This window comes from Sphingopyxis sp. GW247-27LB, assembly GCF_002277025.1.
Taxonomy (GTDB): Bacteria; Pseudomonadota; Alphaproteobacteria; order Sphingomonadales; family Sphingomonadaceae; genus Sphingopyxis.
On record NZ_NIWD01000008.1, the window covers coordinates 829,378 to 887,048 of the forward strand.

General features: G+C 67.9%; 43 protein-coding genes, 1 tRNA gene and 1 pseudogene (2 of these 45 only partly in view). 29 read left to right on the forward strand and 16 right to left on the reverse strand.

Annotated features, from left to right (window positions below; all coding sequences use genetic code 11):
* The 17 genes from CD928_RS11490 to CD928_RS11570 all read left to right on the forward strand — a co-directional run.
* Positions 1-1,312 carry the 3' portion of an XrtA system polysaccharide chain length determinant gene (locus tag CD928_RS11490; RefSeq protein ID WP_095387178.1) on the forward strand. 233 nt of this gene lie to the left of the window's left edge, so 1,312 of the gene's 1,545 nt are visible here — the last part of the coding sequence; its start codon lies off the left edge, out of view; it ends in the stop codon at positions 1,310-1,312.
* A gap of 11 nt (positions 1,313-1,323) precedes the next feature.
* Entirely contained in the window at positions 1,324-2,343 is a 1,020-nt protein-coding gene (locus tag CD928_RS11495; protein WP_095387179.1) for a P-loop NTPase, read from the forward strand.
* On the forward strand, positions 2,343-4,040 hold the full coding sequence (locus tag CD928_RS11500) for a hypothetical protein (RefSeq protein ID WP_095387180.1): 1,698 nt from the start codon (positions 2,343-2,345) through the stop codon (positions 4,038-4,040). Before CD928_RS11495 ends, CD928_RS11500 begins: the two co-directional genes overlap by 1 nt.
* Positions 4,041-4,064: 24 nt before the next feature.
* Entirely contained in the window at positions 4,065-5,420 is a 1,356-nt protein-coding gene (locus CD928_RS11505; protein ID WP_095387181.1) for an XrtA/PEP-CTERM system-associated ATPase, read from the forward strand.
* A gap of 37 nt (positions 5,421-5,457) precedes the next feature.
* On the forward strand, positions 5,458-6,321 hold the full coding sequence (locus tag CD928_RS11510) for an XrtA system polysaccharide deacetylase (protein ID WP_095387182.1): 864 nt from the start codon (positions 5,458-5,460) through the stop codon (positions 6,319-6,321).
* Between the two features lie 32 nt (positions 6,322-6,353).
* The gene (locus tag CD928_RS11515; protein WP_255247123.1) at positions 6,354-7,388 is read left to right on the forward strand and encodes a FemAB family XrtA/PEP-CTERM system-associated protein; all 1,035 of its coding nucleotides are present in this window, start codon (positions 6,354-6,356) and stop codon (positions 7,386-7,388) included.
* On the forward strand, positions 7,388-8,593 hold the full coding sequence (locus CD928_RS11520; RefSeq protein WP_095387184.1) for a TIGR03087 family PEP-CTERM/XrtA system glycosyltransferase: 1,206 nt from the start codon (positions 7,388-7,390) through the stop codon (positions 8,591-8,593). Before CD928_RS11515 ends, CD928_RS11520 begins: the two co-directional genes overlap by 1 nt.
* Positions 8,590-10,101, forward strand: coding sequence for an exosortase A (xrtA, locus tag CD928_RS11525; RefSeq protein ID WP_095387185.1), 1,512 nt, complete (start codon positions 8,590-8,592; stop codon positions 10,099-10,101). The genes CD928_RS11520 and xrtA overlap by 4 nt, the downstream gene beginning before the upstream one ends.
* Before the next feature lie 11 nt (positions 10,102-10,112).
* Entirely contained in the window at positions 10,113-12,008 is a 1,896-nt protein-coding gene (locus tag CD928_RS11530; protein ID WP_095387186.1) for an XrtA/PEP-CTERM system amidotransferase, read from the forward strand.
* A 326-nt stretch (positions 12,009-12,334) separates the two neighbouring features.
* The gene (locus CD928_RS11535; protein WP_095387187.1) at positions 12,335-13,531 is read left to right on the forward strand and encodes a GNAT family N-acetyltransferase; all 1,197 of its coding nucleotides are present in this window, start codon (positions 12,335-12,337) and stop codon (positions 13,529-13,531) included.
* The gene (locus CD928_RS11540) at positions 13,528-14,394 is read left to right on the forward strand and encodes a transcriptional regulator (protein WP_095387188.1); all 867 of its coding nucleotides are present in this window, start codon (positions 13,528-13,530) and stop codon (positions 14,392-14,394) included. The genes CD928_RS11535 and CD928_RS11540 overlap by 4 nt, the downstream gene beginning before the upstream one ends.
* 85 nt (positions 14,395-14,479) lie before the next feature.
* Positions 14,480-14,698, forward strand: coding sequence for a translation initiation factor IF-1 (infA, locus tag CD928_RS11545; RefSeq protein ID WP_010162480.1), 219 nt, complete (start codon positions 14,480-14,482; stop codon positions 14,696-14,698).
* 14 nt (positions 14,699-14,712) lie between these two features.
* Complete coding sequence (locus CD928_RS11550) at positions 14,713-15,297, forward strand: nucleoside triphosphate pyrophosphatase (protein ID WP_095387412.1); 585 nt, start codon at positions 14,713-14,715, stop codon at positions 15,295-15,297.
* The gene (locus CD928_RS11555; protein ID WP_095387189.1) at positions 15,290-16,264 is read left to right on the forward strand and encodes a ribonuclease; all 975 of its coding nucleotides are present in this window, start codon (positions 15,290-15,292) and stop codon (positions 16,262-16,264) included. The genes CD928_RS11550 and CD928_RS11555 overlap by 8 nt, the downstream gene beginning before the upstream one ends.
* Positions 16,254-16,448 (forward strand): DNA gyrase inhibitor YacG, encoded by a 195-nt coding sequence (locus CD928_RS11560; protein ID WP_095387190.1) that lies wholly within the window; start codon positions 16,254-16,256, stop codon positions 16,446-16,448. Before CD928_RS11555 ends, CD928_RS11560 begins: the two co-directional genes overlap by 11 nt.
* Positions 16,449-16,544: 96 nt before the next feature.
* Positions 16,545-16,620 (forward strand) — tRNA-Phe (locus CD928_RS11565).
* 195 nt (positions 16,621-16,815) lie between these two features.
* Entirely contained in the window at positions 16,816-18,843 is a 2,028-nt protein-coding gene (locus CD928_RS11570; RefSeq protein ID WP_095387191.1) for a transglycosylase domain-containing protein, read from the forward strand.
* Positions 18,844-18,852: 9 nt separating this feature from the next.
* Here the strand turns inward: CD928_RS11570 and CD928_RS11575 are convergent, their stop codons facing one another.
* The 4 genes from CD928_RS11575 to CD928_RS11590 all read right to left on the reverse strand — a co-directional run bounded on the left by CD928_RS11575 (position 18,853) and on the right by CD928_RS11590 (position 24,157).
* Positions 18,853-20,442, reverse strand: coding sequence for an acyl-CoA dehydrogenase family protein (locus CD928_RS11575; protein ID WP_095387192.1), 1,590 nt, complete (start codon positions 20,440-20,442; stop codon positions 18,853-18,855).
* Positions 20,443-20,444: 2 nt separating this feature from the next.
* Complete coding sequence (locus CD928_RS11580) at positions 20,445-21,659, reverse strand: acetyl-CoA C-acetyltransferase (RefSeq protein ID WP_095387193.1); 1,215 nt, start codon at positions 21,657-21,659, stop codon at positions 20,445-20,447.
* A 132-nt stretch (positions 21,660-21,791) separates the two neighbouring features.
* Positions 21,792-22,988, reverse strand: a complete 1,197-nt coding sequence (locus CD928_RS11585; RefSeq protein WP_095387194.1) for a CoA transferase — start codon at positions 22,986-22,988, stop codon at positions 21,792-21,794.
* Positions 22,988-24,157, reverse strand: a complete 1,170-nt coding sequence (locus CD928_RS11590) for an acyl-CoA dehydrogenase family protein (protein WP_095387195.1) — start codon at positions 24,155-24,157, stop codon at positions 22,988-22,990. The genes CD928_RS11585 and CD928_RS11590 overlap by 1 nt, the downstream gene beginning before the upstream one ends.
* 113 nt (positions 24,158-24,270) lie before the next feature.
* On the opposite strand from CD928_RS11590, the gene CD928_RS11595 reads away from it, so the two are divergent.
* The 3 genes from CD928_RS11595 to CD928_RS11605 all read left to right on the forward strand — a co-directional run bounded on the left by CD928_RS11595 (position 24,271) and on the right by CD928_RS11605 (position 26,750).
* Positions 24,271-25,011, forward strand: coding sequence for a helix-turn-helix domain-containing protein (locus tag CD928_RS11595; RefSeq protein WP_095387196.1), 741 nt, complete (start codon positions 24,271-24,273; stop codon positions 25,009-25,011).
* An 81-nt stretch (positions 25,012-25,092) separates the two neighbouring features.
* Entirely contained in the window at positions 25,093-26,316 is a 1,224-nt protein-coding gene (locus CD928_RS11600) for an NAD(P)/FAD-dependent oxidoreductase (protein WP_095387197.1), read from the forward strand.
* A gap of 146 nt (positions 26,317-26,462) precedes the next feature.
* Entirely contained in the window at positions 26,463-26,750 is a 288-nt protein-coding gene (locus CD928_RS11605; protein WP_095387198.1) for a DUF1153 domain-containing protein, read from the forward strand.
* Between the two features lie 9 nt (positions 26,751-26,759).
* On the opposite strand, the gene CD928_RS11610 is transcribed toward CD928_RS11605, so the two are convergent.
* Both CD928_RS11610 and CD928_RS11615 read right to left on the reverse strand, forming a co-directional pair.
* Complete coding sequence (locus tag CD928_RS11610; RefSeq protein ID WP_255247124.1) at positions 26,760-28,517, reverse strand: GGDEF domain-containing protein; 1,758 nt, start codon at positions 28,515-28,517, stop codon at positions 26,760-26,762.
* Between the two features lie 193 nt (positions 28,518-28,710).
* Entirely contained in the window at positions 28,711-30,414 is a 1,704-nt protein-coding gene (locus tag CD928_RS11615; RefSeq protein WP_141237142.1) for a peptidase M61, read from the reverse strand.
* Between the two features lie 171 nt (positions 30,415-30,585).
* Here CD928_RS11615 and CD928_RS11620 point away from each other — a divergent pair, with 171 nt between their 5' ends.
* Together CD928_RS11620 and CD928_RS11625 are read left to right on the forward strand one after the other, a co-directional pair.
* The gene (locus CD928_RS11620) at positions 30,586-32,070 is read left to right on the forward strand and encodes a hypothetical protein (RefSeq protein WP_176473549.1); all 1,485 of its coding nucleotides are present in this window, start codon (positions 30,586-30,588) and stop codon (positions 32,068-32,070) included.
* 14 nt (positions 32,071-32,084) lie between these two features.
* Entirely contained in the window at positions 32,085-33,032 is a 948-nt protein-coding gene (locus CD928_RS11625) for an ornithine cyclodeaminase family protein (RefSeq protein ID WP_095387202.1), read from the forward strand.
* Here CD928_RS11625 and CD928_RS11630 read toward each other — a convergent pair.
* Positions 33,029-34,225 carry an aromatic amino acid transaminase gene (locus tag CD928_RS11630; RefSeq protein ID WP_095387203.1) on the reverse strand — a complete coding sequence of 399 codons (1,197 nt, stop codon included), beginning with the start codon at positions 34,223-34,225 and terminating at the stop codon, positions 33,029-33,031. The two genes, CD928_RS11625 and CD928_RS11630, sit on opposite strands and share 4 nt — an antisense overlap.
* A 170-nt stretch (positions 34,226-34,395) precedes the next feature.
* On the opposite strand from CD928_RS11630, the gene CD928_RS11635 reads away from it, so the two are divergent.
* A complete protein-coding gene (locus CD928_RS11635; protein WP_255247125.1) occupies positions 34,396-35,574 on the forward strand; it encodes an aminotransferase class V-fold PLP-dependent enzyme in 1,179 nt (392 codons plus the stop codon).
* A 2-nt stretch (positions 35,575-35,576) separates the two neighbouring features.
* Here CD928_RS11635 and CD928_RS11640 read toward each other — a convergent pair whose 3' ends face one another.
* The 3 genes from CD928_RS11640 to CD928_RS11650 are packed head-to-tail and all read right to left on the reverse strand — an operon-like array spanning position 35,577 to position 40,209.
* A complete protein-coding gene (locus CD928_RS11640) occupies positions 35,577-37,070 on the reverse strand; it encodes a hypothetical protein (RefSeq protein WP_176473550.1) in 1,494 nt (497 codons plus the stop codon).
* A 35-nt stretch (positions 37,071-37,105) separates the two neighbouring features.
* Positions 37,106-38,572 carry a S10 family peptidase gene (locus tag CD928_RS11645; RefSeq protein WP_176473551.1) on the reverse strand — a complete coding sequence of 489 codons (1,467 nt, stop codon included), beginning with the start codon at positions 38,570-38,572 and terminating at the stop codon, positions 37,106-37,108.
* On the reverse strand, positions 38,569-40,209 hold the full coding sequence (locus CD928_RS11650; RefSeq protein ID WP_176473552.1) for a S10 family peptidase: 1,641 nt from the start codon (positions 40,207-40,209) through the stop codon (positions 38,569-38,571). Before CD928_RS11650 ends, CD928_RS11645 begins: the two co-directional genes overlap by 4 nt.
* A 315-nt stretch (positions 40,210-40,524) precedes the next feature.
* Here CD928_RS11650 and CD928_RS11655 point away from each other — a divergent pair, with 315 nt between their 5' ends.
* From CD928_RS11655 to CD928_RS11670, 4 genes are all read left to right on the forward strand, one after another.
* A complete protein-coding gene (locus CD928_RS11655) occupies positions 40,525-42,663 on the forward strand; it encodes an amidohydrolase family protein (protein WP_095387208.1) in 2,139 nt (712 codons plus the stop codon).
* Entirely contained in the window at positions 42,638-43,063 is a 426-nt protein-coding gene (locus tag CD928_RS11660) for a RidA family protein (RefSeq protein WP_255247148.1), read from the forward strand. Before CD928_RS11655 ends, CD928_RS11660 begins: the two co-directional genes overlap by 26 nt.
* Positions 43,060-44,364 carry an APC family permease gene (locus tag CD928_RS11665; protein ID WP_255247126.1) on the forward strand — a complete coding sequence of 435 codons (1,305 nt, stop codon included), beginning with the start codon at positions 43,060-43,062 and terminating at the stop codon, positions 44,362-44,364. The genes CD928_RS11660 and CD928_RS11665 overlap by 4 nt, the downstream gene beginning before the upstream one ends.
* A 119-nt stretch (positions 44,365-44,483) precedes the next feature.
* The gene (locus tag CD928_RS11670) at positions 44,484-45,647 is read left to right on the forward strand and encodes a pyridoxal phosphate-dependent aminotransferase (RefSeq protein ID WP_095387210.1); all 1,164 of its coding nucleotides are present in this window, start codon (positions 44,484-44,486) and stop codon (positions 45,645-45,647) included.
* 4 nt (positions 45,648-45,651) lie between these two features.
* Here CD928_RS11670 and CD928_RS11675 read toward each other — a convergent pair whose 3' ends face one another.
* Positions 45,652-46,134 carry an Lrp/AsnC family transcriptional regulator gene (locus CD928_RS11675; RefSeq protein WP_095387211.1) on the reverse strand — a complete coding sequence of 161 codons (483 nt, stop codon included), beginning with the start codon at positions 46,132-46,134 and terminating at the stop codon, positions 45,652-45,654.
* Positions 46,135-46,430: 296 nt separating this feature from the next.
* Here CD928_RS11675 and CD928_RS11680 point away from each other — a divergent pair, with 296 nt between their 5' ends.
* Positions 46,431-49,496, forward strand: a complete 3,066-nt coding sequence (locus CD928_RS11680) for a TonB-dependent receptor (protein ID WP_095387212.1) — start codon at positions 46,431-46,433, stop codon at positions 49,494-49,496.
* A gap of 34 nt (positions 49,497-49,530) precedes the next feature.
* A pseudogene (locus tag CD928_RS23800) lies at positions 49,531-49,686 on the forward strand (fumarylacetoacetase); the annotation flags it as partial.
* Here the strand turns inward: CD928_RS23800 and CD928_RS24025 are convergent.
* The 5 genes from CD928_RS24025 to CD928_RS11710 form a co-directional block, all read right to left on the reverse strand.
* Positions 49,682-51,559: an acyl-CoA dehydrogenase family protein gene (locus tag CD928_RS24025; protein WP_095387213.1), complete on the reverse strand. Its 1,878-nt coding sequence runs from the start codon at positions 51,557-51,559 to the stop codon at positions 49,682-49,684. The pseudogene CD928_RS23800 and the gene CD928_RS24025 sit on opposite strands and share 5 nt — an antisense overlap.
* On the reverse strand, positions 51,556-52,602 hold the full coding sequence (locus CD928_RS11695; protein ID WP_095387214.1) for a phosphotransferase family protein: 1,047 nt from the start codon (positions 52,600-52,602) through the stop codon (positions 51,556-51,558). The genes CD928_RS24025 and CD928_RS11695 overlap by 4 nt, the downstream gene beginning before the upstream one ends.
* Entirely contained in the window at positions 52,599-54,458 is a 1,860-nt protein-coding gene (locus CD928_RS11700; protein WP_217983754.1) for an AMP-binding protein, read from the reverse strand. The genes CD928_RS11695 and CD928_RS11700 overlap by 4 nt, the downstream gene beginning before the upstream one ends.
* A 61-nt stretch (positions 54,459-54,519) precedes the next feature.
* On the reverse strand, positions 54,520-56,775 hold the full coding sequence (locus CD928_RS11705) for a TonB-dependent receptor (RefSeq protein WP_095387216.1): 2,256 nt from the start codon (positions 56,773-56,775) through the stop codon (positions 54,520-54,522).
* Positions 56,776-56,814: 39 nt separating this feature from the next.
* Positions 56,815-57,671: the 3' portion of an SMP-30/gluconolactonase/LRE family protein gene (locus CD928_RS11710; protein ID WP_369679304.1), read on the reverse strand. Its footprint extends 64 nt past the window's final position; 857 of the gene's 921 nt are visible here — the last part of the coding sequence; the start codon falls outside the window, past its right edge — the gene reads right to left on this strand; its stop codon occupies positions 56,815-56,817.

The window sequence follows — 57,671 nt, forward strand, 5'->3', positions numbered from 1 at the left end:
GACGCTGACCAGCGCGCGCAATCTGGAGAAGGTCGGGGTGACGACGGGCCTGCTTCCCGCGGGCGCGGGCGAGCGCGAAAAGGCGGGCGCGGTCGCGATGCTGCAAAAGAATATCAAGGTCGTTCCGCAGCAGGACAATATCTTCGAAATCACCTCGAGCATCGCGGTTGGCAGCTTGTCGGACGCCGACAATGCGAAGCTCGCCTCGGGCGTGCTCGACAGCCTGATCACCGTGTTCCGCGACGACCAGCTTCGCGGCGGGCGCATGGACGCGCGCGAGGGGCTGAAATTCCTCGACGCGCAGATCGCCGACCGCGAAAAGGCGCTGCGCGAGGTCGAAGCGCGCCGTGCCGCGTTCGAGGCGCAGAATATCGGATTGATTCCCGGCGGGTCGGGCTCACCCGCGCAGCGTGTCGACGCGGCGCGCGCCGAGCTCAACCAGATCGAATCGCAGCTCGTCGCGGCGCAGGCGTCGCTCGCGGCCACCAATGGCCAGCTCGCCTCGACCCCCGCGACGATCAACGTCCCGGGGATGTCGGCGACCGGCGCCGGCGTCGCGCGGCAGCAGCTTGCGGGGGCGCAGAACGAACTCTCCGCGATGCGCGCGCGCGGACTGACCGATGCGCACCCCGACATCATCGCGATCAAGAGCCAGATCGCCTCGCTGAAGGCGCAGGCCGACCGCGAAGGCAGCGGCGGGGGCGGCGGCAACGCGCAGAATCCCGCCTATGCCTCGCTCGCCGCGATGCGCGCCGAGCGCCAGGCGACGGTGAGCGCGCTCAGCGCGCGCAAGGCGCAGCTGACTGGCGATATCGCCAAGATCACCTCGCAGCAGATCCAGAACCCCGGCATCGCGGCCGAATATGACCGGATCAACGGCGAATATACCGCGCTGAAGGCGCAATATGACAAGCTGCTCGGCCAGCGCGAGCAGGTGCGGCTGCGCGGCGAAGTGCAGACCGAAACCGACGCGATCAAGGTCGAGCTGCTCGACCCGCCCTCGAAGCCGACGAGCCCTGCCGCACCCAACCGGCCGCTGTTCCTGACGCTCGTGCTGCTGGCGGGGATCGGCGGCGGTATCGGTGCCGCCTTCGGGCTCGCCCAGGTACGCGCGAGCTATCCGACCGCCGCCCGCCTCGAACGCGCGAGCGGGTTGCCGGTCATCGGCTCGATCACCGAAGTGGTGACACCCGAGCGCCATGTCGAGCGCAAGAAGAAACTCGTTTGGCTCGCCAGCGGCGGCGGGGCGCTCGTCGGGCTCTATGCGCTGCTGCTCGTCGCCGAATTCGTCCAGCGCGGCATGGTCGCCTGAGGGGACAGGATATGAACGAACATCGCCCCGTCAAGCGCCAGCCCTCGCTGCTCGAACGCGCTGCCGACCTGTTCGGTATCGATCCCGCCGCGGGCGCGCCGACGATCGACGTCAGCGGCCTGCCGCCCGAGCCCGAGAAGAAGGCGAAGAAGGCCGAGCCGGTCGTCGAACCCGAACCCGCCCCGGAAGCCGCATCCGCCGTCGCGGCCGAGCCGGTCGTCGAGGCCGCGCCGACGGTCAAGCCCTCGCCGCGCAAGGAGGTCGCGCGCGCCGCGCCCGCGGTCGTGCCGACGCGGCAGGGGACGATCGACCGCGACCGGCTCGCGGCGCGCGGAATGATCGTGCCCGGTGCCCCGGTGACGGGCATTTCCGAAGAATATCGCATCGTGAAGCGCGAGATCATCCGCAACTTCACGGGCGCGCCGGGGCGCCCGGTGCTGCCGCGCGGCCACCGAGTCCTGATCGCCTCGGCCAATCCGGGCGAGGGCAAGACCTTTTCGGCCGTCAACCTCGCGCTGAGCCTTGCGGTCGAGGCCGATCACGACGTTCTGCTGATCGATGCCGACATCGCGAAGCCGAGCGTGCTGGAGGCGCTGGGGCTGGACGACGGGCCGGGGCTGATGGACGCGCTCGCCGATCCGCACCTGCCGCTCGGCGACTGCCTGATCCAGACCGACATCGCGGGGCTGAAGGTGATGCCGGCGGGCACCCAGCATATGCACGACACCGAATTGCTCGCCTCGGCGCGCACCGAGGCGCTGCTCGCGCAGCTCGAGGCCGGCGCGCCGGGGCGCATCCTGATCCTCGATTCGCCGCCGGTGCTTGCCGCCTCGCCCGCCGCGGTGCTCGCGGGGCACGTGGGCCAGCTGATCATGGTCGTGCGCGCCGACGAAACGCTCGAATCCTCGCTGCGCGACGCGATCGGGCTGATGGGCGCGTGCCTGCACATCCAGCTCCTCCTCAACGGGGTCAAATATTCGCCCGGCGGCCGCCGCTTCGGCACCTATTATGGACAAGGAGGCGCGTCCTGATGCGCACCAACCGCAATCTCATGCGCCGCACCGCGGCGCTCGCCGCGCTGTTGCTTGCCGGAACGGCGGGTACGGCGCAGGCGCAATTCTCGGGTGACGCGGGGTCGGGCGGCGGCGAGGCGCCGGGCGCCTCGGCCCCGGCGCCCTCGTCCGACGGTGGCGACGCCAAGCGCGGCGGGCAGCGCAAGCAACGCCAGGTCGACGTCAGCCCCTATCTCGAAGTCGGGCAGGTGCTCACCGCCGACCTCAAGGGCGATCGCGACGTCCTCACCTATACGACGGTGGCAGCGGGCGTCGACGCGGCCATCGTCACGCGCCGCGCCGAAGTGGCGGCAACCCTGCGCTACGAGCATCGCTTCGGCGAATCGGGCGGGCTCGGCGACGCCGACATCATCAGCGGCCTCGCACGCGGGCGGGTCGAGGTCGCGCGCGGCCTCAATCTCGAGGGCGGGGCGCTCGCGACGCGCACGCGCGCCGACGGCGGCGGCATCGGCGGCCTCATCACCGGCGGCGACAATGTCGCGGACATCTATTCGGTCTATGCGGGTCCGACGCTGGCGCAGCGCGTCGGCAGCCTCGACGTCGGCGCGGGCTATCGCTTCGGCTATACCAAGGTCGACGTCGACGGATCGGGCAATGTCCCCGGCGGCAATTTCGACAGTTCGACCAACCATGTCGCCTGGGCGAGCGTCGGCCAGCGGCCGGGCGACCTGCCGTTCGGCTGGCAGGTGTCGGGCGGTTACGAGCGCGAGGATGCGAGCCAGCTCGACCAGCGTTTCGAGGGCAAATATGCGCGCGCCGACGTCACGGTGCCGATCGGCCCGACGGTCGCACTGCTCGGCGGCGTCGGTTACGAGGATATCGAGATCAGCCAGCGCGACCCGGTGCTCGACCCGAACGGCGTGCCGGTGCGTGACGCGAACGGTCGCTTCGTCACCGACAAGTCGCAGCCGCGCCAGCTGTCGTTCGATACCGACGGGCTGATCTGGGACGCGGGCGTGATGTGGCGGCCCAGCCGCCGCACCTCGCTGACCGCGCGCGTCGGCCGCCGCTATGGCGACACCATCTATACCGGCAGCTTTTCCTACCGCCCCGACCATGCGACGATGGTCCAGGTCGGCGTCTACGACGGGCTGTCGAGCTTTGGCCGCGGTCTGTCGAGCGGGCTGTCGTCGCTGCCGACCCAATTCGACCCGACGCGCAATCCGATCGACAGCAGCATCAACCCCTGCGTGTTCGGCGAGGAAGGCGCGGGCTGCCTCAATCCGCAATTCGGCAGCACGACCAGTCTCCAGTTCCGCAATCGCGGCGTCCAGGCGCTCTATTCGTCGCGCTTCGGCCGCTGGAGCTATGGCGTCGGCATCGGCTATGACCAGCGCCGCCTGCTCGTGCCGGAAAATTCGGTGCTCGCACCGCTCAACGGCATCAAGGACGAGAATTATTATCTCTTCCTGACCGCAGGCCGCCAGCTCGACGCCGATTCCGACCTCAGCCTGTCGGGCTATGTCAGCTATTTCGACAATGGCGCGGCGGGCGTCGGCGACATGCAGTCGGCGGGAATCGCGGCCGCTTATTCGCGGCGCTTCTGGCGCGACCTGACCGGCACCGCCGCGGCGTCGCTCAACGCCTTCGACCAGGACGGCTTCGCCAGCGAACTGATTGGCTCGGCGCTGGTCGGTCTCCGCTACAATTTCTGATCCGGACCCCAAAGGGAAATAGCGATGTACGATCAATATTATGGCTTCACCGGACGCCCCTTCCAGCTGACGCCCGACCCGCATTTCTATTTCGAGAGCGGGACGCACAGGAAGGCGATGTCCTATCTGGGCTATGGCCTCGCGCAGGGCGAGGGTTTCATCGTCATCACCGGCGACGTCGGGGCGGGCAAGACGACGCTGGTCGGCCATCTGATGAACACGATCGACCCCAACCGCCTGACCGCGGTCAAGCTGGTGTCGACGCAGGTCGAGGGCGACGACCTCCTCCGCCTCGTCGCCGAGCAGTTCGGGCTCGAATGGGAAGGGCAGAGCAAGGCCGAGTTGCTGCGGTCGATGGAGCAATATCTGCGCGAACAGGCGCGCGCCGGGCGGCGCACGCTGCTGATCGTCGACGAGGGGCAGAATCTCGCGATCTCGGCGCTCGAAGAGCTGCGGATGCTGTCGAACTTCCAGCTCGGCGGTCATTCGCTCTTGCAGATATTCCTGCTCGGCCAGCCCGAATTCCGCCAGACGCTCTTCCACTCGCCGACGCTCGAACAGCTCCGTCAGCGGGTGATCGCGACGCATCACCTCGACCCGATGGAGCCCGAGGAGGTCGAGCCCTATATCCTTCATCGCCTCGGCAAGGTCGGCTGGACGGGCAACCCCAGCTTCAGCCCCGACGCGTTCGAGGAGATTTTCGACTATAGCGAGGGCGTCCCGCGCAAGCTGAACGTGCTGGTCAGCCGGCTGCTGCTCTATGGCGCGGTCGAGCAACTTGGCCGCATCACCGGCGCGCACGTCCGCGATGTGGTGAGCGAGATCGAGGCCGATCGCGGGATCGACCAGGCGACGCTGGTTGCGCTGCCGGTCGAGGCGCCGGCGCCCGTCGCCGAACCCGCAGCCGTGCTCGAATGGCCCGCTCCGCCCGTCGCCGCCGAGCCCTTGGCGGTGGCGCCCTTCGCGGCGCCCGAGGCCGGACCGCTCGATCTCGCCGCGTCGATGGCGCCGGAAGAGACCGAGCCGGTCGTGGCACCGTCGCCGCACTACGGCGATGGGGGCTTTGCCGAGGCGCGCTCGCTCGTCGCCGAACAGCTTGGCCTCGCACCCGCCGATATCTGCGAACCCGAACCCGAAGCCGTTCCGGCTGCGGAACCGCGCGTGTGGGAAGCGGCGGCCGACGAGATCCCGGAGGAAACACCCGCGCCCATCGACGACGCGCATCTGGTCGCGCTCGAGCGCCAGATCGCCGGGCTCGAGGCGCGTATCGCCGATCAGGACGCGGCGCTCCGCCGCGTGCTCGACCTGCTGATCGACTGGGTCGAGCGCGACCCGGCGAACGCGCCCGATCCGGCGGCATCGCAGACCTGGGCGGCCTGAGGCGCCGCCCGGCCAACGGGATCGACGAAGGTGAGGGATGATGCAGAACAGCTTGTCGGTCGATGTCGAGGACTGGTTCCACGTCGGCGCCTTTGAGCGCACGATCGACCGCGCCGACTGGCCGCGGCTCGAATGCCGGGTCGAGGGGAATTGCGACGCGGTGCTTCAGATTTTCGCCGATGCCGGGGTCACCGGCACCTTCTTCACCCTCGGCTGGGTCGCCGAACGCTATCCGGCGCTGATCAAGCGCATCGTCGCGGCGGGGCACGAGCTCGCCAGCCACGGTTATGACCACAAGCGCGTCTTTGCGATGACCGCCGGCGAATTCGCCGCCGACCTTCAGAAGACGCGCGCCATCCTCGAGGATGCGGGCGGGACCCCGGTACGCGGCTATCGCGCGCCGAGCTTTTCGATCGACGCGCGGACGCCGTGGGCGCATCCGGTCCTCGCCGAGCAGGGCTATGCCTATTCGTCGAGCGTGGCGCCGGTGGTCCACGATCATTATGGCTGGCCGCAAAGCCCGCGCCATGCGTGGCGGCCGGTCGAGGGCAGCGATCTTGTCGAATGGCCGGTGACGACCGCGCGCGCGCTCGGCCGCACGCTGGCGGCGGGCGGCGGCGGCTTCATGCGGTTGCTTCCCTATGGCTTCACGCGCTGGGCGATCGGGCGGATGAATGCCGAGGGGCACCCGGCGATCCTCTATTTTCATCCGTGGGAAATCGACCCCGGCCAGCCGCGCGTCGCCAATGCGCCGCTGAAATCGAAAATACGCCATTACAGCGGTTTGTCAGCCATGGCTGACAAGCTGAAAAGGTTGTGCGCCGATTTTGAATGGACCCGCGCCGACGCGCTCGTCCCCGCGCAGCGCGGCCGCGCCGCGCCGTGGCGCGCCGCGGCGTGAACGCGCCCGCGCATCCTTTGGCAGGGGGCGATGTGTCCGCCGCGCCGCTCGGCGATGCGGCCGAATGGGACGCCTATGTCGCGGCGCATCCCGGCGCGACGCCCTTTCACAGCCGCACCTGGTGCGAGGCGATCACGCGCGCGACCGGGCATCGCTGTCATATCGTCACCGCGCGCGATGCGGCGGGGACGCTGACCGGTCTGCTGCCGCTCCACCATGTTCGCTCGCCGCTGTTCGGGCAGGCGCTGGTCGGCAGCGGCTTCGCGGTCGGCGGCGGTATCCTCGCCGACGATCCAGCCATCGCCGCTACGCTCGCCGGGGGCGCGGCGGACATCGCCAAATCGCTCGGCGTTCCCTCGGTCGAGCTGCGCGGCGGCCCGCTGCCCGAAGGCACCGGCTGGGCCAGCGAGGAGGGCGTCTACGCGGGCTTCGCGCGCGACCTCGCCGCCGATGAAGAGGCCGAACTGCTCGCCATCCCGCGCAAGCAGCGCGCCGAGGTGCGCAAGGCCCTCGTCAGCGATCTCCGCGTCACCACCGGCCGCGATTCCGCCGAGCGCCGCGATCATTATCGCGTCTATGCGGAGAGCGTCCGCAACCTCGGCACGCCCGTCTTTCCGCGAGCCTTGTTCGATGCCATCCTCGACGCATTCGGCGACGATGCCGACATATTGACCGTGCGCGACGGCCGCCGGCCGATAGCGAGCGTCCTCAGTCTCCACTGGCGCGGCACGGTAATGCCCTATTGGGGCGGCGGCACCTTCGACGCGCGGCGGCTGCGCGCCAACGAGCTGATGTATTTCGCGCTGATGCGCCACGCCCGCGAGCGCGGCGGCACCCGCTTCGACTTCGGGCGCTCGAAGGTCGGGACGGGCCCGTTCGCCTACAAGAAGAACTGGGGGTTCGAGCCCGAGCCGCTCGTCTATGCGCGCTGGCTCGCGCCGGGCGAGCAGCCGCGCGACACCAACCCGAACAGCGCCAAATACCGGTTGCAGGTCGATCTGTGGAAGAAGCTGCCGCTGTGGGCGGCGAACCGCATTGGGCCGCTGATCGCGCGCGGGCTCGGCTGATGGCCGAGATATTGTTTTTGGTGCACCGCGCGCCGTGGCCGCCCGATCGCGGCGACCGCATCCGCAGCTGGCACATGTTCGAGGCGCTCGCCCGGCTCGCCCCCGTCCATGTCGCGGCGCTCGCCGACAATGCCGCCGAGGCCGCGCTCGCGCGCGCGAAAATGGCGCGCCTTTGCAAAAGCCTGGCAATCGAAGTGCGCAAGGTGTCGCGGCCGCTCGCGCTTGCGCAGGCGGTGCTGCGTGGCGAGCCCGTGTCGAACCGGCTGTTTCGCAGCGCGGCCTTGTCGGAGCATGTCGATAAGTTGCTCGCGAGCAGGGCGATCACCCATATCGTGGCCTTCTCGGGCCAGATGGCGCAATATCTGCCCGCGCGTTTCGACGGCCCGGTGATCATGGATTTCGTCGACGTCGATTCGGCCAAATTCGCCACCTATGCCGAACAGGATCGGGGGCAGCCGATGCGCTGGGTTCATGCGCGCGAGGCTGCCAAGCTCGGCGCGTTCGAGGCCGAGGTCGCGCGGGCGGTCGATGCCAGCCTGTTCGTCAGCGAGGCCGAGGCGGCGCTGTTTCGCGATCGGAGCGGGCTCGGAGCCGCGCAGGTGCGCGCGGTCGAGAATGGCATCGACACCGCCCGCTTCGACCCCGCGCAGCCGCTGGCGACGGTGGGCGAGGGCGAGGGGCCGCTCGCGGTCTTCACCGGCCAGATGGACTATCGCCCCAACATCGACGCGGTGCGCTGGTTCGCGGACGACATCCTGCCGCTGATCCGCAAGCGCCACCCGCAGGCGCGCTTCGCGATCGTCGGCCGCGCGCCGACCGTCGACGTGCGCGCGCTCGAAGAGCGGCCGGGGGTGCTCGTCACCGGTCAGGTTCCCGATGTGCGGCCGTGGCTCGCGGCCGCCGACGCGGTGGTCGCGCCGCTGCTGCTCGCGCGCGGAGTGCAGAACAAGCTGCTCGAGGCGATGGCGATGGCGCGGCCTGTGGTCGCGAGCCGCGCCGCCGCGACCGGAATCGACGCGGAGGCGGGCGAGCATCTGCTCGTCGCCGACGATGCCGAGGCGATGGCGAGGGCGGTGTGCGAGCTGTTCGATGATCCAGCAACGGCGGCACGCATGGGCGCCGCGGCGCGCGAGCGGATGATCGCGCGCTACGGCTGGGAGGCACGGCTCGCGCCGCTCGGGCAGCTGCTGGGGCTGGCGGCGTGACCGCCCGCGCGCTTTCACGCCCGCAGGGCTGGTCGCTCTGGCAGCGGCATCTCGCGGCGTTGACCGCGCTGTCCGCGGCGATCCTTCTCCTCTTTCGCCATGATGTTGCCGACATGGCGGGCATCTGGTGGGCGAGTTCGACCTTCACCCATTGCCTGCTGATGGTGCCGATGATCGGCTGGCTGGTGGCGCAGCGTGCGCCGCTGCTCAAGCCCCTGACGCCTGCCTTCTGGTGGCTCGCGCTCGCGTGGATGGCGGGGGCCGGCGTCGTGTGGCTGGTCGGCGAGGCGGCAGGGGTCGGCCTGTTCCGCCAGCTCGGGCTGGTGCTGATGCTGCAGGGCGCGGTCGCGGTGACGCTCGGCGCGAAGCTGGCGCGCGCGCTGCTTTTCCCGCTCGCCTATGCGCTGCTCCTCGTGCCCTTCGGCGAGGAGCTGGTGCCGCTGCTCCAGACGCTGACCGCGCATATCTCGGTCGTGCTGCTCCACCTGTCGGGCCTGTCGGCCGAGATGGAGGGGGTGTTCATCACGACGCGCGCGGGTTTCTTCGAGGTCGCCGAGGCGTGCTCGGGGGTCAATTTCCTGATCGCGATGCTCGCCTATGCGGTGTTCGCGGCGCACCTCTGTTTCCGCAGCTGGACGCGGCGCATCCTCTTTGTAGCGCTCGCGCTCGCGACGACGATCATCGCCAACGCGCTGCGCGCCTATGGCACGATGGTCGCCGCCGAGATCTGGGGGGTCGAGGCGGCGGGCGGGATCGACCATGTCTTCTACGGCTGGATTTTCTTCGGGCTCGTCATCCTCGCGGTAATGCTCGTCGCGCGGCGCTGGTTCGACCGGCCCGCGAACGATGCGGCGGTCGACGTCGGCGGACTGGACGGCCTGCCGCGCCTCGCCGGCCCCGCGAAGGCGGTGCTGCCCGCGGCGCTTGCAATCCCGCTGCTCTTCGCGGTCTGGGGCGCGCTCGCCGGTGCACGCACGGCGCCGCTTCCTTCGACGATGGCGGTGGCGGCACCCTCGGGCTGGACCCTTGCCGCGCCGCAGGGCATCGCCTGGGCTCCGCGCTTCGATGGCGCCGACCAGCGGCTCGTCCGCCATTTCGCCGATGCCCGCGGCCGCCACGTCACCGTGGCGGTCGGCGGTTACGAGCGGCAGGCTGAAGGGCGCGAGGTCGCCGCCTTCGGGCAGGGCGCGGTCGATCCCGACGGCCCATGGGCGTGGAGCGCGTCGCTGCCGGCGATAGACGGGGCGAAAACCGAGCGGCTGCTGCATCGGGGGCCGGTGCTGCGCGACGCCGCGACCTGGTATGTCGTCGATGGCCACGCGACGGGCAGCGCGCGCGCGGCGAAGTTCGCGGGGTTGAAAGCGCGCCTTTTCGGCGGCGATCCGCGCGCGCTGTCGCTGATCGTGTCGAGCGAGGAAGGCGAGGGCGGCGCCCGCGCGATCGCCGATTTCGTCGCCGCGTCGGGCGGGGCGCAGCTGATGGCTGACCGCGCACTAAAACTGCGCTAGGCATCGCGCGCATGTGCGGGATCGCGGGCCTCTATCATCTGGAAACGGCGAAGCCGGTCGATCCGGCGCGGCTGCGTGCGATGCTGCATCCCATGAGCCATCGCGGACCCGACGGATCGGGCGAATGGACCGCGCCGGGGGTGGGCCTCGCCCACCTTCGCCTCTCGATCATCGACATCGCGGGCAGTCCGCAGCCGATGGCGAGCGACGACGAGACGGTGACGCTGACCTACAACGGGGAGATCTATAATTTCCGCGAGTTGCGCGCCGAACTCGAGGATCGCGGGCACCGCTTCCGCACCAGCGGCGATACCGAGGTGATCATCGCGGCGTGGCGGCAATGGGGCCCCGATTGCCTGTCGCATCTCAACGGCATGTTCGCCTTCGCGCTCCACGATCACGCCCGCGGCTGCCTGTTCCTTGCGCGCGACCGGCTGGGAGTGAAGCCGCTCCATTATGCCCGCCTCTCGGATGGGTCGATCGCCTTCGCGTCCGAACTCAAGGGGCTGCTGCGCCACCCGCTGCTCCGCCAGGAGGCGAATCTGTCGGCGGTCGAGGATTTTCTGGCGCTCGGCTATGTGCCCGACGACAATTGCATCGTCGCGGGGGTACGGAAATTGCCCGCGGGCCATTTCCTCCTCCTCGAACGCGGCAAGCCGCTACCCGCGCCGACGTGCTGGTGGTCACCCGATTTTTCGCGGCGCATCCGCGCGAGCGAGGACGAGGCGGCCGAGCATCTCGTCCATCTGATGCGCGCCGCGGTGACCGATCGGATGGTCGCCGACGTGCCGCTCGGCGCTTTCCTCTCCGGCGGGGTCGATTCGAGCGCGGTGGTCGCGCTGATGGCCGAAGCAAGCAGCAAGGCGGTCAAGACCTGCACGATCGGCTTCGATCAGGCGGCGCTCGACGAGACCGCTTACGCGCGGCAAATCGCCGAGCGGTTCGCCACCGACCACCGCACCCGCACCGTCGCGGCGGCCGATTTCGCGCTCGTCGACCGGATCGCCGACATGTTCGACGAACCCTTCGCCGATGCGAGCGCGCTCCCTACCTACCGCGTCTGCGAACTCGCGCGCGAAGAGGTGACGGTCGCGCTGTCGGGCGACGGCGCCGACGAGGCGTTCGCGGGCTATCGCCGGCTCGTCTTCCAGCATCAGGAGGAAAGGCTACGCGGGCTGATCCCCGCCTTTCTGCGCAAGGGCGTGATCGGGCCGCTGGCGCGCGTCTGGCCGCAGATGGACTGGGCTCCGCGCCCGCTGCGCGCCCGCGCGACGCTGGCCAGCCTGTCGAAGACCGGGGCCGAGGGCTATGCCGAGGCGGTCGGCGTGACCGGCCCGGCGCAGCGGGCACGGCTGTTCAACGATGCGGCGCACCGCGCGCTCGGCGATCATGTCGCCGAGACGCGCTATTGGCGGGCGATGGCCGAGGCGCCGTCGCGCGAGGCGCTCGACCGCGCGCAATATGCCGACCTCAAGATCTGGCTCCCGGGCGACATTTTGACCAAGACCGACCGCATGAGCATGGCGGTCAGCCTCGAGGCGCGCGAGCCCCTGCTCGACTATCGTCTCGTCGAATTCGCCGCCAGCCTGCCCGCGTCGATGCGCGTCAAGGGCGCGACGGGGAAGGCGGTGCTCAAGCGGGCGATGGAACGCTATCTGCCGCACGACATCCTCTATCGCCCCAAGATGGGCTTCGTGACGCCGGTCTCGCACTGGTTCCGCGGGCCGCTCGCCGAACAGGCCCGCGCGCTCGCCACCTCGTCGACCCTCGCGCGCTCTGGCTGGTTCGACATGGCCGAAATCGAGCGCATCGTCGCCGCGCACCAGTCGGGACGCCGCGATCATGGGCGGCTGATCTGGCAATATTTCATGCTGGAGAAGTCGCTGGCGAAGTTGTTCGGGATTTGATCGCAGACGAGCGTTTTTGAAGAGTGAATGGGGTTTCCTAGTGGCTGGTGGCGGCCATAAGATCCTCCCTGCGGCGCAGCCGTGGGGAGGGGGACCATCCGAAGGATGGTGGAGGGGCCGCGAGCGCCAGCGAGCGCTTCGCGCTCGGCCCCTCCGTCAGCCCCTGCGGGGCTGCCACCTCCCCATCGCTGCGCGACAGGGAGGATTTTCCATGTCCGCTCCCACCCCAAAGCCGCCGCAAACCTGCCCCCGCAGCCATCGTCGATAGGGGGCGCCCCGGAGGCTGGCCACTTCATCTTAACCCTTGGCGGCTACGCTCGCCATCGATGACGGTCCATCCCGCCTTTCCGGTCGACGGCGTCCCGGTGCCCACCGGTGGCGCACCGCTGACGGTGCGCGTGGTCGATCCGCTGTCGCTGTCGGACGAGATGGCGGCGGCCTGGGACGCGCTTGCATCCGAGGCGAGCGAGCCCAATCCGTTCACCGAGCGCTGGTGCCTGCAGTCGGCGCTGCATTTGCTCGATCCCGATCGGCGCGCGCGGCTGGTGATCGTCCGCGATGGCAGCGGCGGTCCCGTGATCGGCGCCATGCCGCTCGCCGCCGCGACGCGCTACGGCCGCCTGCCGCTGCGGCATGTCACCGGCTGGGCCCATCCGAATCATTTCCACGGGGCGCCGCTCGTCCGTGCGGGGTTCGAAAGCCTGTTCTGGTCGATCCTGCTCGGCTGGTGCGACGCCGCGCCGTGGGCGCGCACGCTCGTCCATCTGCCGCGGCTGACCGAGGACGGGCCGCTCCACCGCGCGCTCGTCGATGTCGCGCGCGCGCGCGGCGGCGAGGCGGTGATCGTGCACGGCGAAGAACGCGCGCTGCTCGAAAGCGATCTGTCGCCCGACGCCTATTGGGACGCGGCGGTGCGCGCCAAGAAGCGCAAGGAACTCCGCCGGCAGGCCAATCGGCTCGCCGAACAGGGCGTGGTCGCCTTTCGCCGCTGGCAGCCGGGCGAGCCTCTCGACCCTTGGCTCGATGCCTTCCTCGCGCTCGAGGCGCGCGGATGGAAAGGCCGGGCCGGCTCGGCGCTTGCGAGCCATGGCGACACCGAAGCCTGGTTCCGCGCGGTGCTCGGCGGCGCGGCGGAGGCGGGCAAGCTCGACCTGCGCGCGCTCGACCTCGATGGCCGCCCGCTCGCGATGCTGGTCAATTTCCTGTCTCCCCCGGGCGGCTTTTCGTTCAAGACCGCGTTCGACGAGGATTATGCCCGTTTCTCGCCCGGCGTGCTGCTCCAGCAGGCGAACCTCGACCTGCTGGACGATGCGCGCATCGCCTGGGTCGACAGCTGCGCCGCGCCCGACCATCCGATGATCGACAGCGTATGGCGCGAGCGTCGTCGCCTCGTCTGGGTCAATGTCCCGCTGTCGGGCACCGCCGACCGGATGCGCTTCGCGGCGCTCCGCAGGATCGAAACCTTGTGGCGGCGCTGGAAGCGTCCCGCACCCTCCGCCGCCGAAATCCAGGACCAGCCATGACCGCGCATCAAGCCATTACCCGCCCCGTCTTCCCCGCCGAAACGCTGGATGCGATGGAGCGGCTCTATCCGCTGCAGGCGGGATTGCTCCGCCACCGGCTGCCCGACCATCCCTTGCTGTCGCTGGCGGCGCTGGCCGATCTCGGTGAGCAGCTGCCCCCCGCACAGGTCGAATATAATCCGGGCGACCTTCCCGTCGGCATCCGGCCCGAGGACGTGCCGTCGAACGGCCTGTCGATCGGCGAGACCATCCGCACCATCGACACGAACCGGAGCTGGGCGGTGCTCAAGAATATCGAGAGCGAGCCCGCCTATCGCCAGTTGCTCCTCGATCTGCTCGGCGAACTCGAGCCCGTGGTCGCGCCGCGCACCGGCGCGATGCTGACGCCGCAGGGCTTCGTCTTCATCTCGTCGCCGGGGTCGATCACCCCCTATCATTTCGATCCCGAGCACAACATCCTGCTCCAGCTCCAGGGGACCAAGGTGATGAACGTCTGGCCCGCGGGCGACGAACGCTTCGCGCACCGGCTGGAGCATGAGCGTTATCACACCGGCGGCCACCGCAACCTGCCGTGGCAGGAGAATTTCGAGGGCGGGCAGCAGCGTGTGCCGCTTGCCCCCGGCGATGCGGTGCTGATGCCGGTGATGGCGCCGCATTTCGTCGCCAATGGCGATGCGCCCTCGATCTCGCTGTCGATTACCTGGCGCAGCGAATGGAGCTATCGCGAGTCCGAGGCGCACGCCGCCAACGCGGCACTCCGGCGCATGGGGTTTAACCCCGCGATGCCGCCGCGCTGGCCGAACCATGCCCGGGCGAAAACGCTCGGCTGGCGGGTCGCGCGCAAGCTGCGCCTCGTATCCTGACACGGTTTTGCGACAGATCGCTTTCCATTGCGCCGATTTGGCGTTATGGGCGCGCATCCCGATATTTCGAGCCCATAGAGGATTGATGGCGAAAGAAGAACTTCTGGAAATGCGCGGCCAGGTGGTCGAACTGCTGCCCAACGCGATGTTCCGCGTCAAACTGGAAAATGACCACGAGATTCTGGGCCATACGGCCGGCAAGATGCGCAAGAACCGCATCCGCGTGCTGGTGGGCGACGAAGTGCTCGTCGAACTCACCCCCTATGACCTGACCAAGGGTCGGATCACCTATCGCTTCAAGTGAGCGGCGCGGCGAAAATGCCCGCCCCCGTGCGACATCTGGTGCTCGCCTCGACCTCGCCGCGCCGGCGTGAATTGCTGGCGCGGATCGGCGTCACGCCCGCCCGCATCGCGGCCCCCGACATCGACGAGACCCCGCTGAAGGGCGAGCTTCCGCGCGCCTATGTCGCGCGCCTGGCGCTCGGCAAGGCACTGGCGGTCGAGCGCGCGGCGGATGAGGTCGTCCTCGCGGGCGACACGACGGTGGCGGTCGGTCGCCGCATCCTCGAAAAGCCCGTCGACGAGGCCGATCTGCGCCGCATGCTCGGCCTGCTGTCGGGACGGCGGCACCATGTCTGGTCGGGCGTCTGCGTCGTCGATGCGGATGGCAGGCCGCGGGTCCGCGTCGCCGATACCATCGTCGCCTTCAAGGTGCTGAGCGCGGCGGAGATCGACTGGTATGTCGAAAGCGGCGAGGGGGTGGGCAAGGCGGGCGGCTATGCGATCCAGGGCCGCGCCGAAACCTTCGTCCGCTTCCTTTCGGGGAGCCATTCGAACGTGGTCGGCCTGCCGCTCTTCGAAACCCGCGCGCTGCTGAGCGCCGCCGGCGTGCCGCTTGGCTGAGTGGCTCTACGAAGCCGGGATCGGCGAAGCGCGCGCGGCGCTCGTCGAGGCCGGGCGCATCGTCGAGGCGCGGATCGAGCGCGAAGGCGAAGGCCCGCGCGTCGGCGCGGTGCTCGGCGCGCGGCTGGCCGAGCCGGGCAAGGTCGCGCTCGATGCGCCGGGCGAACCGGTCGCGACGATCGCGGGCGTCCCGCGCGACCTATCGACCGGCACGCGGCTCACCGTCGAGATCACCCGCATGGCGCTGCGCGAACGCGGGCGCGACAAGCCCGCGCGGGCGCGGATCGCCGAAGCGGGGGCCGCCTTGTCGGACGGTCCCGATCTGCGCGCGCGGATCGAAACGACGGGCTTGCCCGTCACCGAATGGCGCGCGGGCGATCCCGATTTGCTCGAAGAGGCCGGCTGGTCCGAGCTGATCGACCATGTCCGCACCGGCCATTGGCCCTTCGCGGGCGGGGCGCTGTGGGTCGACGCGACGCCCGCGATGTTGCTGATCGACATCGACGGCGAGGGCGACGCCTTCGCGCTCGCGAAGGCGGGAGCGGAGGCGGCCGCGCATGTCATCCGCTGCTGCGACATCGGCGGCTCGATCGGCATCGACTTTCCCTCGCTTCCCGGCCGCGCCGAGCGGCTGGCGATCGATACGCTGATCGACGCGTCGCTACCGCAGCCGTTCGAGCGCACCGCGACCAACGGCTTCGGTTTCTTGCAGATCATCCGCCGCCGCGAGCGGCCGTCGCTGGTCGAGCAGGTGCGATTCGACGCGGTCGCGACCGACGCGGCGCTGCTCCTCCGCCAGGCCGAGCGCGCCATCGGCCACGGCCCGTTGCAACTGACCGCGCGCCCGGCCGTTGCCGAGCATATCGAGGCGCATCCCGGCTGGATCGCCGAACTCGGCCGGCGCACCGGCCGCCCGGTCGCGATCGCCGCCGACGCCGTCATGAAAGGAGCCGGCCATGCCCAGTGACACCCCCGCGAAACCGCGCCGCTGTCCGCTTTGCGGCAAGCCGCGGGCGGAGGAATATAAGCCCTTCTGCAGCCGCGGCTGCCGCGACCGCGACCTCAATCGCTGGTTCGACGAAGGCTATCGCGTGCCCGTCGACCAGCCGCCCGACGGCACCGCCGACGACGATCGTTTCGACGAGGGCTGACGCGCCGAAATAGGGCGAGAAAGCCACTGGACAGGACGAAAGGCCCTGCCTATAGCCGCCGCTCGCCAGCAGGCCGACCGGCCTCGCGGAGCCCGTGCCCGGGTAGCTCAGTTGGTAGAGCATGCGACTGAAAATCGCAGTGTCGGCGGTTCGACCCCGTCCCCGGGCACCATTCCCGTCCTTTGCGGAAATCACTCCAAGCTGTGCCTCTCCGATTATCGGATGAACGCGGGACATCGCTTCGCAAGGGGCGGCGATCGCACTACAGAAGCGTCATGCCTCCGCCTGCCTCCAGCTCGGGAACCGAAGTGACGACGGACAGCCCGCATTTGCCAACGCTGTATTGTCGATGTAATACGGTGACGGTATGAACCTGTTCCATCGTTTCGGCACTCCGCCTCCGCCGCTGGATCCGTCCGTCGCGCCCGCTCCCGAGGTCCCGGCCGACTCCGCTCCCGCGCGCCGCCGCCCGCGGTGGCTGCGCTGGACGCTGCGCGGGCTCACGGCCTTCCTGTTGCTGTTCCTGCTCCTGGTGGGCTGGCTCGCGCTGACCGCGCCGCTCTCGAAATCGCTCGAACCGATCGCGCCGCCGCAGATCACGCTGCTCGCGTCCGACGGCACGCCGATCGCGCGCATGGGGGCGATCGTCGAGGCGCCCGTGCGGGTGAAGGATCTGCCCCGCCATGTGACGGGCGCCTTCCTCGCGATCGAGGACCGGCGCTTTTACACCCATTGGGGCATCGATCCGCGCAGCATTGCGCGTGCGGCGTGGAGCAATCTGACGACGGGACGAACGCAGGGGGGCAGCACGATCACCCAGCAGCTCGCCAAATTCACCTTCCTGTCGCCCAAGCAGACACTGGGGCGTAAGGCGCGCGAGGCGCTGATCGCCTTCTGGCTCGAAGCCTGGCTGACCAAGGACGAGATTCTCGAACGCTATCTGTCGAACGCCTATTTCGGCGACAACACCTATGGATTGCGCGCCGCGTCGCTCCATTATTTCGATCGCCAGCCCGAAAAGCTGACCGCGGCGCAGGCGGCGATGCTCGCGGGGCTGGTCAAGGCGCCGTCGCGGCTTGCGCCGACGCGGAATTTCGACCTTGCCGAAAAGCGGATGCGGCTGGTGCTGAGCGCGATGGCCGACGAGGGCTATTTGACCGGGCGCGAGGCGAAAGGCCTGCGTGCGCCGCGGGTCGATGTCCGCACGCAGAGCGACCTGCCGACGGGCACCTATTTCGCCGACTGGGCATTGCCCGAGGCGCGCAAGCTCAGCGATGTCGGCTATGCGCGGCAGACGATCAAGACCACCCTTGATGCGCGGTTGCAGGCGGCGGCGCGGCGCGCGGTGAGCGGGGCGGGGCTCGGCAAGGCGCAGGTCGCGCTGGTCGCGATGCGCCCTAATGGCGAGGTCGTCGCGATGGTCGGCGGGCGCAACTATGCCGCGTCGCCCTTCAACCGCGTGACCCAGGCGCAGCGGCAGCCCGGATCGACCTTCAAGCTGTTCGTCTATCTCGCGGCGCTGCGTCAGGGCTGGCGGCCCGACGACGAGATCGACAATGGGCCGATCGAGGCCGGCTCCTATCGGCCCAAAAATGCGGGCGGCGCCTATTCGGACAGGATCAGCCTCGAGCGCGCCTTTGCGTCGTCGAGCAATGTCGCCGCGGTGCGATTGTTCCAGGAGGTCGGCAGCGACAAGGTGATCGCCATGGCGCGCGACCTCGGCGTGACCGCGCCGCTTCCCGAGGGCGATCCCAGCCTCGCGCTCGGCACGTCGAGCATGACGCTGCTCGAGTTGACGGCGGCTTATGCGGCGGTGGCGGCTGATAGCTATCCGGTGGTGCCGCGCGCCTTCAAGGCGGAGGAGATGGGCTGGTTCGACCGGCTTTTCTTCGGCCCCGACAGCTTCGGGTCGCGCGAGCATGAGGATATGGAGCAGCTGCTGCGCGGCGCGATCAATCATGGGACGGGACGCGCGGCGATGCTGCGGGTTCCCAATTTCGGCAAGACGGGGACGAGCCAGGACAATCGCGATGCGCTGTTCGTCGGCTACGCGAACGGTCTCGTCGTCGGCGTGTGGATCGGCAACGACGATAATTCGCCGCTGGCGGGAATCGCGGGCGGCGGCGTGCCGGCGCGTATCTGGCGCGACTTCATGGTCGATGCGAAGGGCGAGCGGGCGAAGCCGCGCCCGGCGCACAATCCGCGAGGGCCGGTGCAGCCGCAGGATCTGCCCGACATTCCCGATATTCCCGCGGTCCCGATCGGCGAGAAGACGCAGGTCGGCGTCGAAGGCGGCGAGGCGGTGATCTCGACAGAGATCGGCGGCAATCGCATCGACCTGCGCCTGCCGGTCGGCGGGAACCGCCCGCCGGAGGAAGCGCCGCCGCCGCCGTGACGCGGACGGTCAGTTACGCCCGCTCGTCAGTCCGCGCGCGATCACCTGCGCCTGGATTTCGGCCGCACCCTCGAAGATGTTGAGGATGCGCGCGTCGCACAGCACGCGGCTGATCTCATATTCGAGTGCATAGCCGTTGCCGCCATGGATCTGCAGCGCGGCGTCGGCGTTCGACCAGGCGGCGCGGGCGCCGAGCAGCTTCGCCATGCCTGCCTCGATGTCACAACGTTTGCCGCTGTCCTTGGCGCGCGCGGCGGCGTAGCTCAATTCGCGCGCGGTGACGAAGTCGACGAGGCTCATCGCGAGTTTGTCGGCCACGCGCGGGAACTGGACGATCGCCTTGCCGAACTGCTTGCGGGCGAGCGCATAGTCCAGCCCGAGCTCGAGCGCGCGGCGGGCGACGCCGACCGCGCGCGCGGCGGTCTGGATGCGCGCGCCTTCGAAGGTGCGCATGAGCTGCTTGAAGCCCTGGCCTTCCTCGCCGCCGAGCAGCGCCTCGGCGGGCGCCATAAGCCCATCGAACTGCAGCGCATATTCGCGCATCCCGCGATAGCCGAGCACCTCGATCTCGCTGCCGGTCATGCCATTGGCGGGGAAGGGATCGGCCTCGGTTCCGCGCGGCTTGGGGACGAGCAGCATCGAGAGGCCCGCATAGCCCTTCGTGTCGGGCACGGTGCGCGCGAGCAGCGTCATCAGGTCGGAACGGCTCGCATGGGTGATCCAGGTCTTCGCGCCGTCGATCATCCAATGATCGCCTTCGCGCCGGGCGCGGGTCTGGAGCGAGCCGAGGTCGGAGCCGACATCGGGTTCGGTGAACACGGCGGTGGGCAATATCTCGCCGCTCGCGATCTGCGGCAGCCATTCGGCCTTTTGCGCGTCGGTGCCGCCCATCGCGATCAGCTCGCCCGCGATCTCCGAGCGAGTGCCGAGCGACCCTGCGCCGATCCAGCCGCGCGACAGCTCCTCGGTGATCACGCACATCACGAGCTTGCCGAGGCCGAGGCCGCCATATTCTTCGGGGATGCAAACACCAAAGGTCCCGAGCTTCGCCATCGCCTGAACCGTGGCGTCGGGGATCAGATCGTTGGCGAGATGCCAGCCATGCGCGTGGGGCAGGATCGCGGCGTCGGTGAAGCGGCGATATTGTTCGCGGATCGCGTCGAGATCGGCGTCGTGCAGTGTCTCGCTCGGCCAATCCCCCTCGGCGAGCGCGGCGGCGATTTGGGCGCGGGTGGCGGCATGGTCGGCGTCGAGGATGGTGTTGCAGGCGTCGGCGAGCGTCCGCGCGGCGGTGGCAAGGCCGAGGTCGGCGGGGCGGAATATCTCGTTCTGCCCCATCGGCAGGCCGCCGGTGAGCTGGCCAATGCCCTCGGCGAAAGCGAGAATGGCGATCTTCGCATCGAGCGGGTTCGCGCCGTCGCCCGATTCCAGCCAATCGAGCGTCGCTTCCAATGCCGCCACCGTCGTCGCAACCCAGGCGAAACCGTGAGCGGCGCGCTGCTCGCTGTTGATCGGGCGCGCCGCCAGCCGTTCGGCCAGCGCGGCCTGCGCGGCCCCGCGATAGGCCTGCGCCGCCGTCAGTGTCGGGCGAAGGTCCATGCTCAGGCGGCGCGCTCGAAGATCGCGGCGATGCCCTGACCGCCGCCGATGCACATGGTTTCAAGGCCGTAGCGGCCATCCCTGCGCACCAGTTCGCGCGTCAGATTGGCGAGAATGCGCCCGCCGGTCGCACCGATCGGGTGGCCGAGCGAGATGCCCGAGCCGTTGACGTTCAAAATATCGTTCCGGCTGTCGTCGTCGGACCAGCCCCAGCCTTTGAGCACCGCGAGCACCTGCGGCGCGAAGGCCTCGTTGAGCTCGACGAGGTCGATGTCGCCCCAGCCGAGGCCGTTGCGGGCGAACAGACGTTCGACCGCGGGGACGGGGCCGATGCCCATGCGGCTGGGGTCGCAGCCCGCGGCAGCCGAGCTGTGATACCAGGCTATGGGCGTGAGCCCGAGTTCCTCGAGCTTGTCCTCGGCGACCACGAGGCAGGCGGCGGCGGCGTCATTCTGCTGGCTCGCATTGCCCGCGGTCACGACGCCGCCTTCGAGCGCGCGCAGCTTGCCGAGCGTTTCCATGCTCGCGTCGGCGCGATAGCCCTCGTCGTGCGCGAAGACGACCGGGTCGCCCTTTTTCTGCGGGACGCTGACCGGCACCAGTTCGTCGTCGAACAGGCCGTTGGCCCAGGCGGCCGCGGCGCGCTGGTGGCTGCGCACGGCATAGGCATCGCACGCCTCGCGGCTGATGCCGTAGTCCTTGGCGAGATTTTCGGCGGTCTCGATCATCCCCGTGATGACGCCGAAGCGCTCGACCGGCTGCGACATCACGCGGCCGCGCGTGAGGCGATCGTGGAGCGTCAGATTGCCGGCGCGCACGCCCTTGCGAATGTCGGTGCTGTAATGCTCGACGTTCGACATCGATTCGACGCCGCCCGCGACGACGATGTCGGACATGCCGGTCTGCACCATCATCGCGGCGTTGACGATCGCCTGCAGGCCCGAGCCGCAGCGGCGGTCGAGCTGATAGCCCGGCACCTCGAGCGGCAGGCCGGCGGCGAGCCACGACCAGTGACCGATGCACGGCGCTTCGCCATTGCCATAGCCCTGCGAAAAGACGACGTCGTCGACGCGCGCGGGGTCGATCTTCGTGCGCTCCATGAGCGCCTTCAGGATGACCGCGCCGAGGTCGCCCGCGGTCATCGAGGACAGCGAGCCGCCGAATTTGCCGACGGCGGTGCGGATGGGGGCGACGATGGCGGCGCGGCGCAGGGTCATGTCTGGTCTCCGATTTGGGCAGGGGCATTCAACTGCTCCGTCACCCCGGACTTGATCCGGGGTCCCGCTAAGCGACGGTGAGAAGCGGGACCCCGGATCAAGTCCGGGGTGACGGAAAAGGGGAAGGTGATCTCAACCGACACCGACGATGCCGGCATCGATCAGGCGGGCGATCTCGCCCGAGGAAAGCGAAAGGCGGGTCGCGAGTATCTCTTCGCTATGCGCGCCGTTGTGCGGGGCAGGCCGAGGCGATTGCCGCTCCATCTGCGGGATGGTCGCGAAGGCGCCCGCGGCGGGATAGGCGAAGCCGCTGGGGTTGGTGGCGGGGCCGAAGATCGGATTGTCCCCGACCAGCGCCGGATCGTTCGCGGCGTCGAGCATCGTGCGATAGGGTGAATGGACGATCCCGCCCGCGTCGAAGGCGGCGACGAGGTCGGCATGGTCGCGTGCCGCGATCGCCTGCTCGAACAGCGGATAGAGCGCGTCGCGGTGGGTGAAGCGGAGGCCGTCGTCCCTGGCGAAGGACACCCCGCGTTCGGACTCGATCGCCGCGACGGCCTCGCCGAGGTTCAGTGCCGCGACGAGGTTCGCCCACTGGCGCGGCGTGACGACCACGATCATCGTCCGCCGCCCATCGCGCGTCGTGAAGTCGCGCCCGAACAGGCCGTAGACCGCGTTGCCGAGCCGCGGGCGGTTTTCGCCCGTGTAGAGGACTTCGGCGATGCCGCCCATATTGGCGACGGTGCCGATCGCGACGTCGGACAGGGGCAGGCGGACCTCGCCGCCTTCGCCGCTCGCAGTGCGGCGCTGGATCGCGGCGAGCAGCGCGAAGGCGGCATAGGCGCCGGTGAGCAGGTCCCACGCGGGGAGGACGTGATTGACCGGCTCGGGCCCCGCGCCGGTGAGCATCGGATAGCCGACGCTGTTGTTGACCGTATAGTCGAGCGCGGGGGACCCGTCGGCCCAGCCCATCACGCGCACGGTGATCAGGTCGGGGCGGCCTTCGGCGAGCGTGTCGTGCGACAGGAAGCCGCTGGCGGGGAAGTTGGTGACGAACTGACCGGTCGCGCGGACCAGCGCCTGCAGCAGCTCACGCCCCTCGGGGCGGCCGAGATCGAGGGCGACCGACTTTTTCGCGCGGTTGAGATTTTCCCAATAGAGCGAGTCGTTCTCCGCGGTCACCGGCCAGCGCCGGAAATCGGGGCCGCCGCCGATCTGGTCGACGCGGATCACCTCGGCCCCGAACTGCGCGAGATAGAGCCCGGCGGTGGGGGATGCGACGAAGGACGACGCCTCGATTACCGACAAGCCAGGCAGGAGCTGGTACATCAGTTCGCCGCCGCGAACTCGCGCAGCATATGCTTGGCGATCTGAAGCTGGAGAATCTGCGTCGTGCCTTCGTAGATGCGATAGATGCGCGCGTCGCGGAAGAAACGCTCGGCGTCATATTCGGCGAGATAGCCGGCGCCGCCATAGACCTGGACGCAGGCGTCGACGACGCGGCCGCACATTTCGCTCGCGAACACCTTGAACGCCGCGGCCTTGCGCAGGACATTCTCGCCCGCGTCGGCACGGCGGGTGACGTCCTCCATCATGCATTCGGCGGCATAGATGTCGATCTCGCTCTGCGCGAGCATCTGCTGGATGAGCTGGAAGTTGGCGATCGGCTCGCCGAACGCCTTGCGTTCGGTCGCATAACGAATCGCGCTGTCGAGCGCGCGCCGCGCGTAGGCGGTCGCGGCGGCGCCGACCGACATGCGACCGTTGTCGAGGCTCATCATCGCATAGGCGAACCCCTTGCCGAGTTCGCCGCCGAGCAAGGCCTCGCAGCCAACGCGCACGTCGTCCATGACGATATCGGCGATATGGCTGCCCGACTGGCCCATCTTCTTGTCCGATTTGCCGATCGACACGCCGGGCGCGTCCATCGGCACGACGAAGGCCGAGACATGCGCGTTCTTGGGGAGATTCTCCTTCGCCGTCCGCGCCATGATCAGCCCGACCTTGGCGAATGGCGCGTTGGTGATGTAGCGCTTGGTGCCGTTGAGCACCCAGCCGTTGTCGGTTTGGGTGGCGGTCGTCTGCAGCCCTGCCGAATCCGACCCCGACCCCGGCTCGGTCAGCCCGAAGCAGGCGATCTCGCCCGCGGCGACGCGCGGCAGCCATTCGGCCTTCTGCGCCTCGGTCCCGCCATTCTTCAGCGCCGAGGCGAACATGCCGATGTTGATCGAGATGATCGAACGGAACGCCGGCATCGCATAGCTGATCGTGTGGATCGTCCTGACATATTGGCTGACGTTCATGCCCGCCCCGCCATATTCTTCGGGGATGGTCAGGCCGAACAGCCCCATGTCCCGCATCTCGGCGAGGATATCGTCGGGAATGCGGTCGGTTTCGACAATCTCCTTCTCGGCGGGGACCAGCCGCTCGCGCACATAGCGTTCGAGCTGCTCGATGAACTGGTCGAAAACCTCCTGGTCCATGCCGGGGTTCTGCATCCTCACGATCCCTTCCTGCGCGCGCGATTCGATTGGGCGAGGGCTAGCGGCTTCGGGCGTTATTTTCAATATTGAGAATTGATTTTCACAATAATGAAAACTAGACCGATGGCATGACCGGCCCGGTTCGTTCCGTCTCGCAGGCGTTCGCCATCCTTCGGCTGCTCGCCGACACCAGCCCGCTGTCGCTGTCCGATATTGGACGGGTGCTGGAACTCAGTCCATCGAGTTGTCTCAACCTCCTGAAGACTTTGGCTGCCGAGGGAGCGGTCGAGCGCGACGCGCGCAGCAAGCAATATCGCCTGGCCCCCGTCTGGGCCGGATCGGACGTGCTGACGGGCGGAACCACGCGGCGGCTCGCCGAGCGCGCGCAGCCGTTGATGACGCGCTTCGCCCAGGCCTCGGAAGCCGCGGTCGGGCTCTGGAAAATCGTCTCGCGCGACCGCATGCAGCTTGCGGCGCATGCCGAAAGCGAAGCGGGGATGCGGCTGCGCCTCGCCGATGCGCAGCGCCAGCCGCTCGGCGGCGGCGCGGCGGGCAGGGCGATCGCCGCGGCACAGGGCGTCGGCGAGGCCGAACTGGCGCGCCGCTATGCACCGGTGCGCTGGCAAGCGGACCTCCCGTTCGAAACCTATGCCGCGCAGGTGCGCGAGGCCGCGAAAAAGGGCTTCGCGGTCGATCGGGATTATGCGCACCGCGGCGTCTGCACCGTCGCGGTGGGGCTCGCCGATATCGCCCCCGGCTTTTGCCTGTCGGCGTCGACCTTCGCCGGATCGCGCAGCGACGCCGAGGTCGATGCCTTGGGCGCGGGGCTGATCGCGCTGCGCGACGAACTGATCCTTGGGGCCGGATAGGCAATGTTTCTTGTCTCGCCGCCTTCACCATGTCAGGGACGCCGGCGAAAAGCGCAAAAGCCGTAGCGGAGAGAGGAAGCGATGCAGTTCGACGTGGTGATCGTGGGGGCCGGGCACGGCGGGGCGCAGGTCGCGGTGATGTTGCGCACGCAGAAGTTCGAAGGCAGCATCGCGATCATCGGCGACGAGCCCGAACTGCCCTATGAACGCCCGCCGCTGTCGAAGGAATATTTCGCGGGCGAAAAGGAATTCGAGCGCATCCAGCTGCGCCCCGCCAAATATTGGGACGAGCGCGAGGTGACGATGCTGCTCGGCAAGCGCGTCGTCAGCGTCGATCCGGCCGCGCACAGCGTCACGACCGGCGACGGCGAGACGATCGGCTATGGCAAGCTCGTCTGGGCCACCGGCGGAGCCCCGCGGATGCTGCCGATCCCTGGCGGCGACCTGCCCGGTGTGCAAGGCGTGCGGACGCGCGCCGATGCCGATGCGATGAAGGCGGCGTCCGAAACCGCGAAGCAGATCGTCGTCATCGGCGGCGGCTATATCGGGCTCGAGGCGGCGGCGGTGCTGACCAAAGCGGGCAAGAAAGTCGTGCTCTTGGAAGCGCTCGACCGCGTGCTCGCGCGCGTCGCGGGCGAGGATTTGTCGCGCTTCTACGAGAAGGAGCATCGCGAGCACGGCGTCGACCTGCGTCTCGGCGTTTCGGTCGAGGCGATCGAGGGCGCGGATCATGTCACCGGCGTGCGCCTGTCGGACGGCGAGGTCATCCCGGCCGACCTCGTCATCGTCGGCATCGGTATCGTCCCGGCCGTCGAGCCGCTGATCGCGGCGGGGGCCGAGGGCGGCAACGGCGTCCTCGTCGACCGCCATTGCAAGACGAGCCTGCCCGACATCTATGCGATCGGCGACTGTGCGGCGCACGAAAACCCCTTTGCCGAAGGCGCGTGCATCCGGCTCGAATCGGTGCAGAACGCCAACGACCAAGCCAATGTCGTCGCCAAGGGTATCGTCGGCGACGAGGCGCCCTATCATGCGATTCCCTGGTTCTGGTCGAACCAGTATGACCTCAAGCTCCAGACCGCCGGCCTTTCGACCGGCCATGATCAGACGGTGGTGCGCGGCGACATCGCGAGCCGCAGCTTCTCGATCGTCTATCTGAAGGCGGGCAGGGTGATCGCGCTCGACTGCGTCAATGCCACCAAGGACTATGTCCAGGGCCGCATGATCGTCACCGCCGGGCTTCAGGCCACCCCGGGCCAGCTCGCCGACACCGGCACGCCGCTTAAGGATTTGCTCGCGAGCTAGCGCGCTTCCGCGCCGCGCCGTGCCGCTAATGCGGCGGGGCGATCGAACTTTCTAATCCTTCCTTTACGACGATCCGATACACCTCGCCCATGCGGGAAAAGAGGGGGGCACACCGCGGCGATGAGCCGTAATGTCGGAGTGCCACAGTGCTTGAAAATCAGAATATTCGCCCGGTATCGGTGATCGGACCCATGGGCGGAATGCTGACGCTGAAGGATCTGCCCAAGCGCGACACGCGGCGCTGGGTCAGCCGCCGCAAGGCAGAGGTCGTCGCGGCGGTCGAAGGCGGGCTGATCACGGTCGATGAAGCGTGCGACCGCTATAATCTGAGCCTCGAGGAATTCGCATCGTGGCAGCGCGCCTATGATCACCTCGGCGTGCCGGCGCTGCGCGCGACGCGCGTCCAATTCTATCGCGACCGCTTCGGCATCTGAACGCGCGATTCAGCGCAGCAGAGCGGCCTCGCGGTCGGGGATGTCGGGAGATGGGCCACCGGGGCCCGCGTGGCGTTGCAGGGCGACCTGGTTGCGGCCGGCGTGCTTCGCCTCGTAGAGCGCATCGTCGGCGACCTTGTACAGCCGTTGAAAGTCGCACGCTGGCCGTACCTCGGCCACGCCGATGCTGGCGGTGACGAGGCGGTCGCCGATCGTCTCGCTATGATCGCAGGCGGCGATTTCGCGCCGGATGCTTTCGGCGAACCGGTCGAGGACGATGCCGTCCATTCCGATCGTCAGCAGCCCGAATTCCTCGCCGCCGAGGCGCGCGACGGTGCAGATGGGGCCTTCCCACCGAGCGATGCGCCGCGCGATCCGGCACAATACGGCGTCGCCCGCGTCATGGCCGTAGACGTCGTTGATCGACTTGAAGCGATCGATGTCGACGAGCAGCAGCGCCGCGGGCAGGTCGCCCGATCGGGCCCGGTCGAGCAGCGGGGTCACGCTTTCGATGAAGCCGCGGCGGTTGGGCAGGCCGGTCAGCGGGTCCCGCCGGGCGAGTTCGCGTGCCTGTGCCTCGGCCACGCGGGCGTGATCGCGTTCGATGCGCAAGTGCGCGAGCCGACGTGTCGCCGCGGCCGAGAGCCAGAGCGCCTGCCAGGTCGCGGCGATCAGGATGAGGAGCTTCGAGCCGCCGCCCCACAGGCCGTCCTCGACATCGACCAGGTTGATGAAGGCGAGCACCGCCATCGGCAGGCCCCAGGCCGCTGCGAAATCGCGCGCCTCGACCGAGCCGCGCCGCCAGCCCGCGATCAGGCAGAGCGTGACCGCGGCGAGATCGGCAAGGATCACGAAGCCCAGCAATTCGGCCCAAAGCCCGATGTCGCCGCTCCGCATCAGCGCGAGCGGAATGCCGGCGAGACCGACGCAGAGGCCGAGGCCGAGCGTCGCGCGTCTCCATCCGTTCGGCACCCCGCTCCGGTCGAGCGCGGTCACCGCGCTCGCGGTGGCCAGCGCAATCGCCAGGCAGGAAAGAAAGGTGCAGATCTGGGCCGAAACCGTGCCCGCCATGAAGGGCAGCCAGGCCAAATGGACCTGTGACCATAAGGTGCCCCAGAGCAGCATCGCCGCCGCCCAGGCTGCCTGCCACGCAAGATATTGGCGGCGCACCGCGACCGCGAGCGAAAGGCTGTAGATGCCGCTGACCAGCAGCAGGGTCAGCGCCGCGCCGACCGCCGCCGCCATGCCCGCCGACTGCATGCTGCTTTCGTCGCTGGGCAGCAGGTGCGCGCGCACCAGTTCGTGGCTGGCGAGGCGGTCGAAACGCATCGTCACCGCGGTCAGCGGCGCCGAACGCTCGGGCGCGTCGAACACGACCTGTCCCCCTGTGCGCCAGTGCGATCCATAATCGCCCTGGCGGACCTGCTGCCAGCGTACCGCGCCGTCGGCATAGGAAAAGGCGACCGCGAGCCGGTCGAAGCGCGAATGATGCACCATCAGCGCGACACCGCCGCGCGGGGCGGGCAGGGCGCGCATGTCGGTGCGGAGCCACAGGCTGCCACGCTGATAGCCGGTGGGCGCTCCCGTGCAGGAAAAGCGGAGCTCGGGCAGGCGGGTGTCCTTCGTCCCGAGACTGCTGACCGCATGGCACATCGACTGGTTGAGGCGAAGCGTCGCTGCGCCCGCTGGCGCCGCGCCCATCAGCGCGGCCGCGCCCACCAGCGCAAGCAGCAGCCGGACGCAAAAGCGAATCGAAAGGTTCGTCATCGACGCCATCGCGAAGGCTATGGCATTTATGTCTTTGGAAAGGCTTACCGACGCAAACAATAAACCTGGGCCGGATCCATGTCCGCCATGGCGACGCCCGGCCGGGCCGCGCTGTGCAGCTTTCTTATTCGGTCGCCAAAAGCTGCCTGTCTCATCCCGGCCAGTGCCGGTATCGCGCTTTCATGTCCCATGCTCAATATTTGCACATGGTCTCGGGAATGGCCTCCACTCGCGCCCACTGGTAGATTTCGACCTCTTCGCCGCGGGGCAGATAGCTTATCTTGAATTCCCGGCCGTCGCGGGTCACGAAGAGGGTGAGTTCCGCCCGCACGTCGCCCTGCAGCGCGTCCAGCGCCTGGCGATAGGTCACGACGTCGCCGTTCCGCAGACCCGCCCGCTCGGCCGCCGATCCGGGTACCAGCCCCTTGATCGTCTTGACGTCGCCGACCAGCGACCTGGGGTCGAAGCCGAGTTCGAAGCGCGGGATGGTCTTGGTCGTCCGCGCGAAGCAGGGGCCGAAATCGCCGCTTTCGGGCAGCATAAGGCCCCCCTCCATCATCGACTTGTGCAGGGCGAGCGCCTCGGGCCCGGCTTCAGCCGCCAGCAGGCCGAGCCAGGCGGCTTCGTCGACCGGCTGGCCGGCGCGCGCCCGGCCGATCATGGTCCGCACCAAGTCGTCCAGCGAACGCTTGCCGCCGCTGGCCTTGCGGATGCGCGCGTCGATAATGGCGAAATAAAGCCCGCCGCGATCATAGGGAAGGGTCCGGATTCGCGTGTCCTCCCAGAAGCGCGGGGCGATCTGGTCGTTCGGCACATCGTTGAGCGCGTTCGAATAATAGCGGCTGGCGGTCTCGTTGAGATCGTCCAGAAAAGCCTGCGTGCCTATGAGCCCGGCGCGCCACGGCAGCAGCGCCTGATAATGGACGGCGATGCCCTCGCCATACCATTGGCCGGGGCCGTTCGACGTCCAGGTATGCACCATCTCGTGCGCGAGCGTTCCCTTGACGCTGTCGGCGGTCGTGGCGGCGTTGTAGGTGGTCAGGAAGGAATTGATAAGCGCGGTGCCGCCGCCGGCGTTGATCGGGTTGAAGCGCAGGAAGACGCGGTAGGGCGGCTCGCCGCCGTCCTCGAAAAAACGGGCCATCCAGCCGTGCAGCCGGTGCGTCCACTGCATCAGCGGATGCGGGTCGAAAGGCGGCTGGCCGAGCCAGGCCGCGGAAAAGCCCTTGCCGGTGACCGCCGCGGGCTCGCGCGACATATGCCCGGCCATGAACACCGTGCGCGCGAGGCGGTCGGCCGGGCCGGCGGGCAGCGCGACATCGCCTTCGCCATAGCTGGAGGTCGCGGTCGCGCCGGGTGCCATTTGCGACAGATCCCAGTCGATCGCGATCGGATAGGGCGTCTTCGCTTCGGGGAGCATCAGGAACATGTTGCCCGCGCCCGAAAATCCGTCGCCGTCGATACGCAGCATGATCGGCGGTCCCGACCCGCGCCGCGGGGGCGTGTTGTCGACGGGCGCGCGATATCGGACGTGCAGCGTCCCCACGACGGCGCGCGAGGCCGTCCAATGGCGATGGAAGACCAGGGCTTCGGGATCGTCCTTCGCGACCAGATCGAGCGGGCCCGCGGCATCGCTGGCCTCGATCGCCGTCAGCGTCCGTGCGGCGCTTTCGGTGTTGGCGAGGACGACCGGCATCGCCAGCAGCGGCGCCCCGGCGGGGGTGCCGTCGGCCGGCAGGGCCAGCGAGACGTCGACGAAGCCTTTTCCGGCCGCCTCGTCCATCGGACCCGGCCGGATCGTCACCGTCATCGCGCCGTCGTCCCGCGCGGCGGCGGCCGGCGGCGACAGCGCGATCAGCGCGGCGATGGCTGCCAGGCGGAGATTCGGGATGGGCACGGATATTTCCTCCCTCTTCATTTCCTCCTCTATGGCGGCTTTTGACGGGAAAAAATTCTCCGAAAATGCTCCGATCGGTCGCGATTTCGCATAATAATGGCAGGCCGCGTCCGTCATCCTTGCCCCAGCCGGCCCGCCGATGCGGCACGGAGAATGAGTGGGAGTACGCCCTTGAAGATCATCGCCGCCGTCGCCCTGTCGCTCGTCGTCCCGGTCGCGCTGGTGCCCGTCGCAGCAGCCGGGCACCAGGCTCGCGCCGCCACGGCCCAGCGGCAGCCGCTCGTTGCCGTTACCCATCATGTCGGCGAATTCGATGGGCAGGAGGTTCCCTATACCGCGACGGTGCGGGAGAATTTCCTGAACGGCCCCGACGGGCGCGCCGAGGCCTCGCTCGTCACCATCGCCTATGTTCGCGATGGAACGGTCGATCCCGCACAGCGCCCGGTCATCTTCGCCTTCAACGGCGGGCCGGGCGCGTCGTCGTCGCCGCTGCATCTGAACGGCATCGGTCCCGCGATCCGCGACGGAGAGACGATCCGCAACAATCCATCGAGCCTGCTCGATGTCGCCGACCTCGTCTTCATCGATCCGGTGGGAACGGGCTTCAGCCGCAATTTCACCACCGCCGCGGGGACGCGCTATTGGAGCCGCAGCGGCGACGCCGCATCGGTCGCCGCGATCATCGAGCGCTGGCTGAAGGCCAATGGGCGCGAGGCGTCGCCGCGCTATCTGATGGGCGAAAGCTATGGGACGGTACGCGCCGCCTATCTGCTCAAGGATTACCAGTCGCGGCTGCATTTCGACGGGGTCGTGCAGGTCGCGGTTGTCAGCGCCCGGGGGGATACCGACGCGGGATATCTGGGCGATTTTCCCGCGATGGCGACGACCGCCTGGTATTGGAAGAAGGCCGGGCGGGGCAAGACGGTCGCGCAGGCGTTCGAGGATGCGGCCGCCTTCGCTGCCGACGTGCTCGCGCCCGCCTATGCGAAGGGCGACGCGCTTTCCGAGGCCGAAAAAGCCGGCATCGCAAGGCGCATGGGGGCGATGATCGGGATTTCCGCCGAGACGATCGCGGCAAAGAATCTGCGCCTGTCGAAGGATGATTTCATGTTCGGCGTCATCGCCGACCAGGGGCAACGCACGGGGCAGCTCGACACGCGCGTCTCCGCCCCGCTCGAAGGAGCGACCCGCGGCGCCGCGGGCGATCCCACCATGTTCGGTCCCGGCGGCCTGAAGCGCGATGGGAGCGGAACGATCGGGATCGACGAGCCCAATGCGCCGGTCGAGCCCGATCGGCCGCCCACGGCGCTCGAACGCTATTTCCGCGAAACGCTGAAGTTCGATACGCCCGTTCGATATTATCGCGGGGTAAATTTCGACGTGAACTTCGCCTGGGATCATGAAGGCAGCTCCGACATCAACGCGATTGTTGCGCAGGCGATGAAGGACGACCCGAAGCTGCGATTGGTGTGGACCGGCGGTTATTTYGACCTGTCGACGCCCGCTTATGCCGCGCGCGCCGGCATGGCGAAGGCAGGGGTTCCGGCGGATCGGACGCAGGAGATTCTCGTGCCCGGGCCGCACTCGGCTTTCGAGGGCGATGCCAACAAGGCGGTGCTCGCGGCAGCGCTGCGGCGCTTCGTGACGCGGCGCTGAGCGAGGGAAAGAGGATGCGCGTATACGGATCGGAGGATGTCGCCCGCTTGCTCGACATGCCGGGCTGCATCGCCGCCGTCCGCGCGGCGATGGCGCGGTTCAGCGCCGACGGGGGCGACCAGCCGCTGCGCCAGATCGTTACGATCGCGCCCGGTGACCTGTTCGCGCTGATGCCGGGCAGCCTCGTCGCGCCGGATGGTTTCGGGGCGAAAATCATCACCGCCTTTGCCGACCGAGCCCATCCCGAACGGTCGCGGCATCGCGGCGTCGTTGTCCTGTTCGATCGCGAAACGGGCGAGCCGCGCTGCGTCGCCGATGCGGGGGAGATCACCGAGCGGCGCACCGCCGCGGCGAGCGCGGTCGCGACCGACGCGCTTGCTCGCCGCGATGCGCGGCGGCTGGCTATTTTCGGGACGGGCACCCAGGCGCGGTCGCATCTCGGCGCGCTGCCGCTGGTTCGCGATTTCGAGGAGATTTGGATCTGGGGCCGCTCGGAACGCCGAGCCGCGGCGCTGATCGAGGCGGCGCGCGAAGAGGTCGCCGTGCCGATGCGCTTCGTCGCCGACGCGCGGGAAGCGGCAGAGGCCGACGTCATCTGCACGGTGACGGGATCGGCGACGCCGGTTCTGCTCGGCGAATGGGTCCGGCCGGGAACGCACATCAATATCGTCGGATCGAGCTATGCGGGTCCGGTCGAGATCGACGGCGGGCTGGTCGCGGCGAGCCGCTATATCGCCGACAGCCGCGCTTCGGTGCTGGCGGCGGGGGCCGAGTTCCTCGCGGCCAGGGCGGCGGGACTGATCGGCGACGATCATATCGTCGGCGAGATCGGCGATGTGCTGAACGGCCGCGTCGCGGGGCGCACCGCGCCCGACGACATCACCCTCTACAAGTCGCTCGGCCACATCGTGCAGGATCTGGCCGCCGCAGCCTATATCGACGACAAGGCGCGGGCCGGCTAGCGGCGGCCGCCCAGCCAGGGCGCGAGCGCGGCGCCCAGACGCGGGATGTTCGCCTCGGTCAGTCCCGCGACATTGAGGCGGCCGTCATCGGCGATATAGATGCCGTGGTCCCGGCGCAGCGCCATCACCGCGTCGTGCGAGATCGGCAGCATCGCGAACATGCCCGTCTGCGCCCGCAGCCCGGCGAGCGCGGGGTGCAGGGCGGCCAGGCTTTCGCGCAGACCGAGGACGCGCAGCCGCATCTGTTCGAGCTCGGCCCGCCATTCGCGCGTCAGGTCGTCGCGTTCGAGGATGATGCGAACCACCGCTGCGCCGTGGTCGGGCGGCATCGACCAGGCCGACCGCGCCGGATTGCGCATCGCGATGTGCAGCCGCGACGCGCTCGCCGCGTCGGGCGCCTTGGCCCAGAGCGCGCCGGTGCGTTCGCGGTAGAGGCCGAAATTCTTGTCGCAGCTATAGGCGAGGAGCAGCGTCTCGCAGCGGTCGAACAGCAGGCGGGTACCGTGGGCGTCGGCCTCCAGCCCGCGCCCAAGCCCCTGATAGGCGAGGTCGACGATCGGGATCAGCCGGCGCCGCGCCGCGACATCGGCGATCCGCTCCCATTGGTCGGGCGTGAAGTCGATGCCGGCGGGATTGTGGCAGCAGCCGTGCAGGAGCAGCGCGTCGCCGGCGCCCGCGGTTTCGAGCGCCGCGACCATGCCGTCGAGGTCGAGCGACTGGGTCAGCGGGTCGAAGAGCGGGTGGGCGGCGATCTCGACCCCCGCCGCGCGAAAGATGGGGATATGATTGGCCCAGGTGGGCGCCCCGATCCACACGCGCCGCGGCGCGGTGTTGGCCGCGATCAGCTCGGCGGCGAGGCGCAGCGCGCCGGTGCCGCCCGGGGTCTGCATTCCGATGAGCCGTTCGTCGGCCGCGCGGTCGGCGCCGAAGGGGATCGCAGCGAGACGGCGGACATAATCGACGTCGCCATCGACGCCCAGATAGACTTTGGTCGGCTGTGCTTCGACCAGCAGGCGTTCCGCCGCCTTCACCGCCGCCATGACCGGGGTCGCGCCGTTGTCGTCGCGATAGACGCCGATGCCGAGGTCGAGCTTGTCGGGGCGGGCATCGGCGCGATAGGCGAGCATCAGCGCGAGCAGGCCGTCGGCAGCCTGATCGGTGAGGCCGGTGAAGAGCGGGGCGTCGGCGGTCATTGAGGCGATCTAGCTCTGCGATCCCGCGAAATCATTTCGAAAATGCGGCGATATACGCATGGAAATTTCGGGCGGTGCGGCCCAGACTCATCGCGTTCAGCAAGACTGGGATCGAGGAGGCCCCTATGATAAGCCGGCGCCAATATCTTGCGGCCAATGCAGGACTTGCCATGGCGATGCCCCTGATCGCGCGGGCGGACGTGCCCGCCGCGACCTTTCCGGCAAGGCGCGACTTCGCGCCGACCGACATCGCCTATCTCGACAATGGTTCGCAGCATCCGGTCAGCCTCGGCGCGAAGGCCGCGATCGACGCCTATTTCGCCAAACGCACGCTCGATCCCGCAGCGCAGGGCTATGCGCTCGACGAAGCGGGGCCGATCGCCAAATTCGCGCAGTTGATCAACGCCGAGCCTGGCGAGATCAGCTATGTCCAGAGCACGACCGCGGGCGAGCAGATGATCCTTCGCGCGCTCGGCCTGCCGGACGAGGGCGCGCATATCGTCACCGATACGCTGCACTTCTTTGGCTCGCTCCCCCTCTATGAGGAAATGGCCAAGCAGGGCTGCGAGGTGACGTGGCTCCGCCCGGTCGACGGGCGCATCCGGATCGAGGATATGAAGGCGGCGGTGCGCAAGGGGACGAAGCTCGTCGCGCTGTCGCTGGTTTCGACGGTCAACGGCTTCGAGCATGATCTGAAGGCGGTGTGCGACATCGCGCATGCGGCGGGCGCCTTCGTCTATGCCGATATCGTCCACGCGGCGGGCTGCGTTCCCATCGACGTCAAGGCCTCGGGCGTCGATTTCGCGGCGGCATCGACCTATAAATGGCTGATGGGGGATTTCGGGCTGGGCTTCCTGTACGTCCGCGGCGACCTTCTGCCCCGGCTCAAGCGGACGAACTACGGCTATTACGGCATCGGATCGTTCCAGACCCACATCTATCCCTATGACACGCCGGGAGACAGCGTCGCCGACTATAGCTTCCGCCCCGATGCGGCGGGGGCTTTCGCGCTCGGCACGCATTCGCACGCGGTGATCGCGCAGCTCGACCATTCGCTCGCCTATATCGCGCGCCTCGGCGTCCCGGCGATCCAGGCGCACGCGCAGACGATGATCGAGGTGCTCAAGAAGGAGCTGCCGCGGCGCGGCTACAGCGTGATGACCCCGCCCGAAGCCCGGACGCCGATCGTCACGGCGGTGCTGCAGGATGCGCGCACCAAGCTCTCCGCGCCGATGAAGGCGGCGAAGGTCAAGCTGACGATCTCGGCCAACCGCTTCCGCCTGACGCCGTCGGTGCAGAACGACATGGCGGACGTGGAACGCTTTTTGGCGGCGCTGCCGAAAGCCTGACCCTAGCGTTCGATACAGCGTTCGTCCGCCACGCCCGCAGCCCGGACCCAGCGATAGCCGGCGACCGCCTTTCCGTCGCGGGTGAAGGTCGCGGCTTCGCGCCGGAAGCAGGGGCCGAAGGCGTCCGATCGCGGTTCGATCGTGTCGGCGCCGTCGAGGATCAGCCGCTGGAAACGCGCCTTCTCCTGCGGGCCGAGTTCGGCGGTCACCATCGCGATCCAGCGCGCCTGGTCGAAGGTCTCGCCTCGTTCGCGGGCGAGGAACATCGGAAAGAGCAGGGTTTCGAGATCGCGCTTGCCCTTCGATGCCGCGCGGATCCGCGCATCGAGGTCGGCAAAATAGAGCGCGCTTCGCCGATAGGGGAGGTGGCGGATTTCCTCATCGGTGAATCCGACCTTGGTGATCGCCTCCGCCGACCAGTTGCGCGCCTTGTTGGTGTAGTAGCTCTCGGCCAGTTCGTTGATCTCGCGCCCATAGTCGTCGAGCGAAATGAACCCGCCCTTCATCGGCAGCAGGTTTTGATAATAGGTGGTCAGCCCCTCGCTGAACCAGCTCGACACGCCGACCGGCGCCTCGATCCCGCCGACCCACATATGGATCATCTCGTGGAACAAGGTCAGGCGCGGCGCCGCGCGTTCCTCGCCCTCGCGCAGCGGGCCGCGCGCGAGCATGAAGGATTGATGGAGCGCGGTCGCACCGCCGAAGGGCGGCTGTTCGCGAAACTGCAGGAAGACGCGGTAGGGCTGGGTCGGCTTGAGGTGGGGGAAATGCTGCGCGAGATAGCTGTGCGCCCGCGCCGTCCAGGCCATTTCGGCGGGCGCGTCGAACGTCGGGGTGCCGAGCCAATAGGCGCTGAAGCCATCGCTCTGCCCCGCCGCGGGAAAGCGCCCCAGCGGGCCGGCCATGAACCAGCTCTGGGTGAGCTGGGACGGCGGCCCGCTGAGGACCAGGTCGCCATCGCCGTGGGACATGGCGGCGATGGACCCGGAAGGAAGCCCGGACAGATCCCAGTGGACGCGCGTCGTCGCGATCGAGGGGCGGTCGGGGAGCAGGAGCAGCGTGCTGCCGGCACCGACCACGCCGCGGTCGACCGCGCGGATGCCGAAGGCCGGCCCGCCGGCGCCGCCGGGTGCCGTCACCAGCGCGCGCCAGGTGACGCGGACCGGCCCCGACACTGGCCGGTTCGCCTGCCAGTGCCGGAAATAGGGGAAACCGCCCGGCACCGGCGGATCCTCGCTGATCGTCAACGGGACCGCGCCCTCCTTGTCGGTGACGGTGATGTTCCGCATCCGGTCGGCGGTTCCGGGCGCGCCGGGGTAGACGATGGGAGCGTCGAGCTTCAGCGCGCCGTCGATCTCAAGCGTCATCGTCACGTCGATCGCCGCGACGGCGCCATTCTCGCTGACCGGGCGGAAGGTGATGGCCGCCTCTTCGGGTGGCGCCGCCGCGGTCAGCAGCGCCAGCGCGCCCGCGCCCAGGATCATCTTCGCTTGCACATCCATTCTCCCCGTCGTTCCGGCCGCTGCGCGCTTCACCATTTCCGTTCGACCATCGCGCGGACATCGTCGGTGAAGGCCTTCAGGCTCGCCTCGATCGTGTAGGGCATATGGCCGCCCTGATAGGTCGCGGTGCGGAGGCGCGCGCGCGGCCAGCCTGACTGGGCGACGAGATAGTCCATCGCGCCGACGGTCGTCTGCGTGTCGGTCCAGCCGTTGGCGACGAACAGGCGGAAGCCCGGATTCTTCTCGAACAGCTCGCCGATCGCGCGGCCATAGGGCCAGTCGCCGAAGGGCGATTTATTGGGCCCCCAGTCCCAGCCGTTGAGCCCGCCGCGGAACGGGCTTTGCGTCACATAGTCGCCGACCGCGCCCGCCTTGAGGTCGCTTTCCAGATAGTGGCGGAACAGCTCGGCATAGCGGTCGGGGACGACATCGAACGGATCGGGCCCGTCGGCCGGTCCCGCATAGCGCGCATCGTTGGTGCCGAGGCGCTGCCCGGGCAGCAGTTGGCGCTGATAGTCGACCTTGGTGATGCGCAATTGATGCCCGAGATACCAGTCGGCGGGCAGGCCGGTATATTCCTGCAGCTTTGCCGCAACCGTCCGCTGGCTCTGCGCCGGCGCGGTGTCGCCCTGGAACAGCACCGGCAGATATTCGTTCGCGGCGAAATCGCGCACATCGGCCATGAAGCGGTCGAAACTGCGCCCCTTCGCGTCGGCCTTGCCGTGCGACCAGGCGATCGCAGCGAGCGTCGGCATCGACACGGCATAGCTGATGATGTTGCCGCGCCGCTGCGCATATTCGACGATATTGACCGCCTGGCCGAGCAGCACGATCCCCGCGACATCGACCCCGGCCGCCTGCAACTGGTGCGCGGCTTCGGGCGCGCGGAGCGTGCCATAGCTTTCGCCGATCAGATAGAGCGGCGCGCCGGTGCGGCCATGAGCCTTGGTCCATTCGATGACGAGCGACGCGAGCTGGCGCGAATCGGCGACATTGCCGAACTGGCTCTGCGGGTCGACCCCGGGGGCGAGGCGGCTGAAGCCCGTTCCCGCCGGATCGAAGAAGACGAGATCGGCGACGTCGAGCAATGTGTAGGGATTGTCGACGAGCTGGAACGAAGCGGCCGGCACCGCGATATCGTTGGGCACCGCGACGCGCTTTGGGCCGAGCGCACCCATATGGAGGATATAGGAGGGCGAGATGGGGCCGCCGTTGAAGGCGAAGATCACCGGCCGGTCGGGCTTCGCATCCTTGGCGACATAGGAGATGGCGACGAGGCGCGCGGTCGTCTTGCCGTCGGTGCCGGTCGCTTCGATGGGTTCGACCCGTGCGTCGTAGCGGACCTTCCGGCCGTTGAAGGTGCCGGCCAGCGGCGTCGTGATCGGCGCGGGAAGAGCGATGGCCGATTCCGGCGGCGGCGCGGCCGCGTTCTGCGCCGCGGCGGGCGCGAAGGCCAGCGCGAGCGACAGGATCGGGAGGAGGGAAAGGCGTTTCATGGCTGCGGTCCTCGCGGGGCGGGGTGGGAGGCCGTCCGGATGAAGGCCTTGAGGTCGTCGGCCATTTTCGGGCCGGCTTCGCCGACATAGGGCATATGGCCCGACAGATAGGCCTTGGCGGTGACGCGGTCGGCGGGAAGGCGGCGCTGGGCGATGCCATATTCCGCGGTGCCGACGGCGCCGAACAGGTCGAACCACCCCTGGATCGACATCAGGCGCAGGTCGGGATTGCGGCGCATCATCGCCGCGAGGTCGCCGCCCGGATCGCCCGTCCCTCCGGCAAAGGGCGTTCCGGCGGCCGCCTCGTCGCGCGGCCCGTGGTTCCATGGCAGATTCACATTGACCCAATCGATCACGACATAGTCATCGTCGATGTCGATGCCGAGTTCGTCGCGGATATAATGGTTGAAGGCACCGATATAGGGCGCCGCATATTGGCCCATCGCGGGGTCGTCGGCGACCGGATCGCCGAGCGAGCCCTGGGCGGGCAGCGTGTAGCGCGAATCATAATGGCCGAGCTCCAGTCCCTGGTCGGCGAGCAGGTGGGTACGGAAATCGCTCGGCATGATGCGCAGCTTCTTTGCGACCAGATAGGTTTCGTCGAGGCCGGTGAAGGCGGCATGCTTGCGCGCGAGATCGGTCAGCGCCGGCGGCGGCAGCGCCTCGCCCCGGTCTAGCGCGGGCACCAGCTCGTCGCGCGCGAAGCGGTCGGCGTCGGCGATGAACTGGTCGAAGCCGCGTCCCGCCCGGTCGGCGCGGCCGTGATACCAGGCCGTCGCGGCCATCGTCGTGAAAGTGACGCGAAAGCGGTCGTTGCCCTGGGGATCGGCGAAGCCGCCGTCGCCGCCGACGAGGATGACCCCGTTGACCGACGCGCCCTTCAGCGTGCCGTCGAGGAACCCGCCCATCAGCCGCCGCGCGACCAGATTGACCCGAATCGTGCCATAGCTTTCGCCGAGCAGGAATTTCGGGCTGTTCCAGCGGCCATGCTTGCGGAGCCAGGCGTTGATGAAGCGGACGCTCGCCGCGGCATCCTCTTCGCGCCCATAGAAATCCTCGGGCTTTCCGGCGCCCCAATAGCGGCTGAAGCCGGTGCCGACCGGATCGACGAAAACAAGGTCGGCGGCGGCGAGGACACTGTGCGGATTGTCGGCGACGGGAAAGGGCGGCACCTGCGACGGCGTCACGTCGCGAAAGGCGGCCATGCGCGGGCCGATGACCCCCATGTGGAGCCAGACCGACGACGACCCCGGACCGCCGTTGAAGATAAACAGGACGGGGCGTTGCGGAGCGCCCGCGGGCTGGTCCTTGATATAGGAAAAGGCGAAGATCGACCCCGTGGGCGCGCCGCCGGCGCCGTGCAGCACCTGATCCTCGGCGATCATGTGATAGGAGATTTTCTCGCCATCGAACACGCCGGTGCGCTTGGCGACGAAGCGGCGGACGGGCATCTCGGCGCGCCCGCCCGGGTCGCGCCATTGCGCGGCGCTGGGGCCGATCGGCGGAATCCGCATGACCGGGCTGTCCCCCGGCGCGGTGGCGGCGGGTGCTTCGGCGGCCGCCGGAACGGCGGCGAGGCAGAGCGCCGCCGCCGTCGCCGCTTTCGCCCATGCCGCGCTGCATCGCTTCGTCCGCATAACCGCCTCCCGCTCGTCCGGCTTTCGTTTTGCCCGTGCTAGCAACTGATCCGGGCGTTTCCATTTCCCATTACCCGCCAATTGGAGGCGTTCGCGCATAATCTATGCGGACGGCGGCAAAGTCCCGGCCCGGTTCAGCCGGGGCAGGGCAGCGAAGGACGGCACCGGCGCGACGGATGCGGCGGCGGCGAATAAATCTTGCGGCAGGGCCCGGGAAAGGCGCGACATTCGCAAAGATTTCGCTTTCCGGCTCGCTAGTCTCGATGCCAAGCGGTCGGGTCTGCCCCGGACGGTGATATGAAAAGAGGAGGGAGCATGACGCGCCAGCGCATCGACGGGCTCGGGACAGCGGCCAAGGGCAGAATCCTGGCGGGATTGCTGGCGGCGGCGGCGGCCGGCCTGAGCGGGATCGGCGCGGCGGACGCGGCGGACGGCAGGCTCAGCATCGTGTCGAACGGCGAAGTGGTCGGCAGTGTCGCGGCGTCGCAGGACGGCGACCGGCTGACGATCGACTATCGGGTCGACGACAATGGCCGCGGCCCCAAGCACCGCGAAGAGGTGGTGTTCGGCCCGAACGGCGTGCCGCGATCGTGGACGATCAATGGAACCTCGCTGATGGGCGGCGCGGTCAGCGAGAGCTTCACCTGGGCGAACGGCCGCGCCAGATGGAAGAGCCAGGCTGATTCGGGCGAGGTCGCGGCGCCTAGCCCCAAGCTCTATATCGTCAACGACGGCAGTCCCTGGAACCTGGCCATCTATGCGCGCGCGGCGCTGGCGAACGGCGGCAGCCTCGACGTGCTGCCCGGCGGGCGACTGAACCTGACCAAGCTGCGCGACCTGGCGGTTGGCGGCACCGACGTCACCCTCTATCGCCTCGACGGCGTCGACCTGCGGCCCGATTATCTGATGCTCGACGGGGCGGGGGAGTTGTTCGCGACGCTGAGCGCGACCGGCGTCGCCATCCGCGAAGGCTTCGAAAAGGAGGCGCCCGCCCTGCTCAAGCTCGGCGCCGATCTCGGCCGCGAACGCGCGCATGCGATCAGCGAGAAAATCGCGCATGATTTCGCCATGCCGGTGCGGATTCGCAACGTACGCATCTTCGACCCGCGCAGCGGAACGCTCGGCCCGCTGTCGACCGTCGTGACGATGCGGCGGCGCATCACCCAGATCCTGCCCGGCGACGGCGGCGCGGTCTCCGGCGACCAGGTGGTGATCGACGGCGAGGGTGGAACGCTGTTTCCCGGCCTTCACGACATGCACTCGCACACGTCGCTCGAATCGGGCTTTTATTATCTGGCGGCGGGGGTGACAGAGACCCGCGACATGGGCAACAAGAACGCCTTCCTGCTCGACCTGCTGCCGCGGCTCGAGGCGGGCGAGGTCGCGGGTCCGCATGTCGTGCCGGCGGGCTTCATGGAAGGGCGCAGCCCCTTTTCGGCGCGCAACGGCATCATTCCCGAAACACTCGAAGAGGCGCTGGCGGCGGTGCATTGGTATGCCGACCGCGGCTATCGCGAGATCAAGATCTACAACAGCTTCAATCCCGACTGGGTCCGGCCGGTGGCCGCCGAGGCGCACCGGATCGGGCTCGGGGTGACGGGGCATGTGCCGGCCTTTTCCTCGCCCGACCGGGTGATCGGCGACGGCTATGACACGATCGCCCATATCAACCAGCTCATGCTCGGCTGGCTGCTCGACCCCAGCGAGGACACGCGCACCCCGCTGCGCCTGACCGGCATGGCGCGCGCCGCCGACCTCGATCTCGCGTCGCCGCGGGTGACCACGACGGTCGCGCTGATGAAACAGAAGCATGTCGCGCTCGACACCACCGCGGTGATCCTCGAGCGGCTGATGCTGAGCCGCGCGGGCACGGTCGCCGACGGCGATGCCGATTATCTGTCGCACATGCCCATCGGCTATCAGCGCTATCGCAAGCGGACCTTCGTCCCGCTCGGCAAGGATGCCGCCGCCGAAGACGCGCGCTATCGCGCCGCCTTCGCCAAGATCCTCGCGACGATCAAGCTGCTCGATGACCAGGGGGTCGCCTTGCTTCCCGGAACCGACGACGGGACGGGCTTCACCGTGCAGCGCGAAGTGGAACTTTATGTGAAAGCGGGGCTGTCGCCGGCGAAGGCGCTGCGCCTCGCGACGCTCGATGCCGCGGCCTATCTGGGCCAGGAACACGACCGGGGAACGATCGAGCGTGGCAAGTTCGCCGATTTCGTGCTCGTGGCGGGAGACCCGACCCGGGATATTCGCGCGATCAAGCGGCCGCGCATGGTCGTGCGCGGCGGGACGGTCTATTTCCCGTCCGAAATCTATCAGGCGCTGGGCATCGAGCCCTTTGCCGCGGCCCCGCCGATGACGGTGCCGGCGAACAGTGGAGACGATGACGATGAAGCGGGCGACATGTCTTTCTTTGGCCCTGATGGGCACGATCCTCTGCACGACTGAAGGAGCGGCCGCCCGCGATCCCGAATATCATTCCCGGCCGGGCTCCGCAGCGCCCTTTTCCCCCGCGGTGCGCGCCGGCGACTTCATCTTCGCCTCCGGCCAGATCGGCATGGCGCGCGACGGCACGGTGCCCGAAGCGATGGCCGAGCAGGCGCGGCTCGCGATGGACAATGTCCGCGATGCGCTCGCGCTCGCCGGCGCGAGCCTCGACGATGTCGTCAAATGCACGGTGATGATGACCGACATGTCGCAATGGGCCGACTTCAACAAGGTCTATGTCACCTATTTCAAGCCCGGCCGCCTGCCCGCACGCAGCGCGTTCGGCGCGAGCGACCTCGCGTTCGGCGCGGGGGTCGAGGTCGAATGCCTCGCCTATAAGCCGCTCGGCGCCGCGCAGTGACCGAAGCGGGGTTGCGCCAGGGCGTCGGGCTGACCGGCGTCGTCATGTTCGGCGCCGGGACCGCGATCGGCGTGTCGATCTTCTCGGTGCTCCAGCCCGCGGCGGAAGTCGCGGGGTCGGGGCTGCTCGTCGCGGTCGCGCTCGCCGCGCTGCCGATGATCCTCTTCGCCGCCGTCTACGCCTGGCTCGCCTCGGCGGTGCCGATTTCGGGCGCATCCTACGAATGGCCGCGGCGTTTCCTCAGCCCTTTCGCGGGATTTGTCATCGCCTGGCTTCGCGTTCTGTCGAACGTCGGCGCGCTCGTCGTGCTCGCGCGCGTGCTCGCCAACTATCTCGGCATGGCGATCGCCATCCCGGCGATGCCGCTGATCGCGGGCGCGCTGACCGGCGTCTTCATCCTCAACTATATCGGCGTCCATGTCGCCGCGCGGCTCCAGACGGTGCTGATGCTCCTTCTCATCGCGGTGCTCGCATTGTTCGTCGGTACCGGAGTGCCGCATGCGAGCACGGCGACGATCGGCGCACCGCTCTCGGCCGGTTCGGCGGCGATCCTTGCGGGCGTGCCGTTGATGATCAGCCTGTTCCTCGGGATCGAGTCCGCGGTCGAGATCGGCGAGGAGGTGCGCGACGCGAAACGCAACATCCCGCTCGGCATCCTTCTCGCGATCCTGCTGACCGCGGTCATCTACGCGGCGGTGGCGGCGACCGCGCTCGGGCTCGTCGGCCCCGCTGCGCTTGCGAAAAGCGACGCGCCGCTGCTCGAAGCCGCGAGGGTGCCGCTCGGCGCATGGGCGACGCCGGTGATCGTCGGCGCCGCGACGATAGCCATATTGAAGACGATGAACGCGACCGCGCTCATCTTTTCGCGCAGCCTGTTCGCGATGGCGCGTGCCGGGGTCTTCCCGTCGGGGCTCGCCGCGATCCACCCGCGGTTCGGAACGCCGCACCGCGCGATCATCCTCTGCTACATCCTTGCGATGTGCGGGCTGCTGATGCCGCCGAGCCTCGTTTTCCTGCTGCTTGCGGTGAACATCCCGACCATGCTCAAATATGGCGCCTGCTCGCTCTGCGCGGTGCGGATCGCGGCGCGTCCCGAATTGCTCGACGCGCCGCCGAGCCTCAACTTCCCGCCGCGCTTGATGGCGGTCATCGGCTGGCTCGGCGTTGTCGCGGCGATCGGCATCATCGCCGCGGGGCTGGAGGCCGATCATCGACCCTATCTGCTGGTGGTGGGCTGGCTCGCCCTCGGCCTCCTCTATTACGGCGTTCACGCTCGCCGGACGGCACGGGCAAGCTTCTGATCCGCCGGGCGGCGTTGGCGGCAAGTTTATGCAAAAAGGCACGCGGGAGCGATGAGTTAGAAAAACAAATGCGCTCGCCGGCCCCTAAGCTTCTCTCACCAGCCGAAACGATTTGATGGATGAGAGACGCCGCTTTGGACCTCGACGAAAGCTATTCGCAGTGGGTGCGACGCACTGTCGCGCGCCGCGGCGCGGCGAAACCGCTCATCTCTCTCTTCGACAGCTCGGTCCCCGAGCCGCGCGAGTTGCTGACCGCGCTCGTCGCGGACGCTTTCGCGGTGCCCGTGTCGAGCCGCTACACCAGCGCCTTCGCACAGGGCAATCCGTTCGTCGTCGACTGGCTCTGCGCCCATTACGGCGTTTCGGCGGAAGGCGTCTTCTGCACCACGGGAGCGACGCGTGCCTTGTCCTTGCTCTACCGGGCGCTGGTCGGAGAGGATGAGGGGATATTGGTCGAAACGCCGGGTTTCGACCTGTTCCAGGATCTCGCGCACCACGCCGGACGGAAGGTCTCAACCTTCGTGCGCGGCGGGCCGGCCTTTGCGCTCGACGTGCGCGCGATCGAGGAAAGGCTGACGCCGGAGACGCGGCTCGTCGTCCTCTCCAATCTCCACAATCCGTCGGGGGAAGCGGCGCCCTATGAGGTCCTGCGCGATATCGCCGCGCTCGCCGAGCGCCGCGACCTCATCGTCGTCGTCGACGAGGTCTATGGCGATTATGCGGGGCGGGAAGTCCGCCCGGTTCACGCCGCCGCCCTGTCGCCGCGTTTCGTCGGGATCAGCAGCCTCACCAAGAATTTCGGGCTCAGTTCCCTGCGGTGCGGGTGGATCGTCGGCGATCCCGCGATCCTCGCGCGGGTGCGCGACCTCGCCGGGCGGATCGAGTTCGGCATCTCCAACCTGTCGCACGCCGTGGCGGCGCTGGTGCTCGAAAACAGCGCCGTCTTCACCGCCTATTCGCAGAATATGGTGGCCGAGGCGCGCGGCGTCATCGGCGGCTATTTCGCCGACTGGCGCCGCGACGGACTGATCGACGGCCGGCTGCCGCCCTATGGCTGCATCGCTTTCCCGCGCCTGGTCGATATCGGCGACAGCGCCGCCTTCGCCGAATGGCTCGGCGACCGCACCGGCGTGGTCGTGGCGCCCGGGGAATATTTCGGCGCGCCCGGGCATATCCGCATCGGCTTCGGCTGCGAACCCGACCTGCTGGACGAGGGGCTGCGCCTGCTGGGCGAGGGGCTGCGGAGCTACGGCCGTGCCGCGCAACGCAGCGCCACCGCCTGACTTCCTAGAGCGCGCGGGTACCCGAAACCGGGATCTCGGTCGTATATTTCATCTCGGCGACCGCGATGATCGACTGAACATCGACCACCCCCGGCATCTTCATCAGCGTCTTGAAGATGAAATTCTGGTACCAGTCCATCGACGGCGCGATGATCTTCATCATCACATCGCGTTCGCCGATGATCGAATAGCATTCGAGGATTTCGGGCGTGATCTCGACCTTGCGCGTGAAATCGGCGCGTTGGGCATCGGTCAGCGTGCCGATTTTGAGCGTCGCATAGATGAAGAAGCTCTGTCCGAACTTGCTGCGGTCGACGAGTGCCACCTGCTTTCGGACATAGCCTTCGTCGCGGAGCCGCTGGAGTCGCCGCCAGCAGGGCGACTGGGAAATCCCGACCTTTTCGGACAATTCGCTGGTCGATAGCGAACTGTCGCGCTGGATTTGCTGGAGGATGCGCAGATCGAGGTGCGATAGATTCTCACTCATGCGCGCAGATTATGCGTGATTGCGCAAAGGGCAAGGTAGAAATTGCAGGATTTCTACGGAAACAAGAGAAATCTATTCGACGCCTTTCGGGTGCTGCGATGGGCGGGGCGGCAACGGCGCGTCGCTGGACGGCTGGATGTTGCATAATTATTGCGCGCCGCTGGCGATGCGGCGGCATATTCGAAATCCTTTTTCCGTCGCGGTGCTTACTCTCTTTCCAGACAGGAACCGGTACGGGAATCGATCGGAGCGATCGCGGATCCGGAGCCTTGATGGGGAAAAAAGGGGAAGGACCGATGGCCGAGATGAGGACGACGCGAAAGATCATGATGGCCACGGTGGCGCCGGTCGCTTTCCTAGCCTGCGCCGTTGCCGCCCATGCCCAGTCGATCGAGGCGGAGGATGCGGGGGACACGATTGGAGAGCCCCAGGCGGATACCGCATCGCAGGGGGAGGATATCGTCGTTACCGGCTCGCGCATCCGCCGCGCGCAGACCGATACCGCCGCCCCGGTCCTCGTCGTCGACCAGCAGGCGCTGACCGACCGCGGCTATGTTTCGGCGTCGCAGGCGCTCAACAACATCACCTCGATCGCGCCGACCTTCGCGCAGGCCCCCGGAAACGGCGATTCGGCCGGGTCGGGCCAGCAATTCCCCAATCTGTTCGGCCTCGGTCCCGGCCGGACGCTGACGCTGGTCAACGGCCGGCGCATGGTGACCTCGTCGAGCGGGCTCGGCGATTCGCAGGTCGATGCGAATATCATTCCGGTCGGCCTCCTGAAACGCGTCGAGGTCGTCCAGGCGGGCGGCGCGGTGGTCTATGGCTCGGATGCGATCGCGGGGGTCGTCAACTATATCCTCGTCGACGATTTCGAAGGCGTCGAAGCCGACGTCCAGGCGAGCACGGCGACCCGCGGCCGCTATTCGACCTATTCGGCGCGGCTGACCGCCGGGACGAATTTCGCCGACGACCGCGGCAATGTCGCGGTCAACGTCGAATATGCCCAGCGTCCGTCGCTGCGCTTCGCCGACCGCCGGCGTTCCAACCTGTCGCGCATCACCCAGTCCAACGCGGACGACACCGGTCCCGACGACGGCATCCCGTCGGTGCGCGAGGTGCTCGACGCCCATTTCTGGGAATTCAATCCCAATGGCGTGATCTTCAACATTCCCGCGCCGGTTCCGGCTTTGCTGACCCGGCTGAACGGCAGCCCGGTGCAGTTCGGCCCCGACGGATCGGTCATTCCCTATGATCCGGGCAACATTCTCGGCGTTCCCTTTGCCGAGGGTGGGCAGGGTTTCCGCTATTCGGACCTTGCGGGTCTGCGCACCGGGGTGAAGCGCACCTCGATCAACGCGATCGGGCATTATGACCTGTCGGATCGCGTCACCCTGTCGGGCGAATTCATGTTCGCGCGCACCGACGGCAGCGAACTGCCGCAGGGCGAGGCGCGGACGATCCTCAACAACGCCGCCTCCAATGCGGGAGCGATCGCCTTCACCCGCAACAACGCCTTCCTCAGCCAGAACGCGATCGACGCGCTCAGCGCGGCGTCGCCGACCTTCGCGAACGGCGGCCCGCTGTTCCTGTCGAAATATTTCTATGACCTGGTTCCCGACAACCGGGTCCGGAACCGGGCCGACACCTATCGCGGCGTGCTGGCGCTGGACGGCAGTTTCCAAGCCTTCGGCGACCGCGAATATTATTGGTCGGCATCGGCTTCGCACGCGGTCGTCGACGGCTATAGCCACGGCTGGGGGGTGATCAATTCGCGCTACAACAATGCGATCGACGCCGTTCGTGACGGATCGAACCAGATCGTCTGCGCGATCAACGCCGATGCCGATCCGACGAACGACGACGCGGCCTGCGCGCCGATCAACCCCTTCGGCGACGGCAATGTCAGCGAAGAGGCGCGCAATTATATCTCGGCGCGAACCGGCCAGGATTATCGCAACAAGCAGACCGATTTCCTCGCCACGCTCGGCGGCGAGCTGTTCGCGCTTCCGGGCGGGATGGTGAAGTTCAGCACCGCCTATGAGCATCGCATCGAAAGCGCGAAATTCCGCCCGCTCGACGCGACGCGCCTCGGCCTGACCGGCACCGGCACGGCGGTTCCCAACCAGGGCGGCCGCTACAACACCGACGAGTTTTCGGCCGAGCTCCTCGTCCCCATCGTCGGGGGCGACTTCACGCTGCCGCTCGTCAAATCCTTCGAGGTCAGCGCCGCCTATCGCCACGTCGACAACAATATCGCGGGGTCGGAGGATCTGTGGAGTCTCGGCGGGCAGTGGCAGGTCGTCGACGGCGTGACGCTTCGCGCCTCGCGCAGCCGCAACTTCCGCGCCCCGACCCTGACCCAATTGTTCGCGCCCAGTTCCTCGGCGCTCGAATCGATGGGTTACGACCCCTGCGACGCCGACCGGATCAACAGCGGCCCGAACCCCGCGCAACGGCGCGCGAGCTGCCTGGCGCTGTTCGAGGCGAACCCGCTCTATGGCACCGGCGGCTCGAACGGCCCGGCGCCTGGCGCCTCGGCGGAAGACCGGCTCGCGGCCTTTCAGAACCCGGCGGAAAATTTCAACCGCGCGCTGGTGACCACCGGCGGCAACCCCAATCTGCGGAACGAGATTTCGAAGACGCTGACCTACGGCATCGTACTGCAGCCGCGCTTCATCCCCGGGCTGACCATCGTCGCCGACCGGATCGAAGTCGACCTGCAGGACGGCCTGTCGGCCTTCACCACCCAGAATTTCGCCGAAGCCTGCTATGACGATCCCAATCCCGATCCGGCGGTCTGCAACGCCTTCACGCGGCTTGCCGCCGGAAACGGCACCGATCCCGCGGGCACGACGATCACGGGCACGACGACGACCTTCAATGCGGGCGTCGTGCGCTTCCGCGGCGAAGTCTTCAACATCAACTATGCCTTCGACCTGGCGTCGGTCTTCGGCGGCGCGAATCCCGGCCGTCTCGAACTGAATGCGGAGGCGACGCACACGTCGCTGCTGACCACGTCGGTCACCGGATCGTCGTTCACGCGCACCGACAATACGGTCGACCAGCCCGACTGGTCGGGGCGCTTCACCGCGACCTATATCAACGGCGGCTTCCGCGCCTCCTATCAGCTTGCCTATCTCGACAGTGTGCTCTGGGCTCCGAACGCGACGATCGAGAGCACGCCGGTTCCGGTGGTGAAGCGCAACATCCGCCATGACCTGTCGATGCAATATGACATGGGGCAATTCCTCATCCGGGCGGGCGTAAACAATCTGACCAACGTCGAGCCGTCCTATCCAAGCCTGTCCTATGGCGACATCATCGGGCGCGAGCTCTACGTCGGCGTCCGGGTCAAGATCTGACGTTCGTCCGCGATGCAGTGGCGGCGTTCGGATGACCGTCTCTCCCTGCGTCGGGACGATCGAAGCTCTTGCGCCGTTCCGCATCGCCCAGCCCGCCCGGATGGACGGTGACCCGACCCCCTTGCCCTATCTTGGGGATGCAGACGACCAGGCGCATGGGGCGTTCGCACTGACGCTCGAGCTCTTCATCCTCCCGGCCAGCGATGCGAAAGCCCCATGGCCCGCCGAAAGAAGCGGGCGAGGCGCAGTTCGTCGGTGAGCCCCATCGCACCATGGATCTGGACGGCGCCCTCGCCGACGGTTCGCGCCGCTTCACGCGCCACGCGCGCCGACGCCTCGGCGAACTCCGGTGCGCCCGGCCCGATATCGGCGAGCAGGGGCGTCGCGAGGTCCGTGAGGGCGCCTGCCTTTTTCACGGCAAGATGCATGTCGACCAAGCGATGCCGCAGCACCTGGAAATCGGCGATCGGCCGGCCGAATTGGCTTCGCGTCCGGGCATATTGTACCGCATCCTCATACATGGTCCGGCAGAGACCGGAGATTTCCGCGGCGTCCAGGATGGCAAGCGCTGCACGAGCCCAGCACCGGGTCGCGTCGTCGGGCGCGAGGTCGATCGCCGCTTCGCGCGTGACAGCGGCGGGCGCCAGTTGCCCGCCTTCGCCTTTCAGGCGCGTCGCGACCCAATGCGTCGCCCAGGGAAGAACGAGGCCCGCGCGCCCAAGTTCGCTTGCGACGATCAGCGCTTCGCGCGCGCCCGAACCGATGCCGCCGAGCTCGGCCGGAACGCCAATCGCATCGAGGGCCAACGGGGGTACCAGGTCCGACCAGGCGGCATCCGTCCGTTTCCCCGCCTGCTGCTCGAAAAAGCGCGCCAGCGTTTCGCGGAATATCGCGAGATCGTCCTCGGGCGGATCGAAAGGTGCCGCAGCGCCCTCGATCGCGAGGCTTGCAATGATGTCGCGCTGAATCTCGTTCGTGCCGCCGAAGATCGTGGCCGCCCGATTGTTGAGATAGCGGGGAACCGCGACCTCCAATATATCGGGGAGGGGGCGGGCGCCGATGCCCGCGGCCATGTCGATCGCCAATGCGTCGAGGCGCTGCATTTCCTCGGTCCCCAATATCTTGAGTGCCGAAGGGCGGATGGGGTCCGACGTCGCGAGCCCCGTGAGCTCGATCGCCTGCAAGCCCGCGATCGCGGCCGCGCGTTCGGCCAGCCGGTCGGTGTGTCCCGGCCCGTCGATCCATCCCGTGGCGAGCGCTGCCTCGCGAAGATCGTCGAGTTGCGCGAGGATTCCGGGCGCATAGCGTCCCCCGCGCTCGAAGCTGAGCAGATGCTTGGCGACACTCCAGCCCTCGTTTTCGTCGCCGAGCCGCTGGTTTTTCGGGACCCGGACATCGTCGAAGAATATCTGGTTGAACTCATGCTCGCCCGCGAGCGTGGGGATCGGCACGACGCTGATCCCCGCACTCGCCATATCGAGCAGGAGGAAGGTGATGCCCGCCTGTCGCCGGCCTTCGCTGCTGGTCCGGACAAGGCAGAACATCCGGTTCGCGAAATGGGCGTGCGTCGTCCAGATCTTGGAACCGTTGAGGATATAATCGTCGCCGTCGGCAACGGCGCGGAGTTGAAGCGACGCCAGGTCGGATCCGGCTCCCGGCTCCGAATAGCCCTGGCACCAATAATCCTCGCCCGACAGGATGCGCGGCAGGAGTTCGGCCTTCTGCTGGTCCGAGCCATGATGCATGATCACGGGCGCGACCATCTTCAGGCCCATGGGAGCCAGCGAAGGCGCACGCGCGGCGGCGCACTCGCTCGCGAAAATATAGCGCTGCAAGTCGGACCAGCCGGGCCCGCCATATTCGACCGGCCAATCGGGCGCTGCCCAACCCCGTGCGTGCAGGAGCCGCTGCCACGGAAGCGTGACCGCCGGATCGTGGAACACGCTGGTGGCGCGGCGCGTCCGGCGCTGGAATTCGGGAGGCAGTTCGTCGGTCAGAAAGGCGCGAACCTCATCGCGGAAGGCGCGATCCTCGTCGGCCATCAGATAATCGAGCATCGTCATGATCGGCGTCGCAAGAGCGAGTGGGCCTGTTCGGCCAAGGCGGGGCAGGGATTGGCGATCGCGGCGCCATCGGGCGTCGTTCCCGCAAGGGCGCGGGCATAGACGCCCTGACCGATCGCGGCGAGGCGGAAGGCCGCGAAGGCAAGGTAGAAGTCCCAGTCGCCGATCGCGTCGCGCCCGGTTCGCCGGCAATAGGCGGCGACATAGGCGGCCTCGTCGGGAATCCCCGAGGTCCGGAAATCGACACCGGGCAGGCTGCCCCAGCTTGGCGAGGCCGAGTGCCACATGAAGCCATTGTAGCCGAGATCGGCGAGCGGATGGCCGATCGTCGACAATTCCCAGTCGAGCACCGCGATCAGCCGCGGTTCGGTCGGATGGAACATCATGTTTTCGAGCCGGTAGTCGCCATGGACGATCGCCGGCGCTTCGTCGTCGGGAATGCGCGGCGGCAATTCGGCGATCAACGCCTCCATGGCCGCGATATTTTCGGTCTCGGCCGCACGATATTGCTTCGACCAGCGCGCGACCTGCCGGGCGAAATAGCCGGTTGGCCGGCCGAAATCGGCAAGGCCGGCCGCCGCCGGATCGACGACATGGAGTTTCGCGAGCGTCGCATTGAGTTCGTCGTAGACCGCGGTGCGATCGGCGGCCGGGAGGCCCGCGAGCGTCGCATCGCGGAAGATGCGGCCTTCGAGATAGTCCATCACATAGAAAGCCGTGCCGACGACATCCGCGTCATCGCACATCGCGCGCATGCGCGGCACCGGAACCCCGCTGTCGCGGAGCGCGGCCATGACGCGATATTCGCGGTCGATCTGGTGTGCGCTCGCGAGCAATGCGCCCGGCGGTTTCTTGCGCAGCACGAAACGCCCGGCTTCGGTCGCCAGCAGAAAGGTCGGGTTGGATGCGCCGCCGACGAATTGCCATACGTCGAGGCGGGGCCCGCATCCGAGCGTGCGGTCGAGCCATGAGGCAAGCCGCCTTTCGTCGAAGCGGTGGCGTTCGCCGACAACCGAGAGGCGCGGCGCCGAGGATTCCGTCATGCCTCGCGAAGCTCCACCACACCGGCCTCGAGCGGCGCCGCATAGAGCCGTTCGACCAGGCCGCTCCGGCGCTCGAGCGTCGCGCGTTGATTCACATAGCCCTTGTCGGTGATCTCTCCCGCGTCGATCGACGCGGGCTCGCGCATCAATATCACGCGACCGACACGCCGCGAACTGCCGCCGGCGCCGGCATTGAAATCGCGCAGCCGCGCGCTCAATTGCCGCGCCAGCGTGTCGAAGGGATCGGTTGCCGGATCGCCGCGCTTCGCTTCTTCGATGGCCGCCGCCGAGGGCCAGGCGAGCAAGCCGATATAGGGCCGGTCCTGTCCCGCGATCACCGCGTCCTGCAGGAAGGGCGAGCAGGCGGCGAGAATGTCGGGCCGCAGCGTGCCGACCGAGACCCAGGTCCCGCTGTCGAGCTTGAAATCCTCGGTCACCCGCCCGTCGAACACGAGGCCCTGCAAGGGATCGTCGGGGTCGAGGAAGCGCGCCGCGTCGCCGAGACGGTAGAAGCCTTCGTCGTCGAACGCCTCGGCGGTGCGCGTCGGGTCCTTGTGATAGCCGCTCGTCACCGTGGGCCCCTTGACGCGGACCTCATATTTGTCGCCCGACGGCACCAGCTTCAGCAGCGTTCCGGGCAGCGGCAGCCCGATCAGCCCGACGCGGCCCGTCGCCCAATGGACGACGGTTACGCCCTGGGTTTCGGTCGCGCCGTACATCGTGACCATCGGAATGCGCTCGCCGGTTTCGAGGACGGCGAGCGCCTGGAGGCGGTCGCTGATGTCGCTCGACAGCGTCGCGCCGCCATAGCCCATGTAGGCGAGGTTGCGGAAAAAGGATCGGCGCAGCTTCGGATCGCGCTCCATCGCGTCGGCGAGCATGCCGAACGCTATCGGCGCCGAGCCGAAAACGGTGGGCGATACCTCGTAGAGGTTCCGGATCGTCGTCTCGAACAGCCCGGGAACGGGCTTGCCCTCGTCGAGATAGAGCGTGCCGCCATTGGCGAGATTGTTGTTGAAGGTGATGTTGCCCGCCGAGATATGGCTCCACGGCATCCAGTCGAGCGCCTGCGGGGGCTGATGCTCCGCTTCGTCTTCGTCGCGCAGCCCCTCCTGCGCGGCAACGACGGACGCCATCATTCCGTGCGTCTGCGGAACGCATTTGGGAAGCCCCGTCGATCCCGAGGTGAAGAGATATTTGCCGATATCGGCGTGGCCGATCGCCGCCAGCGCCGCCGTCACGGCCGGCGTCGGTTCGGGCGCGGTCAGGTCCGCGAAGGGCAGTGTTCCGTCGCCGCCATCGACGGTGACGAAGACGAGACCGGGGTCGAGCGCGCGCAAGCTCTGGAAGGCGCGGGCGAAGGGCGCGGCCTGCTGGGCGAAGACGATGCGCGGCCGCACCATGTCCCAGGCGTGCTTCAGTTTCGCATGATCGGTGGAGATCAGGCTGTAGGCGGGGCTTATCGGCGCGGCGGGGACCCCCGCGGTGTAGCAGCCGAGCATCAGCAGCGCGTGCTCGACCGAATTGGCCGACAGGATCATGACGCTGTTGTCCGCCCCCAGTCCGCGATCAAGCAGCCATTGCGCGATGCCGTGAACCGCGCGCTTCGCCTCGCCATAGGTCACGCCGCGCCAGGGGCCGTGGCCGGGCTCGCGCTGCATGATGAAGGGACGGTCGGGATGTTCGGCGGCGCGGGCGGCGAACAGGTGGCCTATCGATTGCGCGGGTTCGGCGAGCGCATGGTTCGAACGGATCAGGATGCACCCGTCCGGTCGTCTTTCGACGGAAATGTCGGGGCCCTTCTGGGGAAGACGCTTGAAAGGGATATCGTCCGTTCGCCGTGGATCCGCTGCCACAATCTTCTCCATCCGCTGCCGCGACGCGCCGACGGGCCGGAGCGTCGCGGCGGCAACTCCATCAGAAATTGAACTTCAGATCGACTCCGAATTCGCGGGGATTGCCGAACAGGCCCTCGGTGAACAGCGGCGGAGCGTCGAGCGCGAGGCTGAGATAGCGCTCGTCGAACAGGTTGCGCGCCCAAATGCCTATCGTCCATTTGTCGCTGCCCGGCGACCAGTTCAGATTGGCGTTGACGATGTTGTACGCGCCGAGCCGTTCGCTGGGCGCCTGGGTATAATTGCCCCAGCGCGCGCCGTTGTAGACATATTGAAGCGTCGCATCGAGCGTGCCGCCGCCCACGTCGGCGGTGGCGGTCGCGGAGACCGACCCGTTCCATTTCGGCGAGTAGACGAGGGCCCGGCCGCTATAGTCGATCACCGTCGTCGGGCTCGCCTGGACGGTGAACTCGTCATATTTGGCGTCGAGATAGCCGAGCGTGCCGCTGATACGGAAAAAGCGCGACGGGACGATTTCGGCCTCGATCTCGAACCCCTTTGTCGTCGCTTTCGCGGCGTTGAGGATCGTCGACGACGCCTGCGGCGGCGTTCCACGATAGAGCACCTGATTGACCTGCATATTGTCCCATTTGTTGAGGAACAGCGACAGGTTGAAGCGGACATGCTTGTCGAAAAGGTCCGATTTCAGCCCGAGTTCGAAGGAATCGACGAATTCGGGATCATAGGGGCCGATGTCGGCCGCGCTCGTCACGCGTCCGTTGAAGCCACCCGATTTGAAGCCGCGGGCATAGAAGCCATAGAGCATCGCATCGTCGGTCAGCTTGTAGTCGAGCCCGATCTTGCCGCCGAAATTGGTCCAGCTTTCGCGGCCGGTCGCCGGCATATTGTCGGCAGGATAGGGGTTTTTGATCGCGCCCACGAGGTTGCCGAAGCCCAGCGCGGGATTGGTCCCGTTCGGCTGGATCCACGTCGACGCGTCTTCCGACAGGCGCACTTTTTCATGGCTGACACGGACGCCGCCCTGAAGCCTCAGGCGATCGGTGATGTCCCAATAGATCTGGGTGAAGGCGGCGAGGTTCGTCGTGCGCTGGTTCGCGAGGTTCACCGAGATATTTCTCGGATCGACGAAGGCCGTCCATCCCTGGCCCACCGAGTCATAGCCCCAGAGCTGGGCATAGACGCCGACCAGCCACTGGAAGCGGTCGGACAATTCCATCTGGTTGCGCAGTTCCTGCGAGAATTGCCAGCCCTTGTCGCGACCGACCTGCGCATAGCCATAGAGGTCGATGCCGTCGATGTCCTGATAGCCGAAGGTGTTGTAGTGCGAATAGTTGGTGACTGACGTCAGCTTGCCGATGTCCGTCGTCGCGTTGATCGTCAGCGTGGTGCTGATCGTGTCGGTGTCGTGCTGGTCGGGAACGTCCGAATAGACCTTGAAGTCGTACGGCGTGTTGGGCCGATAGAATATCTCGCCGGGATAGGCGATGTTGAGCAGCACGTCGGTGCCGTTACGCATTCGCCGCAGTTCGGTGATCAGCGTCGCGTCGAAGTCGCTCGACGGCGCCCAGCGCAGATAGCCGCGCACCGTGGTGCTGTTGAGGCCGCCGATCCGGTCGCCGGTGTAGAGGTTGGTATAGAAGCCGTCGCGGCTGCGATGCGACACCGCGACCTTGGCGGCCAATGTGTCGGTGATCGGGGCGTTGAAAGCCGCCTGCACGTCGACGCGGCTGTAGTTGCCGATCGTGACCTGACCATAGGCGCCATATTCGCCGGTGGGCTGGCGGGTGATGAAGTTGATCACGCCGCCCGTCGTGTTCGCGCCGAACAACGTACCCTGCGGGCCGCGCAACACTTCGACGCGCTCCATGTCGAACTGGTCGCTGAGGCCGAGCGCGTTGCTGGAGGCGACGACCCCGTCGACGACCGTGCCGACCTCGGTTCCGACATAAGGCGACGGATTGGCCGCGATACCGATGCCGCGGATGACGTAGGAGGCGGAGAGGCTCAGCCCGCCGTTCACCTGGACCTGAACATTGGGAACGGTCGCGGTGATCTGGCTGAGGTCCTGTTGATGCAGGCGCTCGAGCGTCTCGCCGGTGACGGCGCTGACCGACAGCGGAACGTCCTGCAGATTTTCGGCGCGCTTTTGCGCGGTGACGATGATTTCCTGCAACCCGCTGCCGTCGTTCGCCGTGCTCGCGTCGGGGGCGGCGGTGGCGGCCTCCTGACTCCAAGCGGGGGTTGCGATCGCGACGCCGCTCGCCCCCAGTATCAACAGGTTACGAAGCGTCGCGAGACAATTGGTCTTCCCCTTCATCTTTCCTCTCCTTCATTCCCATCTTGATCGCCTTGTTGTTCAGGCGTTGAAATTCAGCTTGAGGCCGGGACGCGGCCAGCGGCACCGGAACAGCTTCCCGCTGTGCGATCCGGTGATCCATGCGGTGCGCATGTCGGGCCCGCCGAAGCAGATATTGGTGGTCGATCCGTCGGGCACGGGCACATGCTCGATGACCCCGCTTTCGGGGTCGAAGATGCTGATGCCGCCGTTGCGCAGCGTGCCGACGCAGACGCGTCCACCGGCTTCGACCGCGAGGCTGTCGAGCATCGACTTGCCCGGAATCGGACCCAGGACATTGTCGTCCCAGGCCGGCCCCTCGGGCGCGATCTCGCCGGGGCCGGTAATCTCGAACCAGTGCAGCCGCCCCGTCAGCGTCTCGGCGACCCAGAGCCGCGTCCCGTCGGGCGACAGGCCGACGCCGTTCGGGGTGACCATATGGTCGCGCAGGCGGCGGATCAGCGATCCGTCGGGGCGGCAATAAAGCAGATGGCCGTGATGCATCGTCTCGACCGCCATCTTGCCGGGATCGGTGAACCACATGCCGCCGTCGGCATCGAAGACCAGGTCGTTCGGACCGCGCAGCGGCCGGCCGTCGCATTCGGTGTAGAGCGTGGTCACCTCGCCGGTCGCAAGATCGACCCGCTGTACCGAGCCGCTGACATAGTCGTCGGAGGGAAAGCCGTTCGGCCCGAGCGTCCCGTCTTCATGCTTCACATAGGCGAAGCCGCCGTTGTTCACGACATAGCAGGCGCCGTCGGGACCGATCGCGGCACCGTTCGGCCCCCCGTCGAAGTTCGCGACGATTTCGGTGGATCCGTCCGGGTGGACGCGGGTCAGCGTCTGACGGCGGATCTCGACGAGCAGGACCGACCCGT

Excerpts from the sequence above, each read along its gene's own strand:
- CD928_RS11595 (WP_095387196.1), top strand. The coding sequence starts at position 24,271 with ATGACCGGCCCGGTTCGTTCCGTCTCGCAGGCGTTCGCCATCCTTCGG.
- CD928_RS11550 (WP_095387412.1), top strand. The coding sequence starts at position 14,713 with ATGCCCGCCCCCGTGCGACATCTGGTGCTCGCCTCGACCTCGCCGCGC.
- CD928_RS11510 (WP_095387182.1), top strand. The coding sequence starts at position 5,458 with ATGATGCAGAACAGCTTGTCGGTCGATGTCGAGGACTGGTTCCACGTC.
- CD928_RS24025 (WP_095387213.1), bottom strand. The coding sequence starts at position 51,559 with ATGACGATGCTCGATTATCTGATGGCCGACGAGGATCGCGCCTTCCGC.
- CD928_RS11530 (WP_095387186.1), top strand. The coding sequence starts at position 10,113 with ATGTGCGGGATCGCGGGCCTCTATCATCTGGAAACGGCGAAGCCGGTC.
- CD928_RS11670 (WP_095387210.1), top strand. The coding sequence starts at position 44,484 with ATGAGAGACGCCGCTTTGGACCTCGACGAAAGCTATTCGCAGTGGGTG.
- CD928_RS11580 (WP_095387193.1), bottom strand. The coding sequence starts at position 21,659 with ATGACCCTGCGCCGCGCCGCCATCGTCGCCCCCATCCGCACCGCCGTC.
- CD928_RS11635 (WP_255247125.1), top strand. The coding sequence starts at position 34,396 with ATGGCGATGCCCCTGATCGCGCGGGCGGACGTGCCCGCCGCGACCTTT.
- CD928_RS11625 (WP_095387202.1), top strand. The coding sequence starts at position 32,085 with ATGCGCGTATACGGATCGGAGGATGTCGCCCGCTTGCTCGACATGCCG.
- CD928_RS11570 (WP_095387191.1), top strand. The coding sequence starts at position 16,816 with ATGAACCTGTTCCATCGTTTCGGCACTCCGCCTCCGCCGCTGGATCCG.
- CD928_RS11505 (WP_095387181.1), top strand. The coding sequence starts at position 4,065 with ATGTACGATCAATATTATGGCTTCACCGGACGCCCCTTCCAGCTGACG.
- CD928_RS11585 (WP_095387194.1), bottom strand. The coding sequence starts at position 22,988 with ATGTACCAGCTCCTGCCTGGCTTGTCGGTAATCGAGGCGTCGTCCTTC.
- CD928_RS11575 (WP_095387192.1), bottom strand. The coding sequence starts at position 20,442 with ATGGACCTTCGCCCGACACTGACGGCGGCGCAGGCCTATCGCGGGGCC.
- CD928_RS11610 (WP_255247124.1), bottom strand. The coding sequence starts at position 28,517 with ATGACGAACCTTTCGATTCGCTTTTGCGTCCGGCTGCTGCTTGCGCTG.
- CD928_RS11655 (WP_095387208.1), top strand. The coding sequence starts at position 40,525 with ATGACGCGCCAGCGCATCGACGGGCTCGGGACAGCGGCCAAGGGCAGA.
- CD928_RS11535 (WP_095387187.1), top strand. The coding sequence starts at position 12,335 with ATGACGGTCCATCCCGCCTTTCCGGTCGACGGCGTCCCGGTGCCCACC.
- infA (WP_010162480.1), top strand. The coding sequence starts at position 14,480 with ATGGCGAAAGAAGAACTTCTGGAAATGCGCGGCCAGGTGGTCGAACTG.
- CD928_RS11600 (WP_095387197.1), top strand. The coding sequence starts at position 25,093 with ATGCAGTTCGACGTGGTGATCGTGGGGGCCGGGCACGGCGGGGCGCAG.
- CD928_RS11500 (WP_095387180.1), top strand. The coding sequence starts at position 2,343 with ATGCGCACCAACCGCAATCTCATGCGCCGCACCGCGGCGCTCGCCGCG.
- CD928_RS11495 (WP_095387179.1), top strand. The coding sequence starts at position 1,324 with ATGAACGAACATCGCCCCGTCAAGCGCCAGCCCTCGCTGCTCGAACGC.
- CD928_RS11590 (WP_095387195.1), bottom strand. The coding sequence starts at position 24,157 with ATGCAGAACCCCGGCATGGACCAGGAGGTTTTCGACCAGTTCATCGAG.
- CD928_RS11675 (WP_095387211.1), bottom strand. The coding sequence starts at position 46,134 with ATGAGTGAGAATCTATCGCACCTCGATCTGCGCATCCTCCAGCAAATC.
- CD928_RS11630 (WP_095387203.1), bottom strand. The coding sequence starts at position 34,225 with ATGACCGCCGACGCCCCGCTCTTCACCGGCCTCACCGATCAGGCTGCC.
- CD928_RS11660 (WP_255247148.1), top strand. The coding sequence starts at position 42,638 with ATGGGCACGATCCTCTGCACGACTGAAGGAGCGGCCGCCCGCGATCCC.
- CD928_RS11540 (WP_095387188.1), top strand. The coding sequence starts at position 13,528 with ATGACCGCGCATCAAGCCATTACCCGCCCCGTCTTCCCCGCCGAAACG.
- CD928_RS11650 (WP_176473552.1), bottom strand. The coding sequence starts at position 40,209 with ATGCGGACGAAGCGATGCAGCGCGGCATGGGCGAAAGCGGCGACGGCG.
- CD928_RS11560 (WP_095387190.1), top strand. The coding sequence starts at position 16,254 with ATGCCCAGTGACACCCCCGCGAAACCGCGCCGCTGTCCGCTTTGCGGC.
- CD928_RS11680 (WP_095387212.1), top strand. The coding sequence starts at position 46,431 with ATGGCCGAGATGAGGACGACGCGAAAGATCATGATGGCCACGGTGGCG.
- CD928_RS11645 (WP_176473551.1), bottom strand. The coding sequence starts at position 38,572 with ATGAAACGCCTTTCCCTCCTCCCGATCCTGTCGCTCGCGCTGGCCTTC.
- CD928_RS11695 (WP_095387214.1), bottom strand. The coding sequence starts at position 52,602 with ATGACGGAATCCTCGGCGCCGCGCCTCTCGGTTGTCGGCGAACGCCAC.
- CD928_RS11520 (WP_095387184.1), top strand. The coding sequence starts at position 7,388 with ATGGCCGAGATATTGTTTTTGGTGCACCGCGCGCCGTGGCCGCCCGAT.
- CD928_RS11705 (WP_095387216.1), bottom strand. The coding sequence starts at position 56,775 with ATGAAGGGGAAGACCAATTGTCTCGCGACGCTTCGTAACCTGTTGATA.